The 57,671-nt window shown below is 53.3% G+C and carries 50 protein-coding genes and 3 pseudogenes (2 of these 53 only partly in view); 11 read left to right on the plus strand and 42 right to left on the minus strand.

Features of this window, described 5'->3' with window-relative positions; all coding sequences use genetic code 11:
* From NYE74_RS23555 to NYE74_RS23565, 3 genes are all read right to left on the minus strand, one after another.
* Positions 1 to 221: the 5' end (the start) of a sensor histidine kinase gene (locus NYE74_RS23555; protein ID WP_124331514.1), read on the minus strand. Its footprint begins 1,522 nt before the window's first position; the window shows 221 of its 1,743 coding nt (coding positions 1-221); its start codon is at positions 219 to 221; its stop codon lies off the left edge, out of view.
* Between the two features lie 291 nt (positions 222 to 512).
* Positions 513 to 1,055 carry a substrate-binding domain-containing protein gene (locus NYE74_RS23560; protein ID WP_255310096.1) on the minus strand — a complete coding sequence of 181 codons (543 nt, stop codon included), beginning with the start codon at positions 1,053 to 1,055 and terminating at the stop codon, positions 513 to 515.
* Positions 1,055 to 1,330, minus strand: coding sequence for a LacI family DNA-binding transcriptional regulator (locus tag NYE74_RS23565; protein WP_227872641.1), 276 nt, complete (start codon positions 1,328 to 1,330; stop codon positions 1,055 to 1,057). The genes NYE74_RS23560 and NYE74_RS23565 overlap by 1 nt, the downstream gene beginning before the upstream one ends.
* Positions 1,331 to 1,575: 245 nt before the next feature.
* On the opposite strand from NYE74_RS23565, the gene NYE74_RS23570 reads away from it, so the two are divergent.
* Positions 1,576 to 1,956, plus strand: a complete 381-nt coding sequence (locus tag NYE74_RS23570; protein ID WP_036624004.1) for an ArsR/SmtB family transcription factor — start codon at positions 1,576 to 1,578, stop codon at positions 1,954 to 1,956.
* Positions 1,957 to 2,062: 106 nt separating this feature from the next.
* Here the strand turns inward: NYE74_RS23570 and NYE74_RS23575 are convergent, their stop codons facing one another.
* The 4 genes from NYE74_RS23575 to NYE74_RS23590 all read right to left on the minus strand — a co-directional run bounded on the left by NYE74_RS23575 (position 2,063) and on the right by NYE74_RS23590 (position 7,108).
* Positions 2,063 to 4,285, minus strand: a complete 2,223-nt coding sequence (locus NYE74_RS23575; RefSeq protein ID WP_124331515.1) for a heavy metal translocating P-type ATPase — start codon at positions 4,283 to 4,285, stop codon at positions 2,063 to 2,065.
* Between the two features lie 836 nt (positions 4,286 to 5,121).
* On the minus strand, positions 5,122 to 6,036 hold the full coding sequence (locus NYE74_RS23580) for a transposase (protein ID WP_124331516.1): 915 nt from the start codon (positions 6,034 to 6,036) through the stop codon (positions 5,122 to 5,124).
* Positions 6,037 to 6,423: 387 nt separating this feature from the next.
* Positions 6,424 to 6,753, minus strand: coding sequence for a cupin domain-containing protein (locus tag NYE74_RS23585; protein WP_227872642.1), 330 nt, complete (start codon positions 6,751 to 6,753; stop codon positions 6,424 to 6,426).
* A gap of 46 nt (positions 6,754 to 6,799) precedes the next feature.
* Positions 6,800 to 7,108 (minus strand): cupin domain-containing protein, encoded by a 309-nt coding sequence (locus NYE74_RS23590; protein ID WP_036624008.1) that lies wholly within the window; start codon positions 7,106 to 7,108, stop codon positions 6,800 to 6,802.
* A 185-nt stretch (positions 7,109 to 7,293) separates the two neighbouring features.
* On the opposite strand from NYE74_RS23590, the gene NYE74_RS23595 reads away from it, so the two are divergent.
* The 3 genes from NYE74_RS23595 to rd are packed head-to-tail and all read left to right on the plus strand — an operon-like array spanning position 7,294 to position 9,936.
* Positions 7,294 to 8,529, plus strand: a complete 1,236-nt coding sequence (locus NYE74_RS23595; protein ID WP_124331517.1) for an FprA family A-type flavoprotein — start codon at positions 7,294 to 7,296, stop codon at positions 8,527 to 8,529.
* 26 nt (positions 8,530 to 8,555) lie between these two features.
* Positions 8,556 to 9,743, plus strand: a complete 1,188-nt coding sequence (locus NYE74_RS23600) for an NAD(P)/FAD-dependent oxidoreductase (RefSeq protein WP_036624010.1) — start codon at positions 8,556 to 8,558, stop codon at positions 9,741 to 9,743.
* Between the two features lie 28 nt (positions 9,744 to 9,771).
* A complete protein-coding gene (gene rd, locus NYE74_RS23605) occupies positions 9,772 to 9,936 on the plus strand; it encodes a rubredoxin (protein WP_036624011.1) in 165 nt (54 codons plus the stop codon).
* Positions 9,937 to 10,001: 65 nt separating this feature from the next.
* On the opposite strand, the gene NYE74_RS23610 is transcribed toward rd, so the two are convergent.
* The 16 genes from NYE74_RS23610 to NYE74_RS23685 all read right to left on the minus strand — a co-directional run bounded on the left by NYE74_RS23610 (position 10,002) and on the right by NYE74_RS23685 (position 31,048).
* Positions 10,002 to 10,712 carry a Crp/Fnr family transcriptional regulator gene (locus NYE74_RS23610; RefSeq protein ID WP_036624012.1) on the minus strand — a complete coding sequence of 237 codons (711 nt, stop codon included), beginning with the start codon at positions 10,710 to 10,712 and terminating at the stop codon, positions 10,002 to 10,004.
* 132 nt (positions 10,713 to 10,844) lie between these two features.
* A complete protein-coding gene (locus tag NYE74_RS23615) occupies positions 10,845 to 12,047 on the minus strand; it encodes an MFS transporter (protein WP_124331518.1) in 1,203 nt (400 codons plus the stop codon).
* 61 nt (positions 12,048 to 12,108) lie between these two features.
* On the minus strand, positions 12,109 to 13,341 hold the full coding sequence (locus NYE74_RS23620; protein ID WP_227872643.1) for a M24 family metallopeptidase: 1,233 nt from the start codon (positions 13,339 to 13,341) through the stop codon (positions 12,109 to 12,111).
* 60 nt (positions 13,342 to 13,401) lie between these two features.
* The gene (locus NYE74_RS23625; protein ID WP_051985542.1) at positions 13,402 to 14,223 is read right to left on the minus strand and encodes an ABC transporter permease; all 822 of its coding nucleotides are present in this window, start codon (positions 14,221 to 14,223) and stop codon (positions 13,402 to 13,404) included.
* Positions 14,213 to 15,130, minus strand: coding sequence for an ABC transporter permease (locus NYE74_RS23630; protein ID WP_240751566.1), 918 nt, complete (start codon positions 15,128 to 15,130; stop codon positions 14,213 to 14,215). Before NYE74_RS23630 ends, NYE74_RS23625 begins: the two co-directional genes overlap by 11 nt.
* Positions 15,127 to 16,242 (minus strand): ABC transporter ATP-binding protein, encoded by a 1,116-nt coding sequence (locus NYE74_RS23635; protein ID WP_036624015.1) that lies wholly within the window; start codon positions 16,240 to 16,242, stop codon positions 15,127 to 15,129. The genes NYE74_RS23630 and NYE74_RS23635 overlap by 4 nt, the downstream gene beginning before the upstream one ends.
* Before the next feature lie 30 nt (positions 16,243 to 16,272).
* Positions 16,273 to 17,448, minus strand: coding sequence for an ABC transporter substrate-binding protein (locus NYE74_RS23640; protein WP_240751565.1), 1,176 nt, complete (start codon positions 17,446 to 17,448; stop codon positions 16,273 to 16,275).
* 64 nt (positions 17,449 to 17,512) lie between these two features.
* Complete coding sequence (locus NYE74_RS23645) at positions 17,513 to 19,486, minus strand: hydantoinase B/oxoprolinase family protein (RefSeq protein ID WP_240751564.1); 1,974 nt, start codon at positions 19,484 to 19,486, stop codon at positions 17,513 to 17,515.
* On the minus strand, positions 19,483 to 21,549 hold the full coding sequence (locus NYE74_RS23650; RefSeq protein WP_341005200.1) for a hydantoinase/oxoprolinase family protein: 2,067 nt from the start codon (positions 21,547 to 21,549) through the stop codon (positions 19,483 to 19,485). The genes NYE74_RS23645 and NYE74_RS23650 overlap by 4 nt, the downstream gene beginning before the upstream one ends.
* Positions 21,550 to 21,643: 94 nt before the next feature.
* Positions 21,644 to 22,375: a FadR/GntR family transcriptional regulator gene (locus NYE74_RS23655; RefSeq protein WP_036624019.1), complete on the minus strand. Its 732-nt coding sequence runs from the start codon at positions 22,373 to 22,375 to the stop codon at positions 21,644 to 21,646.
* Positions 22,376 to 23,267: 892 nt separating this feature from the next.
* The gene (locus NYE74_RS23660; RefSeq protein WP_036624020.1) at positions 23,268 to 25,025 is read right to left on the minus strand and encodes a hydantoinase B/oxoprolinase family protein; all 1,758 of its coding nucleotides are present in this window, start codon (positions 25,023 to 25,025) and stop codon (positions 23,268 to 23,270) included.
* Entirely contained in the window at positions 25,009 to 26,508 is a 1,500-nt protein-coding gene (locus tag NYE74_RS23665) for a hydantoinase B/oxoprolinase family protein (protein ID WP_316561308.1), read from the minus strand. The genes NYE74_RS23660 and NYE74_RS23665 overlap by 17 nt, the downstream gene beginning before the upstream one ends.
* Positions 26,509 to 26,511: 3 nt before the next feature.
* On the minus strand, positions 26,512 to 28,608 hold the full coding sequence (locus NYE74_RS23670) for a hydantoinase/oxoprolinase family protein (RefSeq protein ID WP_316561309.1): 2,097 nt from the start codon (positions 28,606 to 28,608) through the stop codon (positions 26,512 to 26,514).
* A 64-nt stretch (positions 28,609 to 28,672) separates the two neighbouring features.
* Positions 28,673 to 30,010 carry a cytosine permease gene (locus tag NYE74_RS23675; protein WP_051985544.1) on the minus strand — a complete coding sequence of 446 codons (1,338 nt, stop codon included), beginning with the start codon at positions 30,008 to 30,010 and terminating at the stop codon, positions 28,673 to 28,675.
* 40 nt (positions 30,011 to 30,050) lie between these two features.
* The gene (locus tag NYE74_RS23680; RefSeq protein ID WP_051985545.1) at positions 30,051 to 30,419 is read right to left on the minus strand and encodes an OsmC family protein; all 369 of its coding nucleotides are present in this window, start codon (positions 30,417 to 30,419) and stop codon (positions 30,051 to 30,053) included.
* A 26-nt stretch (positions 30,420 to 30,445) separates the two neighbouring features.
* Entirely contained in the window at positions 30,446 to 31,048 is a 603-nt protein-coding gene (locus NYE74_RS23685; RefSeq protein WP_227872674.1) for a TetR/AcrR family transcriptional regulator, read from the minus strand.
* 190 nt (positions 31,049 to 31,238) lie between these two features.
* Between NYE74_RS23685 and NYE74_RS23690 the strand changes: the two are divergent.
* Positions 31,239 to 31,464, plus strand: a pseudogene (locus NYE74_RS23690) (TetR-like C-terminal domain-containing protein); the annotation flags it as partial.
* 59 nt (positions 31,465 to 31,523) lie between these two features.
* Here NYE74_RS23690 and NYE74_RS23695 read toward each other — a convergent pair.
* Genes NYE74_RS23695 through NYE74_RS23710 form a run of 4 tightly spaced genes read right to left on the minus strand, consistent with a single transcriptional unit; the run spans position 31,524 to position 35,715 of the window.
* Entirely contained in the window at positions 31,524 to 32,618 is a 1,095-nt protein-coding gene (locus NYE74_RS23695) for a GerAB/ArcD/ProY family transporter (RefSeq protein ID WP_227872644.1), read from the minus strand.
* A 45-nt stretch (positions 32,619 to 32,663) separates the two neighbouring features.
* Entirely contained in the window at positions 32,664 to 32,885 is a 222-nt protein-coding gene (locus NYE74_RS23700) for a hypothetical protein (protein WP_341005201.1), read from the minus strand.
* Positions 32,882 to 34,087, minus strand: coding sequence for a Ger(x)C family spore germination protein (locus NYE74_RS23705; protein ID WP_036624024.1), 1,206 nt, complete (start codon positions 34,085 to 34,087; stop codon positions 32,882 to 32,884). The genes NYE74_RS23700 and NYE74_RS23705 overlap by 4 nt, the downstream gene beginning before the upstream one ends.
* Before the next feature lie 35 nt (positions 34,088 to 34,122).
* Positions 34,123 to 35,715 carry a spore germination protein gene (locus NYE74_RS23710; protein ID WP_036624025.1) on the minus strand — a complete coding sequence of 531 codons (1,593 nt, stop codon included), beginning with the start codon at positions 35,713 to 35,715 and terminating at the stop codon, positions 34,123 to 34,125.
* Positions 35,716 to 35,889: 174 nt separating this feature from the next.
* Between NYE74_RS23710 and NYE74_RS23715 the strand changes: the two genes are divergently transcribed.
* Together NYE74_RS23715 and NYE74_RS23720 are read left to right on the plus strand one after the other, a co-directional pair.
* Positions 35,890 to 36,309, plus strand: coding sequence for an RrF2 family transcriptional regulator (locus NYE74_RS23715; RefSeq protein ID WP_036624026.1), 420 nt, complete (start codon positions 35,890 to 35,892; stop codon positions 36,307 to 36,309).
* A gap of 100 nt (positions 36,310 to 36,409) precedes the next feature.
* Positions 36,410 to 36,718 carry a hypothetical protein gene (locus NYE74_RS23720; RefSeq protein WP_036624027.1) on the plus strand — a complete coding sequence of 103 codons (309 nt, stop codon included), beginning with the start codon at positions 36,410 to 36,412 and terminating at the stop codon, positions 36,716 to 36,718.
* Between the two features lie 124 nt (positions 36,719 to 36,842).
* Here NYE74_RS23720 and ptsP read toward each other — a convergent pair whose 3' ends face one another.
* From ptsP to NYE74_RS23755, 7 genes are all read right to left on the minus strand, one after another.
* On the minus strand, positions 36,843 to 38,558 hold the full coding sequence (gene ptsP, locus NYE74_RS23725; RefSeq protein WP_036624028.1) for a phosphoenolpyruvate--protein phosphotransferase: 1,716 nt from the start codon (positions 38,556 to 38,558) through the stop codon (positions 36,843 to 36,845).
* On the minus strand, positions 38,543 to 38,824 hold the full coding sequence (locus tag NYE74_RS23730) for a phosphocarrier protein HPr (protein ID WP_124331525.1): 282 nt from the start codon (positions 38,822 to 38,824) through the stop codon (positions 38,543 to 38,545). The genes ptsP and NYE74_RS23730 overlap by 16 nt, the downstream gene beginning before the upstream one ends.
* A gap of 103 nt (positions 38,825 to 38,927) precedes the next feature.
* The gene (locus tag NYE74_RS23735) at positions 38,928 to 39,572 is read right to left on the minus strand and encodes a YczE/YyaS/YitT family protein (protein ID WP_036624030.1); all 645 of its coding nucleotides are present in this window, start codon (positions 39,570 to 39,572) and stop codon (positions 38,928 to 38,930) included.
* Entirely contained in the window at positions 39,569 to 41,008 is a 1,440-nt protein-coding gene (locus NYE74_RS23740; protein WP_036624031.1) for a glycoside hydrolase family 1 protein, read from the minus strand. Before NYE74_RS23740 ends, NYE74_RS23735 begins: the two co-directional genes overlap by 4 nt.
* A gap of 18 nt (positions 41,009 to 41,026) precedes the next feature.
* Positions 41,027 to 41,371, minus strand: coding sequence for a PTS lactose/cellobiose transporter subunit IIA (locus tag NYE74_RS23745; protein WP_036624032.1), 345 nt, complete (start codon positions 41,369 to 41,371; stop codon positions 41,027 to 41,029).
* Between the two features lie 32 nt (positions 41,372 to 41,403).
* Positions 41,404 to 42,633: a PTS sugar transporter subunit IIC gene (locus NYE74_RS23750; protein WP_036624033.1), complete on the minus strand. Its 1,230-nt coding sequence runs from the start codon at positions 42,631 to 42,633 to the stop codon at positions 41,404 to 41,406.
* Between the two features lie 15 nt (positions 42,634 to 42,648).
* Entirely contained in the window at positions 42,649 to 42,957 is a 309-nt protein-coding gene (locus NYE74_RS23755) for a PTS sugar transporter subunit IIB (RefSeq protein WP_227872675.1), read from the minus strand.
* Positions 42,958 to 43,151: 194 nt separating this feature from the next.
* Here NYE74_RS23755 and NYE74_RS23760 point away from each other — a divergent pair, with 194 nt between their 5' ends.
* The 3 genes and pseudogenes from NYE74_RS23760 to NYE74_RS23770 all read left to right on the plus strand — a co-directional run bounded on the left by NYE74_RS23760 (position 43,152) and on the right by NYE74_RS23770 (position 45,833).
* Positions 43,152 to 45,056 carry a BglG family transcription antiterminator gene (locus NYE74_RS23760; RefSeq protein ID WP_124331526.1) on the plus strand — a complete coding sequence of 635 codons (1,905 nt, stop codon included), beginning with the start codon at positions 43,152 to 43,154 and terminating at the stop codon, positions 45,054 to 45,056.
* A 269-nt stretch (positions 45,057 to 45,325) separates the two neighbouring features.
* Positions 45,326 to 45,508, plus strand: a pseudogene (locus NYE74_RS23765) (SMR family transporter); the annotation flags it as partial.
* 10 nt (positions 45,509 to 45,518) lie between these two features.
* A complete protein-coding gene (locus tag NYE74_RS23770; RefSeq protein ID WP_036628401.1) occupies positions 45,519 to 45,833 on the plus strand; it encodes a DMT family transporter in 315 nt (104 codons plus the stop codon).
* Between the two features lie 123 nt (positions 45,834 to 45,956).
* On the opposite strand, the gene metE is transcribed toward NYE74_RS23770, so the two are convergent.
* The 5 genes from metE to NYE74_RS23795 form a co-directional block, all read right to left on the minus strand.
* On the minus strand, positions 45,957 to 48,245 hold the full coding sequence (metE, locus tag NYE74_RS23775; RefSeq protein ID WP_036624036.1) for a 5-methyltetrahydropteroyltriglutamate--homocysteine S-methyltransferase: 2,289 nt from the start codon (positions 48,243 to 48,245) through the stop codon (positions 45,957 to 45,959).
* Between the two features lie 114 nt (positions 48,246 to 48,359).
* Positions 48,360 to 49,271, minus strand: coding sequence for a LysR family transcriptional regulator (locus NYE74_RS23780; RefSeq protein WP_036628402.1), 912 nt, complete (start codon positions 49,269 to 49,271; stop codon positions 48,360 to 48,362).
* A 332-nt stretch (positions 49,272 to 49,603) separates the two neighbouring features.
* Complete coding sequence (locus NYE74_RS23785) at positions 49,604 to 50,773, minus strand: metal ABC transporter substrate-binding protein (protein WP_036624037.1); 1,170 nt, start codon at positions 50,771 to 50,773, stop codon at positions 49,604 to 49,606.
* Positions 50,754 to 51,626: a metal ABC transporter permease gene (locus tag NYE74_RS23790; RefSeq protein WP_036624038.1), complete on the minus strand. Its 873-nt coding sequence runs from the start codon at positions 51,624 to 51,626 to the stop codon at positions 50,754 to 50,756. The genes NYE74_RS23785 and NYE74_RS23790 overlap by 20 nt, the downstream gene beginning before the upstream one ends.
* A complete protein-coding gene (locus tag NYE74_RS23795; protein ID WP_036624039.1) occupies positions 51,572 to 52,279 on the minus strand; it encodes a metal ABC transporter ATP-binding protein in 708 nt (235 codons plus the stop codon). Before NYE74_RS23795 ends, NYE74_RS23790 begins: the two co-directional genes overlap by 55 nt.
* A 168-nt stretch (positions 52,280 to 52,447) precedes the next feature.
* Between NYE74_RS23795 and NYE74_RS23800 the strand changes: the two genes are divergently transcribed.
* Positions 52,448 to 53,263, plus strand: coding sequence for a lipase family protein (locus NYE74_RS23800; RefSeq protein WP_036624040.1), 816 nt, complete (start codon positions 52,448 to 52,450; stop codon positions 53,261 to 53,263).
* A 342-nt stretch (positions 53,264 to 53,605) separates the two neighbouring features.
* Here NYE74_RS23800 and NYE74_RS23805 read toward each other — a convergent pair whose 3' ends face one another.
* From NYE74_RS23805 to NYE74_RS23815, 3 genes and pseudogenes are all read right to left on the minus strand, one after another.
* A complete protein-coding gene (locus NYE74_RS23805; RefSeq protein WP_036624041.1) occupies positions 53,606 to 54,412 on the minus strand; it encodes a Nif3-like dinuclear metal center hexameric protein in 807 nt (268 codons plus the stop codon).
* Between the two features lie 31 nt (positions 54,413 to 54,443).
* A pseudogene (locus NYE74_RS23810) lies at positions 54,444 to 55,913 on the minus strand (glycoside hydrolase family 32 protein).
* A gap of 91 nt (positions 55,914 to 56,004) precedes the next feature.
* Positions 56,005 to 57,671, minus strand: the 3' portion of a protein-coding gene (locus tag NYE74_RS23815; RefSeq protein WP_036624042.1) for a beta-glucoside-specific PTS transporter subunit IIABC. The gene runs 169 nt beyond the window's last position; 1,667 of the gene's 1,836 nt are visible here — the last part of the coding sequence; its start codon lies beyond the right edge, outside the window; it ends in the stop codon at positions 56,005 to 56,007.

Below are 57,671 nucleotides of genomic sequence, written 5' to 3' on the forward strand. Positions count from 1 at the left end.
ATGCGTTTGATCGTTTCAATTTCACTTTCGATATCGTGATGCACGAATTTTAGCCGCTCAACCTGTTTGTAGTAAATAATCTCCGAATAATACCGCTGGCTGCGCAAAAACAATACGGCGCCGAAAATAATGGCGATCACCAGGATTGCGGCAATCACCAGCAAAAAACGTTTATAGAGCATGTCGAAAACAAGATTATTCGCGTGCGCTTTGCTTCTCATAGACCCATCCCTTTCCCTCGATGTTCGCCGTCCCGCCACACCATTAACCAATACACTACCCTGGCAGTGAGCATCTTCATCCCCTTTCAGAGAGCGCTTCCAAAATAAAGTGAAACGTTTCCATTTTTTGTCCGAAACAACCTCTCGGCAATCGCTCAGGTTGTTTCGCCCCGCCTGAAAACGACCGGCAGCCGGTAAGCTTCCTGCAGCTGCCTTTCCCCGCCCATGATCCGAAAGAGCAATTGAACGGCCGTGCGCGCCATCTCCTCCACCGGCTGGCGGATCGTGGAACTAAGGATGGCTCTGGATTCCGTCGTAACCGATCACCTTGACATCCTCCGGAACCTTCAGTCCCAACTGCACCGCCCGGTCGATATATTTGGCGGCGAACATGTCATTAATGGCAAACACGCCGTCGGTCTCCCGGTGGATACGGAAAAATTCATCGAAATACGCGGCTTCGTCCGCGATCGGATCCGGCCGTTCAAATATGGCGTAGTCCACGCCAAGCCGCCTCGCTTCATACGCAAATCCCGCCTTGCGGTTCATCATTTCGCTGGGCATGGCCGCAACCGCTCCAATGAAGACGGGCTTTTGAGCTCCGGCCTTAACCAACTCCCGCAACGCGAGCCGGCCGCCTGCGAAATTGTCCGAAGTAACGCAGGTGATCGGGCGGTTGAAATGGCAGTCGATGCTGACCATCGGAATTTCGGGGCCGACATTGTCCTCAATGTCGTTATAAGTAATTCCCACAATCCCGGCCACTTTGTTCTGCCGGAGCATATCCAGGTAATAAAGCTCCTTTTCCGGCTTGCCGCCGCTATTGCAGAGCATCAGCTTAATCCGCTGCGATCGAGCTCGTCCTCGACATAATAAGCCAATTCGGAAAAGGACGAGTGCCAAATACTGGGCAGCAGCAGCGCAACCATTTTCGACTTCTGCATTTTAAAGTTCCTGGCTACTTCATTGGGAACATAGTTCATCCGCCGGATGACCTCTTCCACCTTCCGGTGCGTTTCCAATTTGACCGGCCCCGAGTTGTTGATGACCCGGGAGACCGTTCCTACCGCCACTCCGGCCATTTGCGCGACATCCTTGATACTTGCCATGGAATCCCCGCTTTCATCTTCGCTGAACTTATCATAACACCGGATTGGAAGCGCTTCAATTTACTGCGTGGAATATTTCATTTCTGACGAGCCCGGAGCGGCCCGGATTCCGTATATTCAGGCGTCCTCGGGCAACTTGTTTAAAGGTTGCTTATGTGATACTGTGATGACAGCAATCTTTTAATAGTAATGATTTCGTTTAAGTATAATATATGCAAACGCCTAGCGTAGAAGGGTGATATTCAATGACACGTTCTATAAATACGGCAAACACGGCAGAAGAATGCGATACGAGCTGCCTAGGATCGGCGGCGGATTTGGCTGAGGTCAAAGCGGAGCTCATCGATGACCAGGCGGCGGTTCAGCTTGCCGATTGGTTTAAGGCTTTCAGCGATCCGACACGCGTGAAAATCATCAGCGCCCTGCTAAAAAGGGAATTGTGCGTGCATGATTTGACGGTGCTGCTCGAAATGGGGCAGTCGGCCGTTTCCCACCAGCTGCGGTACCTGCGCAACCTGAGAATCGTTAAACGGCGCAAGGTTGGCAAGACGGTTTATTATTCGCTTGACGACGCTCACATCGAGCAAATTTTTCTCCAAACCCTTCAGCACACCAACCACGGATGATACGAAAAACCGCAGATCGGCCCCGTCCCGGCCCCGGCGAGCAGCGCGCTCCGGCCGGGGACGGGAGCGGGATCGGCGATTGCCCATCTCGCCCAACCCCATTCCCTTAACTCAAGTTGGGCTTGATTTTTAATACGCGCATCGCGTTCAGAACGGCAAGCAGAGTGACGCCTACATCCGAGAACACCGCTTCCCACATCGTCGCAATCCCAAACGCGCCCAGAAGCAGGAAAACCGCTTTGACGAGCAGCGCAAAAATAATGTTCTGCCATACGATGCGCCGGGTGCTCTTCGCAATATGAATTGCCGAAGCCAGCTTGGAAGGCTCATCGGTCATGATGACGATATCGGCCGCTTCAATCGCCGCGTCGGACCCAAGGCCGCCCATGGCCACGCCGACATCCGCTCGGGCCAACACCGGCGTGTCGTTGATCCCGTCGCCGACGAACACGATCTTTTCTTTGCCCGCTTTCTGGCGGTCGATCTTCTCCAGTTCCTCCACCTTATGCTGCGGCAGCAGTTCGGCCCGGACCTCGTCGACGCCCAGCTTTTTGCCGATCGCTTCGCCCACCGCCTTGATGTCGCCCGTCAGCATCACAATCTTCTTCACGCCGAGATTTTTCAGAGAACGGATCGCCTGTGCCGAATCCTCCTTAACCTCGTCGGCAATGACCAAATAACCGGCGTATTGCCTGCCGACCGCGACATGCACGATGGTGCCCAGCTCGGCAGGCGCGGCGAAAGCGATATTTTCCCGCTTCATTAGCTTCGCGTTGCCCGCCAGCACCTCCCTGCCTTCGAACATAACCTGAATGCCGTGGCCCGATATTTCGTTGTACCCCGAGAGCAGCTCTTCTTTCAGTTCCCTTCCGTAAGCTTCCCTGATCGACTCCGCGATCGGATGGGTGGAGTGCATTTCGGCAAAAGCGGCCTGACGCAGCAGTTCCTGTTCGGTCCATCCGTTTTGCGGGTAAATGCCGTTAACTTTAAACGCGCCTTTGGTCAGGGTTCCCGTTTTATCGAACACGACGTATTTGACGTCATTCAGCGCTTCCAGGTAATTGCTGCCCTTAACCAGCACGCCGTTCTTGGAGGAAGCGCCGATGCCGCCGAAGAAGCCGAGCGGAATTGAAACCACCAGGGCGCAAGGACAGGAAATGACCAGGAATACCAGAGCCCGGTATACCCAATCCGCGAAGGTCGCGCCGCTAATGATCAGCGGAGGAAGAACGGCCAGCAAAGCGGCGACGATGACAACAAACGGCGTATAGTAACGGGCAAATTTTGTAATAAAGTTTTCCGTCGGAGCCTTTTTGCTGCTTGCGTTCTCGACCAGATCGAGAATTTTGGCCACGGTCGACTCGCCAAACACCTTCGTAACCTCGACCGTCAAAACCCCGTGTTTGTTGATAAATCCGCTCAGCACATCATCGCCGGCAGCCACTTCGCGCGGTACGGACTCGCCGGTCAGCGCCGAGGTATCCATAGCCGAGCTTCCTTCCGCGACTTTACCGTCAAGCGGTACTTTCTCGCCAGGACGAACGACGATGAAATCGCCGATCCGCACTTCCTCCGGACTCACCCGTTTGATCTCGTCGCCCGCCTTCAAATTGGCAAAATCCGGGCGGATGTCCATCAGCGCGCTGATCGATTTCCGCGACCGGTTGACGGCAATGCTCTGGAACAGTTCACCAATCTGGTAAAAGAACATGACGGCCACGCCTTCGGGGTACTCCCCGATCACAAACGCACCGACGGTTGCGATCGCCATCAGGAAGTTTTCATCGAACACCCGGCCTCTGACGATGTTTTTCAGCGCCTTGTAGACGATATCCCCGCCCACAACGAGGTAGGAGGCCAGAAACAGGATCAGCTTAAGCTCCTGACCCAAGGATAACGATAGCGCCGCCGCGCCGATGACAAAACCTGCAGCCAGGCGGGCGACCATGATTTTAAGGCTTTGCGCCCCGTGGTCATGGGAATGGCCGTGTCCATCCTCAGCCGCTTCGGCACCGCGATCGTCAGCATGATCATGATCATGGCCGCGGCTGTGGCCGTGGTTATGGGCACGTTTAATTCCCGCCGCTCCTTGCTCCAATACTTTGACGTCAGGCTCCAGCGCGCGGATTTTTTTCTTGGTCTGCTCAAGGATCTCCTCGCTGCGGTCCATGACCATTTCCATGGTTAACGTTTTGTTCACAAAATTCACCGAACAAGCCGAAACCCCGTCAATGTTCTGAACACCGTTTTCGATTTTCATAGCGCAGTTCGCGCAATCCAAGCCTTCCAGAACGAATTTGCGTTTAACTATACCTGCAGCCGTTTCCATCCGCTTGCTCACTCCTCAATATTAAAACGATATATGAGTAAATGTTCATATATAGTATATTCTTGTTGGTTAGCCAGTGTCAACGAAATTCGGCACAGCTTGGGCCCCTTTTTCTGCGGTTCCGACGCGGATAAAAAGGAGCCGGTTACGCAAATGGCAAAGACGATCCGGTTAATTGGTTAGGCTGCCCGAAGAACTTCAATGAAAGACATAAGGGCAAAAAAGGGCGTTATTCTGGCCATATCCGTCCACTTAGCGGTACGTAGAAGCAATGTCGTTATTTTCTCGAATCGCATGGGAATTCACGCATACCGGACCATCCGCAGGAAAATAAGGACGAAAAATGCATCTAACATTTAGAAACATGCCTGAACCCGAATAATAGTTACCTAAAGTGCCGCTATTTTGAAGGCCGAGATCCAGTGCGGAGCCGAGGAGATTGGCGCGGCCGTTTCAATAGCCGGCCGTGCCAAGCACCGATTTCTAGGTTGAGCCTCGCTTTTTCCCCCTAAGAAAAGCCTCCGCCATACCCGCATGATTTGGAGAGCGGGTCCCGCCATGGCTCAGGGCTTCATTTCTTACCCATGCGCACCCATAAATATTCTTTGGGCTCTGCTGCAGATCAACATCCGTTGGCCGAACGCTTTGCACAATTATCCCGTTTGATCAGGAAGCAGAGATGAAGATATATTCAGGAGAGGAAGATATATTGGGGAAAAGGGGGTATGTTTGTGATAAGCAGTCATGTTCGAGATCATTAGTCAGATTCGGGAGAAGGGAAGCCGACCTGACGGGAGGGTTGGGGCAAGAAACAGGGAAAAATGAAAAGACTGTGATCAGGCCGCAGCCGCAAGGAGCTGGTTCGGTTGGCGCGCGATCAGCTTACGGTAAGGGATCGCCGGAATCGCCACACACATCTGCAGCAACTTCTGCCGCATCGTTTCTTCCGCTCCGGGCAGTCCTCCGGACAGGCGCAACCGGCGGCGTCCGGTGTATTCGTTCAGGTACGCCTGCAGATGCTTCAGTCCCAAGGCTCCATACGTACTCTTCAGCGATTCCCACGCCTCTCTCACCACTCTCCGCAAGGGCGCATACAGCCGAAAGGCCTGAGGGAACAACTGTACCGCCGATGTACGGACATCCACATGCCCGCCAATAAACGCGGTTAGATCGTGACGGTCTGCCCTTTTTTCGCCTCCCCGCTTATGCGGCACCAGGCGGATTTTGACCTGCTCCGGCTCACCCGACTCTGTTACCGTGCAGCCCGCTACGACCGCCGAGGCGTACGGATGCGAAAGCTGGCACCGGGACGGATTACGCCCATACTGATCGCTGTTCACCTTCACGTCTCCGGAGAGCAGTTCCCGGGCATCGAACTCCCCTACGGCATGACGTATTTTGTGCAGCATCGACCAGGCGGTCTTGTAGGCGACCCGGATCACCTTGCGCAGCCGCAGCGCCGAGATGCCGCCCTCCAGCAGGAACAAATCCAGCGCCTGAAACCACTTCACCAGGGGGAGATGCGTTCCTTCAAAAATCGTGCCGACCAAAGGCGATGTTTGATGCTTGCACTTTCCGCACTCAAATAAGGGGATATGCCGGGAGGTCAGACGGCTGCACCGGGTGTGAGCGCAGCGCGGGCAGACAAAGCCGCTTGGCCACTTCATCGCGATCAGCGCCTCCATGCAGTCCTGCTCGCTGTTAAAACGGCTGCTGAATGGTTGAAGTTCCGTTCCCGCATTGGCTTCCATATCCGCTTACCTCCCGAATCAAGAATACACGAACATAAGTTCCATTTATTTCATTATACAAAACATACGTTCTCTAATCAAGCCAAAAATCTCACCTGCACCGCCTCATTTTTTCCCCATCTTTTTTTTGTTTTTTTCTTCTCTCTTTTTTGGAATCCTTGCTCTAGCCCCCATCCCCTGTTCCCTGAGCGAAAGGAATAATCGTGCAAAGGCAGGCAGCATGCAGGGACACCAAGAGACAAACGCCATAAACAGCCACATTAGATTTTTTTACATACTAAGGTATTTGTCAAATTCTGACTATTGAAAAGACACTTTAGTTGACAATATCCTATTCAAGTATAGTTTTGACCACTTTGATCTGGGAGTGCATATGCCCATTGTTTGTCACTTTACAACAATCAGCAGCATTTTAAAGGCTTCCTCTACCGCCTTCAGGCCGTGGGGAATGTTTGCCGGCATAATAATAGTTTCGCCTTCCCTAACAGTGTACACTTCATCGCCGATCGTAATCTCGGCTGTGCCTTCGATGACATTCACCATCGCATCCCCGGAAGAAGAGTGCTTTTTGATTTCTTCTCCTTGATCGAGCGCAAACAAGGTCATTCCAAGGTTCGGACGCTGCACTAGCGTTTTGCTGGAAATCTGGTGTTGTTCAACCGTTATTTCATCCGCCAATTTTAATACTTTTGCCTGCGGTAATTTATTAATGTTCATGTTCATTCCTCCAAATATATAAAATAATGTTGTTCATCTTAGTCAATTAGCCAATTTGCACGAACTTGCATCTGCCCGCCGCTTGGAGGGCATGTTTTTTTTGCGCCGAAATCACGACGGAATCCCCTTCGTTTAATGCCAGCTTCTTCCCGTCAACGGCAACTTCAAGCTGTCCCTCAAAAACATATAACAATTTGGGTGCCTCGGCAGATTCGGAGCTTATGCTTTCATTATCGTCAAAGGCAAAAAGCACCGCGTCCACGCCTAGATATGAAAAAAAGCGGCTGTTAATTTGCTGGCTGCGGTATTGCACCAGTTCCTTTACGGCAAACGTTTTTTCCGGCTCAAGGTTCATAGCTTCTCCCTTCCCCTCGTAATTTACCTCATTGTAAATCCGCCAACCCGCAAAAAGAAGGATTCAAATCAAATTTTCAAGGCGGTTCAAGTATTTTTTTGGTTTGATTTCAATCCTCTGCCGGACAAGCCGCGAGATATACAATCGAGTTGTTCCTAAATCCATTCCACAGGAGGTTTTCAAATATGCAACCCGGATTCGAAATCAGCAAGGACGTATACTGGATCGGAAAAATCGACAACCGCGAGGTTCCCTTCCACCGGCTGCTTCTGACCAAAGGCACCACCTACAATTCCTATCTGCTGAAAACCGGCAAACCGACGGTGATCGACACCGTCGATATGGAATTCGGCAGAGAGTTCGCCGACCATGTCACCGAACTGATCAACCCGCTGGATATCCAATACATTGTCATCAACCATACCGAACCCGATCATTCGGGCGGACTTGCGGCGCTGGCCGCCAGGGCAACCAATGCCACGATTGTATGTACGGAAGTAGCCGTTCCGGAAATCCAGCAAATGTACAAGCTCCAGCACCGGCAATATCTGGCGGTCAAGGACGGCGATACACTGGATATCGGCGGCAAAACGCTTCTATTTAAAGAAACTCCTTATTTGCACACCGAAGAAACGATGATCACTTACTGCGTGGAAGATAAAATCTTGTTTCCTTGCGACATTTTCAGTACCCATGTGGCTGTAAACAGCCTGTTTGCGGATGAAGCCGGGTTTGATGTCACCGAGGATTTTACCGGGTATTACCGGGCCATCATCCATCCGCACAGAAGATATGTGCGAACCTTAATCGAAGCCGTCAAAGACTTGGACATCCAAATGATCGCCCCGTCGCATGGTTTTATTCTCCGCAGCGACATCGGCAAATATATCCGTTTGTATGCCGAACTCAGCACGGAAACCAAGCAAGACAAAAAGGTGGCCATCGTTTATGCAACGCTTAAAAACAACACCAAAAAAATGGCCCAAATCCTAAAAGACAGCTTCGAGGAAAACCGTATCGGCGTGGAGCTATGGGACGTGGATAAAGCGGATGAAGCCGATGTGCTGAACAGCATCGCCGCTGCCGATGCCGTTTTTATCGGCAGCTCCACCAAATATGCGGATATGACCGGCAAGCTGGAAAGCCTGCTCAAGAAACTTCCGGACATGAATCTGGAAGGCAAGCTTGGCGCGGCTTTCGGTTCGTACGGATGGAGCGGCGAAGCGATCGAAGTCGTGCAGGATTACTTGAATGCCACAAATATGCAGGTGCAAAGCACCTCCAACGTGATCAAAACGACCGGCATGACCCATGTTGAATTCCCGGTGCGCATCCGGTTCACCCCTAATGACGAAGACAAAGTCAGAAAAATCAAAAACGCCGCCGAGTTCGTCGCGGATCTGCTGCTTAGCGTGATCTAGCGGTCCGGTGGAAAGGAGAGAAAACCATGTCTGAACATCGTCATTACGTTATTGTTGGCGGCGGCGTGGCCGCCATCAGCGCGGCCAAAGCGATCCGCGAACGGCAGGAAGCGGCGGAAATTTCCATTTTCGGCGACGAATCCGGCCTTCCTTATAATCGAGTGAAATTGTCCAAAGGATTATTCACCGATTTGCACAGCGACAATGTGTTGATTAAGAAGGAAAAATGGTACCACGAGCATAAAATTGCTTATCATGCCGGGACACCAGTTGTTTCCATTGATCCGGACTCCAGGACGGTCATGACCGGAGACGGCCAAGCAGTGCAGTACGACAAGCTGCTGCTCTGCACGGGAGCCGTGAACCGCAAGCTGAATCTTGAAGGCGCGTCTTTGCCTCATGTGCACAATATCCGCAGCAGAAACGACGCGGACAAGCTGAAACAAGCTTTGCAGGGCGGAGACCGAATCTGCGTCATCGGCGGCGGCATTCAAGGGGTGGAAACCGCCTGGTCCCTGAACCGGGCCGGATATTCCGTCACGATAGTCGAAGCGTCGCCGCGGCTGATGGCCCGCCAACTGGATGAACGGGCTGCGGCCATTCTAACAGAAAAAATCGCCGAACAGGGAACTGAGATAAGGTTGGGACAAGGCGTCCGCAGAATTGCCGGCATTAGCGGCGTCGAAGGCGTGGAGCTTGAAGACGGTTCATTTTTGCCCTGCGAGCATGTCGTATATTCGATCGGGGTGATTCCCAATGCTGAGTTAGCCCGCCAAAGCGGACTTGAAGTCGGAGCGGGGATTGTCGTTAACGAGCACATGCAAACCAGCGCCGAACACATTTATGCCGCCGGCGATGTTGCCGAATTTCGCGGCAGGGCGGAAGGCCTGTGGAACAGCGCCATGGAACAAGGCAAAATCGCCGGGACCAACATGGCGGGCCATGCCGCCGTTTACCGCCGGCCGGTGCCGATGACCGTATCCAATGCGTTTAATGCTCCTTTGTTCTCCATCGGCCTGACGGATGAGCAGCAATGCGACAATAGCCTTTGCGGTCCGGATTCTGGGCCTTACAAACGGATTTTTATCAAAAACGGGGCGATTTGCGGAGCTGTTGTTTTTGCCAATGTCAGCGCTGCTCTGCCTTATAAAGCGGCCATAGAGCAATCCCTTGAAATCACGGAAACGGAGCTTGTCCGCAGTTTAATCCATTAAAAATTCAAACCAGAGGAGATGTTATACGATGAAAAAATATATATGCCAGCCTTGCGGTTATATCTACGATCCGGCCGTGGGAGATCCCGGTGAAGGTATTTCGCCGGGGACCGCTTTTGAAGACCTTCCCGAAGACTGGGTATGTCCGGTTTGCGGCGAAGACAAAAGCCAGTTTCTGCCTATTGAAGATTAGCCGCTAACCCAAACAACGCCCCGCTCTCCGCAAAACGACGGCGGAAAACGGGGCGTTTGTCCTGATTAATCAATATAGTCATTCAGTTTTTGGATATCGCAAATCGTAAGCTCCCGTGTTCCGTTGAGTTCAATAATTCCCGCCTGCTCGAATTTACTGAACTTGCGGCTGATGGTTTCTCTTGTAACGCCTACATAGTTGGCCATCTCTTCACGCGATAACGGAAGTCTGATCTTAATGCGATCTTGATCCTGATCCGCTTTGCCGTATTTGCGGCCAAGCTCCAAAATCATATAAGCGATGCGGATTTCGGGATCGTTTGTGGCCAGACTTTGCGCCAGGTTCTCCGTAGCGGCCAAGCGCTTGGTAATGCTCTGCAGCAGCTTTAACGTAATATCCGGATTTTCCTGAATGATCAGTCCCATATCCTTTTTGGTCAACAGGCAAACATCGGTGTCTTCCAGCGCATAGGCGCTAAAGTTGCTGGTCTCGCCGCTGTTGAATATACTCAATTCGCCGAAAAACTCACCCGTCGAAAGAACGCGCAAAATTTGCTCTTTGCCTTGCGCCGTAATTTTCAACAGCTTCACGTAACCCTCGCGGACAATAAACAAAGTTTCCGAAGGTTGTTCTTCCAAAATCAACGCTTGTCCCTTGCGATATTTCCGATGTTTGATCATCGTGCTGATCTTGGCCAGATCCTCTTCGGACAACGAAGCAAATATAGGAACTTTGCGGGTGCACAGCGCCTCGCTGCAATGGCGGCAGCTTTCCATCGTACTTTCCCCTTTTTTTTCCAACCTCAAGCTCTTAGGACATTAAATTTTTACTTAAAAATAGCATAAACAGGCTGTCCAGCTTGTGATTGGAGTCACGAACCATTGCTTTCACTTTTTGAATCCGCTTTCTCAAATCATATGATCGGTTTGCTCCGCACCCCGTTGACGCAGTACGAAGCTCAACAAAAGACCGGCGAGCAGAAAACAGGCCAGCATGGCGATGAGGCCATTCCAGCCGTAACTGGAATAGAAAAGCCCTCCGATGGTGCCGCTTACGCCGGAACCTACATAATAAAAGAACAAATACAGCGATGAAGCCTGAGATTTGTGTTCGGTGGCGATAATGCCGATCCAGCTGCTGGCAATGGAATGTCCTCCAAAGAAACCAAAGGTAAACACTGAGATGCCGGCGATGATCATGCCCAAACTTCCCGCGAGCGTCAGCAGGGCGCCGGCCAGCATCATGCCCAGCGCCAGACCCATCACGGCATACCGGCCGTATTGGTCGGCCAGCTTGCCCATCCATGTGGAGCTGATCGTTCCCATCACATAAACGATGAAAATCCACCCCACCAGCGTCTGGCTCAATTCGTACGGCGGAGCCGTCAGCCGGTAGCCGATATAATTGAACAAGGTGACAAAGCTGCCCATCAGGACAAAACCGAGCCCGTACAAACAAAGCAGGCGCACATCCTTGCATTGGCCAAGCAGTGTGGACAAAATGTCCCCAAAGGCAAACGTCTGGCGTTTAAAATGGCGGGAAGCGGGCAGCCAACGCCAAAAGAGCAGCACCGCCGCCAGGCTAAACAAAGCGATTGCCCCTACCGCCACCCGCCAGTCAAAAGCATCCGTCAGCATGCCGGTGATCACGCGGCCGCCCATACCGCCCACCGAATTGCCGCTGATGTACAGCCCCATGGCATAGCCAAGGCTGGCCGGATCGATCTCCTCGCTCAGGTAGGTCATGGCGATCGCCGGCAGGCCGGCAAGTACGATGCCCTGCACGACGCGAAGCGCGAGCAGGGCACCAAATCCCGGACTGCAGGCAATGAGCAAGGCGACGAGCGCCGCCCCAAACAGCGAGCAGCCCATGACCACCTTGCGGCCCAGACTGTCCGAAACCGCCCCGACAAACAGCATCGTGACCGCCATCGTCAGCGTTGAAATCGACAGCGACAAGCTGGCAACCGCCGGCGAAACGCCAAACTCCCGGGAAAATTCGGGCATCAGCGGCTGCAGGCAATACAAAATCGCAAAGGTGCAGAACCCCCCGGCGAACATCGCCAGGGCGGTGTTCCGAAATGACCGCGTGCCTTTCAGGATATATTCCATGGAGTGATCAAGACCTCTTTTCAAAGTTACACTCTCACCGCTACTTACAACTACTGTGCAACTACTGCACAAAAAGTTTGCGGTCCAGATGCGTCAAAAATTCATATCCATCCTTCGTAACTACGACGGTATCCTCGATTTGGAAGCCTCCGGCGCCAAGCTCGTAATACGGCACCTCCACGCAGAACACCATCCCTTCCTGCAGCTCCCGGTGGTCTCCCGGGGCAAGCACGATGTCGTCATAAAGCTCCAGGCCGATGGCGTGGCCCACATGCTGGCGGCGATAATGCGGAATCCCGCCGCGCTGCACCGTTTCAACGGCGGCCGCAAACACCGCCGAAGCCTTGACCCCCGGGCGCACCAGCTCCAGCGCCCGCTCCCAGCCGCCGCGGACCGCCGCGAAATGCCGCCGCTGCCACTCGGACGGCTGCCCCAGCACCACGGTGCGTCCGGTATCCGCCCAGTAGCTGTCGAGCTGACAGCACAGGTCGAACCGCACCTGTTCACCCGGCCGTACCCGGTGGAAATAGTGCTCGATCAGCGGCAAGGCGCTGCGCGGTCCCGCCCCGACCGCGATCATCGCCGGCGTTCCGCCGGCGCGGATGATCCGGTCCCGGTAATGGGCGGCCAGCTCTTCCTCGTGGACCCCGTCCGCGATCAGATGGATCATTTCCTCCTCGACCCGTTCATTGAGCTCGGCGGACCGCCGCAAACGGGCGACCTCTGCCGCCGTTTTCACCTGGCGGACCTCCCGGAACAAGCCGTAGGCCGGGCGGACATGACCCGCCGGCAGCGATTCGCCAAGTTTGGCATAGAGCGCCGGGTTGATGCGCATTTCATCCACGCCAAGCGGCCCCTGCGGGATATCCAGATCCTTCAGCGCGGCCGCGAGCGCTTCGAGCGGGCCCGGGTAAACCGCCGTCCGCCCCAGCAAGTCATAAAACAAATCGATATCGGGCGTCGAGGGCTGTCCTACGGGCGAACCTTCGACAAAGAAGTCGCTGAACAAATACAGCTCCGCGTCCGGCACGCCCATCTGCGCGATCACGCCCAGCCGGTTTGTCGGTAAAACAAGGCGCGGACGCGCCCCCGCATCCTTTGGCAATACGGCGTAAATCTGCATCGACCAGTTGGTCGTCCTTAGCGGCGCCCCGATCACGTAGGCGATATTCTCCGGCGTGGTGGCGACCAGCGCCTGCAGCCCTTCACGCGCCATCACGCTTGCGGCGCGTTCCCGGTTGGCCATGCCGCCCAGTGCGGCCTCCGGCCGCACTCGCACTTCCTCTGCACTCATTGACGGTTCCTCCTTCGCTTTCCGTAGCTTTCCATAGCTTTCCATAGCTTGCATCTGCAGCTATTCATCCTTTTTTCCCAGTACCTGCTGTACCTGCGGAGCCGAGCGCAGCAAAAATCTAAGTCCCAGGAACAATACCAGCGCCAATAGCAGCATCAGCGTCGATACGACCGCGATCGTCGGGTCCTGCCATTTTTCCATATACAGGAACAGCTCGATCGGCAGCGTATTGTTCTGCGGGCGCAGGATCAACAAGGCCGTCTCCACCTGATCAAAAGTAAAGATAAACGACAACGCGCCGCTCAGCAGCAACCCCATGCGCATCTGGGGCAGCGTGACCGTGAAGAAGCTCCGGACCGGACCCGCGCCCAAATCGGCCGCCGCTTCTTCGTACTCTTTTTTCAAATTGGCCAGCGTGCTTCCGATAATGGACAGCACAAACGGCAAAATCGTGACCGCTTCCCCGAGGATCAGGGCAAGCAGGCCGCCGGCAATCTTCAGCCGGGAGAATAAAATCAGATAAGCGACGCCCAGGGCGATTTTCGGCACGACCATCGGGGACATAAAAATCGCGCGCAGCAGATTGCGTCCGGGAAAACGGTAGCGCTGAATCGCCAGCGCGGCCAGCGTGCCCGCCGTAAGCGCCAGCAGCGTAGCGCAGCCGGAGGCGATCACGCTGTTGCGGAAAGCCCGCAGAAACTGCGGCTGTGAAGCCAGGTTTTCATACCATCTGAGCGACAGCCCCTGCGGCGGAAACACGCTGTAAGAGGCCGGGTTCAGGGAGGTGATCACGACGATGATCAGCGGTGCAAGCAAAAAGAGGCACACCGCCAGCGCGACGACCGTCAGCGCCGCCCCGATCCATTTCGGTCTAAGCCGCATGCCTTTTCCCTCCTTTGGACCGCTGAAAAGCAAGCAGATCGGCAAGCCGGTTCAGCGCCCAAACCGCCAGGGTCGAGGCCAGAATCAGAAACAGGCTGGCCACGGCGGCCATCGGCCAGTTGGTGTCCAGGGTGCGCTGATAAATAAACGTCGGCAGCGTCATCACTCTTCCCCCGCCGATCAAGGCGGGCGTCGTAAACGCGGTCAGGCATAACGTGAACACGATCTGAATGCCGGATACGATGCCCCGCACCGACAGCGGCAGGGTAATCGTCAGGAACGCCCGTACGCTTCCCGCGCCCAGGTCGTGGGCCGCCGCCTTCAATTGGCTGTCCTGCTGCACCAGCACGCTCAAAATCGGAATTACCATAAAGGGTAAAAAAATATGCACAAGCGCGATGATCACCCCGGTTTCGTTAAACGTCATCTCAAAGCCGTTCTCTGTGAGTCCGAGCTTGATAAACAGCCAGTTCAGCAGGCCTTGCCTAGATAGCAGCACCATCCAGGCGTAGGATTTGACGACCGCGCTGACCAGCAGCGGCATAAACGTAATCAGCAGCAGGGTTTGCCGCCATGCCGGCTTGCGGACGCCGGCCAAATAATAAGCCAGCAGATAGGCGAGCAGCAGCGTAATTCCGGTCACCTTCAGCGCCAGCGAAAAGGTGTCCCCGATCAGCTTCCAATAATACGGATCGCCGAGAAACGCGGCGTAGGCGTCCCATTGGAAGGCCGGAACAAGATGTCCCCCGGCAAACGAATCGAAGCTGTAGCGGCCGAAAATAAACAGGGAGCCGATATAAATAATGCCCATAAGCAGCAGGGACGGCAGCAGGAGCAGCAGCGCCGCGCCCCAGGACCTGTCCGGCGGCGACCAGCGCCGATGCCGGCGATTTGCCGCGGCCTTCACGCTTCCCCCTCCCCGTCTCCGGGCAGCAGAATCGCGTCCTTCGGCTCCCACCCGATCGGAACGGATTCACCGGTCTCATAGCGGCGGTTCCCCGGATAATGCGGCACGCTCGCCGTCAGCCGATGCTCGCCGTCAAGCCGCAGCTCGTATTGCAGAAACGTGCCGCCGTAGCGCACGTCCTCCACGATCGCGTTCAGCGTGTTGCCGAGCTGCGCGGCGTCCTCCCCAACCCGGACGTATTCGTAGCGGATGGAGATATTACCCTGCCCGCCTGCGGCTAGCGCGGCGGCGCCGGGGCCGACGTGGACGCGGGAGAGCGCGCCGGCAGCCCGGACGGTAGCCGCGTCGCCGGCTAGCGAAACAAGCGTGGCCGGCAGCAGATTCGTGTCGCCGATGAATTTGGCGACAAAGCTGTCCGCCGGACGCTCGTAAATTTCGTCGGGCGTGCCGTACTGCAGCAGCTTACCGCCGCGCATCACGCCGATCCGGTCCGAGACGTTCAGCGCTTCTTTTTGATCATGGGTTACAAAAATAAACGTCGTCCCGGATTCCCGCTGAATCCGCTTCAGCTCGCGCTGCATGTCCAGTCTAAGCTGGGCGTCGAGCGCGGACAACGGCTCGTCCAGCAGCAGCACCTTCGGCTCGTTGACGAGCGCCCGGGCGATCGCCACCCGCTGCGCCTGACCGCCGGAGAGCTGGGCGACGGAGCGGCCGCCGTAGCCGGGCAGCTGAACCAGATCCAGCGCCCGTTCGACCTTGGCGCGGATCTCGGCTTTGCTGCGCCCCTTCATGCGCAAGCCGTAAGCGATATTTTTGTACACATCCATATGCGGGAACAACGCGAGCTGTTGAAAAATCATGTTGGTGTCCCGGCCGTACGCGGGAATTTTCGTCACATCCCGTCCGGCGAGCAGGATCGCGCCTTCGTCGGGCCGATCGAGCCCCCCGAGCATGCGCAGCAGCGTCGTTTTTCCGCAGCCGCTGGGGCCGAGCAGGGAGACAAACTCCCCCTGCTTCACCTCAAAAGAGACGGAATTCACCGCATACTGCCCGCCGAATTTTCTGACGACGTTTTGCGCTTCAATCGCCGTTTGTTTCTCTGTCTCGGGCATCCCAAGCCGCCCCCTCCCATCCCGTTTTGATTAATTCAGCTTCGTCTTGACCAGACGGTCCCAAAAATCCTTCCACACCGAGGCATCTTTCGCCATCGTCGCCCAGTCCGGGTTCAGGCCTTTGTTTTGCTCCTCGACGGAGAAGGACGGATCATCCTTGTATTTGTCGGGAATGGCCGCGGCGGTGCTCGTCACCGGGGTTCCTGTGACTTCCGCGTAGCGGGTCAGATTTTCCGGAGCCAGCAGCTCGTTAATGATTTCGTTGGCCACCCGGGTCTGCTCCGGGGTCGAACCCTTGACGACCTGCAGGGAATAAGGGAACGAAATGAACCCTTCCTTCGGAATGGCTACGCCCAGCGGCAGCCCTTCATCATCGATCCAGGTTTGCGCGGTCTGCGAGCTGAACGGAGCGATCAGCGCTTCGCCGGACACCAGCATATTTTTCAACTGGTCATTGGAGGTTACCAAGGAGCGGACCTGATCCGCATGCTCCGCCCAGAATTTAAATGCCTCTTCCGGCTTTTCATAAGAGGCGCCGAGCTCCTGGCCCTTCAGTTCAATGACCGGCGCAATGTAGGCGTAAAACATATAGTCCCAAAGCGCGACTTTATCCTTGAAATCGCTGTTTTCCCACAGATCGCTCCAGCTTGTCGGCGCTGTTTTCACCAAATCCTTGTTATACACAAGCGCAAAATTGCTCACGCCCCATACGATCCCCCGGTTGTCCGCCGTGTGGTACTGTTCGGGAATATCCTGCATATGCGTCACGATCGCCGGGTCCAGCGGCTCCCACATATCGTCGCTGATGCCTTTTGCGGAAGCGTCGGCATTGAAATAGCCGAAATTCACCACCGGATTGTTGGGGTCGGCGTTTTTGGCGGCCAGCATTTTCGGATACATCACGGAGTTGGAGGATTCCACAAATTCAACCTCCACGTTGGGATGCTCCTTGATGTAGTTCGCGACGACCTCTTTCGGAACGACATCCTGATTGGCGCCGGCCCAAATGAACATGCTCAGCTTGATTTTTTCCCCCGAACCGCCGTTACCGGCCGGAGTCGTCGGCGAATTGGCCGCGTTGCCGCCGCCATTGCCGCCTTCGGCGCTGCCGCCGTTTCCCGCGCCGTTGCCGCAAGCCGCAAGGAATACCAGGGACAGGACCAGCAGGATGGATAAAGATACGATCGATTTCGCTCTTGTTTTCATTGCAATCGAACCTCCTGAAATATGAATTGGATTTTGAAAAAAAGTCCTTGCCGCACGCCTCACATTATCCAAGCAGCAATTTGCGGTGAATTTCCCCCATGATGTCCGCTGCGTCGCTTGGCCGCACCTGTTCCCCGGCCGCGATCCTCCGGTCCGCCTCGGCCATCGTCCGGCGCTTAAGATAATCGCGCAGGGCCAGCGGATAAGCCGCCAGGGCCGCGCCGACGGCAAGCTGCAGCTCATCGCTCCAGACCGCCTCGAAGCGTTCCCGCGCCTCTCCATAGTGGAAGGAAGCCGTCAGCTTAGGCGCTTCCGCTCGCAAAAGCCGGGTCGCTTCGCCATCCACTTGGCCGGCGCGCAGAATGACGCCGTATTGCTCCCGCGCGGCCGCCTCGGACACTAGTCCGCTGCGCACATCGTTTAACACGGCTGCGGGGTCCCGCTCATACGGGCTGCCGTATCCGCCGCCGCCCTGCGAGAGAAAGGCAACCGTGTCGCCCGGCTGCAGCAGCAGCTCATCGATGCGTCCGAGATCCTCCTCCGCGGCTTGTCCCGCGTTTTTTAAAGCCACCCCGTGCGCCCCGGCCCGGCCGCCAAGTCTCCCCCACGGCTGAAACTGGATGCGCTCCATGTTCCGCGCCGTCAGCACCGTATCGGGACTCAGCACCTTGAGCCGGAGCTCGATCCCGCTGCCGCCCCGGTATTTGCCGGCTCCGGCGGAATCGGCGCGCAGGCCGTAACGTTCGATCAGCACGGGCATGTCGGCCTCCACCGTCTCGACCGGAATGTTGCGCAGATGGCCGACGGCAAAATCCATGCCGTCGATCCCGTCCTTCATCGGCCTCGCGCCGGAGCCGCCGCAGATCGGCTGAATGACGCCCACCTTTCGGCCGCCGGAGACCGGATCGGTCATCGCCAGCATCACGATTGCGGCTTGTCCCGCGCCGGCCGCCGGCAGCTTGTTTTCCTGGGCCCGGCTGAGCGCACCGGTCAGCACATCCATCAGCCGGATGAAGGTGGAAGCCCGCGCGCCGACCGCGGCCGGGAATTCCGGATTCAGGATGCTGGCCGGCGGCGCCTCGTTGCCGATCATCCGCACCATCCCCGAGTTCCAGGGAATCGACGGGTCCAGCGTGCGGAAGTAGCGGGTTAGCGCCGGAACCAGGTAATAATGCCCTTGCTTGTTCAGTGTCGGGATATTAAACGAAGCTCTCACCTGGGGATCGGTTCCCCGGAAATCGAGCAATATCCCGTCCCCCCTGACGATCAGAGCGCACCGCAGCCGCACCGGGTATCCGCCGGGACCGCCTTCGATGTAGTCCCAGAACTCGTACGTCCCGTCCGGGATGTCCGCGATAATCTGCCGCACCCGCGTCTCCGCGTAAGCGAGCAGATCCTCGATGCCCCGCTCGATCTGCTCCGGTCCGTATCGCGCGATCAATTCGGCAAGTCTCTTGTCCCCGCGGTTCAGCGCGGCCATCAGCGCCCGCAGGTCCCCCCAGTTCTGATCGGGGATGCGGCAATTGTGCAGGAACATGTTCAGCACCTGCTCGTTCAGCGCGCCGGCTTCGTACAGCTTGACCGGAGCGATCCGGATGCCCTCCTGATGAATATCGTAAGCGCTTGGCGAGACGCTGCCCGGCACCTTGCCGCCGACATCCGAGGAATGAATAAAGCAAAGCCCGAAGGCGATAATCCGCCCGTCATGAAAAAAGGGCTTCAGCAGATAGACATCCGGCAAATGGGTGGCCATGGCGCCGGTGGTATAGGGATCGTTGCAAATCACGATGTCCCCTTCCCGCCACGGCTCGCCCGCGGCGAGCACCTCCTCGGCCGGAATTCCCAGCGACAGGCTGTATCCGGTCTCCAGCGGGGAGCCGAAGGTTTCGCCCTTTGGCGACAGCAGATAGGTGCCGAAATCGCCCGTCTCTTTGACAAACGCCGTGAAGCCGGTGCGGAGAACGACACCCGCCATTTCCTCCACGATCGCCTGCACCCGGTTTTTGAAAATTTCCAGAAACACCCGGTCGGTACTCATGCTTCCGCCTCCCCGATCATATTGCCCAGCTTGTCCCGGCAGACCCGATAGCCCGGGGGAACAAACACCGTCGTATCGTACTCTTCAACGATGACCGGACCGGACAGCGCAGGTGCGGACTCCTCCGGCAGTTCGGACCGCTTCAGTACGCTGGCCGTCCATGACCGGCCGTCAAAGAACAACTGGCGCTTGTCCGGTGTGCCAGGGGCGGATCGATCCGCCGCGCGTTCCGGCGGTCGGATCGCCCCCGCCTTGCGGGTAACCCCGACCACCGAGGCCCGGAGATTGACGAACATGACGGGATCGCCTGGCTGGCTGATGCCAAAAATGTCATGGTACCGCTGATGAAAACGCCGGATCGCTTCAGCTTCAGCTTCCGCCTCCGTTTCTTCCGCGGGAAGCGATACTTCAATATCGAAGGCTTGCCCTTCATAGCGCATATCCGCGCTGAACAGCACATAGCTCGTCTCCAGCGCGATCCCCCGGCTGCTCTCCTCGCTCAGCCAGCGCCCTCCCTGCTCCTTCAAGCCTTGTAACGTCGCGCCGATTTCTCCGGGCTGCAGCTGCTGCTCCGTCTTATAGACCGTGCGGACGAAGTCGTTGCGCAGGTCGGCGACCACGCAGCCGGTCGCGCACAGCGTGCCGGGGGAAGGCGGGATGAGCACCCGCCGGATGCCCACCTCCCGGGCCAGCAAAAATGCGTGGGTCGGACCGGCTCCCCCGTAGGCCAGCAGCGTAAAGTCCCGGGGATCGATCCCTTTGCGGGCCATGAGCGGCGTAAACTGGGCGTACATATTGGCGGTCGCCACGTCGATGATCGCTTGGGCGGCCGCGCGGGAATCGAGGCCGATCCGCTCCCCGAGCCGGGTCAGGACCGCGGCGGCGAGCCGCTCATCCAGCGGCATGCCTCCGCCGAGAAAGCGCTCGGGGTGAATGATGCCGAGATGCACGTAAGCGTCCGTGGTCGTCGCCTCCTGGCCGCCCCGGCCGTAGCAGGCCGGTCCGGGATCGGCGCCCGCGCTGCGCGGACCTACCTTCAGCACGCCCGCCGAATCCACCCAGGCGACCGAACCTCCGCCGGCGCCGATCGCCGTCACATCAACCGCCGGAATGATGACCGGAAAATCGCCGACCTGGTTTTCGCTCGAGTAGGCCGGCTCGCCATCGATCACCGCCACATCGACGCTCGTGCCCCCCATATCGAAGGTGATCACCTTGTCGATGCCGGCCAGACGGGCCACATGCGTGGCGCCGATTACGCCGGACGCCGGGCCGGAGAGCAGCGTTTTGACCGGTTCCTGCGCCGCCCGCCGGGCAGTCATAATCCCGCCGTTGGACATCGTGGACAACACCTGCGCCCGCAGCCCCTGTTCCGACGCCCCGGCCTCCAGGCGCTGAAAATATTCGCTCATGCGCGAGCCCACATATGCGTTCATGACGGTGGCCAACGTTCGCTCGTATTCCCGCTGCTGCGGCCAAACCTCGCTGCTCGCCGAAACGAACACGCCGGGAAATTCACGGCGGATCAGCTCGGCCGCCTGGCGCTCATGCTCCGGGTTATGATACGCGTGAAGGAACGAGACGGCGATTGCGGTAACCCCTTCTTCCAGCAATTCCGCTACTGCCCGACGCAGTTCTTCCGGACGCAGCGGACGGTAGATCCGTCCATCCGCCAAACAGCGTTCATCGATCTCCTTGACGAGATGGCGGGGAATCAGGGGCAAAGCCTTGTCCCCGTATAAATCCGTCGTATTCTCCAAACGCAGCCGGCGGATTTCCAGCACATCGCGAAAGCCGCCGGTAACAAGGAGACCCGTCTTCGCTCCGTTTCGCTCAATCAAGGTGTTGACTCCCAGTGTCGTACCGTGGACAAACAGCTCAATCGCCCCGATGTCGATGCCGTTGTCCTTTAACTGCCGCAGCGCGTTAAAGATCGCCTGCTCCGGAGCGGAAGGTACGGATGGCGTTTTAAGCGCCGCCGCTACCTCGCCCGAACGGCCGGTCAGCATCACGTCGGTGAAGGTTCCGCCAATATCGATGCCCAGACGGTATTTTTGGGTCATGTTGACCTCCCCTTTGTAATTTTTTAGTGAGAGTTTAATAAATCAGGCAACTACCTCTTTTATCGTTTTTTTGGTTCCTTGGCTTAATACCGCTTTAAGAGCGGGGACCGCCAAAGTAAGTGCGGACATCCTCGATCAGCTGATTGATATGGTTGACCATGGCGGACGCCGCCTCGTAGGGAGAATGGCTCTCGATGCAGCCGATGATTCTGCGATGATCGACAACCAGTTCGCTGCCGACCGCTTTCCGGATCGTGGCCGTTGCCGGCAGATGGGCTCCCTCGCCCCAAACGAGCCGCAAAGCGTGAAGCAGGATCGGGTTGCCGGCAGCCCTGGCGATTCGCTCATGAAACTCCCGGTCCTCCGCGATCGGAATCCTGCCCTCGGACAAAGCGGTTTCCTGCAGGGCGATCGATTCCCATAAAAGAACGATATCCCGTTCGCTGGCGTTAGTGGCCGCTAGCCATGCGGTCTCCCGTTCCAAAGCCCGTCTCGTCACCAATATATTGATTAGCGATTGCTCGTCGGATATTTTCAGGGCGTCAAGCAGCTTGGAATTGTCGCGCAGTTGGGCAAGCTGCCGGTTCAGCTCCGTAAGCCGCTCCTTGCCCGCAGCCGTAAGCAAACGCCCTTTCCGGCCGACGCTTTCGGTATACCCCAGCGTATCGAATTCCATCAGCTTCCGGCCGATCGACGCCTGGCTGAGCCCGAACTTCTTGTCTAGCACAAGCACCAGCGTCGTGGCGCCGACCGGAGTTTCCTGCTTATCCAAATAAGAGAGCAGCTCATACTCCAGTTTCATCTGGTCGTATTCTTTGGCAATCATACGTTCCTCCTGCCTGATGAACATTAATAATCAATGATGATTAACATAATTCAATTGAATAATCGGCTCAGATTCCGGGTTGAATATTTTCTCCAGTTATGGAATCTTCATCGATTTAAAGTGATTATATAGCCGTTTTTGCGTCTTGTCAATTAATCTCATGGGATAAGTAAGGATTTAAATATTCAATATTTTTCCATTCCTTTTTATCGTAGTGGGACGGCGCTGGACATATCTGAATTTACAGCCTTACAGTTTTACAGTTTTACAGTTTTACAGTTTTACGCCTAACAGCCTAACAGCTTAATAGATTAATAGTTATAGATTAATAGCTTTACATCTGGCTACCCACGAGAAACTCCGGCGAAAAACATAAGAACAAAAAAGGGCGTTATTCCGGCGGTATCCATCCATTTGAGAGAAATAGAGACGATTTTTGCCGCTATTTTCCCCAGTCGCAGGGAAATGCCCCCAATCTAGGCCATGCATAGGGAAATAAGTACAAAAAATGCCGCTAATGAGGATGAACGGGCCTGGCTCCGAATAATAAGTACATAAAGTGCCGCTATTTAGAAGTCCCGGGTTTGGACTAGTGGTAGCGTCATTCCGGCAGCCGGCTATCATACGCCGGTTTCCATGCTGAGCCGTAAGAAAACCGTCTCTCGACATACTTTCGAAGAAGCCAAACCGCGTTTAAAAAGTTAGTTTTCTTGCGATAAGGAGGCTTTGGCTCTGAAACTTTTCTTCTTCCTTATATCTTAAAAAAGCGCTTAAGCAAAGCCCGCGTCATCCGTAAATGAAAACAGGCCCCGCCTAAGCGCTGCAAACAAATTATTCTATAACATCCCCTGTGTTCCTATCTATATCCCTATCTATATCCCCAAACCGTTTGTTATCTGCCTAGCTTCCCTTTCTGACGAAGGGCGTCTGTGCCTTCATGGTCCAGGATAAAATCCATTCCTGCCTCCAGAATGATAACTCCATAATCCTGACGGGCGCCTTCAACAGAGACAAATCCGCTAAGAACATCCTCGAGGACGAGCCGGGGATCACGCTGCCACGGATCTCCCCAGCCGCCCCCGCCGGCCCGGTGAAATTCGATGATTCCCCCGCCGTTCATCGGCACGTGAAACGCCGTTTCCCGCACTTCCAGCGGTGCTTTGTCTCCGGGGTGAAGGACAACCAGATTGGAAGGCGCATCCTCCCCGCCGCACAAGCCGCGCGTAGTGTTCCGAACCCCCGCCATCATGACGCTGGTATGACTGGGTTCCAGGTGCTGGATCAGCACATGAAGCCCTGGTGCGCCCCGCCACTGTCCGGCACCGGTATAATCCGCGGTGTATTCGTGTTTCAGCACGCGGCTGGGATACTGAATTTCATTCATCTCGATGGACGGCAGGATAACCCCGGTCATAACCGGAGGGTACAGTCCCCAGCCATCAGTTTCATAGGCCCCGCCGGCGCCGCCGGTATAACCGAAGAAATTCAGGTTCACCCAAGGACGCCCGTCTTGATATTGTCCGTTTGTATAGGCAAGCGGAAGCTTATGCGCATTCACTCCGACGCGCTCGGGGGCGCATTGGGAGATGGCCAGCAAGACGGCCTCGGCAATTTCCGCTCCCGTACAAGCCGTGGCATGTCCGCACGGAGCCGGCGGCTTCGGGTTCACGACGCTGCCGAGCGGGGCTTTGACCGTGACCGGGTTCATGTACCCTTCGTTGATGGGGATACTCTCGTCACAGCAAGTGGAAATAGCGACAAACGCAAACGACGTTGTATTCGACAGCGGGCTGTTGATGAACCCGGGCACCTGTTTCGCCGAGCCTGCAAAATCGATCGTCAGGTCACTGCCGGAGACGGTTACGGTAGCCTTCACTTTAATATCCCGGTTTCCCTGAAAATCATGGTCCGCATACGTCTCCGCGGTATAAGTGCCGTCCGGCCAGCTTGAGATTTCTTCCCGTACCCGCCGCTCGGTATACTCGATCCGCTGATCAATCGCCTGCCGCACCGAAGTGTAGCCGTATCGCTTAAGCAGCATGTCCGCCCGCTGCGCCGCCAGCTTGCAGGCGCCGATCATGGCGTCTAGATCGCCTTCCAGCCAGTGAGCCAGCCGGTTGTTGGCCGTAATCAGCTCGAATACGTCCTGTCTTTTCTCACCGCGTTCGTACAGCTTGAGCGGCGGAATCCGCAATCCATCCTGCCAGATGTCGCGGGATCGCGGATTGTAGCCGCCCGCCACCGGCCCGCCGTTATCGCCCATATGGCTGCGGACGGCCGGAAGCAGCACCGGCCGCCGCCCGTGAAAGACCGGCATGACAATCGTCCAGTCCAGACTGTGGGAGCCGCCGTAATAAGGATCGTTTACGAGCAAAATGTCTCCGGGATGCAGATCGTTTTTAAACGCGTCCAGCAGCTCATCGACAGCGCTGACCACTGCGTACAAATGCAGGGTACAGCCGGGAGCCTGGGCCACCAGCCGGGTACGGCCTTCGATAAAATCGAAGACGCCGGTCGTGAAGTCGTGGGCTTCATTAAACAGAGGCGATCTGGCGGTCCGCGTTACAGCGGCGCTCATCTCCTCCGCTACGGAATCCAGCGTTCCGCCAACGACCTGCGATAAAATCCATTCATTAACGGGACGGGCCATCGTTATCCTCCTTTACCAGTCGTTTCAAAGGTTCGGCCGAAGCGTAGCGGTATTCGAGCGCGGCTCCTGCCGTAACCGGGATGCCTTTTGCCGTTCCGCTACGAACTCCGTCTCCGGCAACAATACGCACATCCGTCCCTCCTTCGGGAACAAAAATAGCGGCCTCATACTTGCCGCGAAGCACGTCCAGCCGCACCTCCATATTCCCGTCTTCAAGCCGCTTCCGGTATCCGATGCGCAGCCCGCTCCGCCACTCCAGCTCCTCGGCGGAGACCAGCCTGCGGGCTCCCTGCAGCACGGGTGCGCTCCATCCGTTTTCCGCAATCGCGAAACCGGGCTCCAGAAATACCGGCTCCATTGGGGTCTGCGAACCGACGGGCGGATACAGAACGGTCAAGGGAGAAGGGCCGTGGACCGCCGGAAATGCAGGATCGGCTTCGGCGCGCATCGCCTGCGTTACCGCAGCGGCGACGGCTTGTCCGGACGTCAAGAACCCAAACGCGGTCGCCGCCGGAAAAGCCGCGTGGACCAGGCTGCCTTCCGGCAAAACAAATTCGAATACGTCCAGCAAGCCGTCATTGATCTCCAGGTCTTCCATGGAACCGGCCAGAAGCGCCGTCACCGCACAAGCCGACGCAGTCTCCCGGCTAATATTATAAGGAAGCGGTACCTGCTCCGAAGTTCCGGTAAAATCAAACTTCCAGCGCTGATCCCGCCGCTCCATTTGCAATTGGATGCCCACATCGGCCTGGGCGATCGCCAGCTTCGCCGCGCCCGAAAGAGGGCCTGTCACAGCAGGCAGCAGTTCAACCGTCCTAAGTCGCGTACGCTCGTTCATCCGCTCGATCGCTTGATGCACCGCAGGCAATCCGTAACTGCCGACAACCGCTTGAATCGATCGGCGCGCTTCCTCAAGGCAGGCTTGCATAGCCAGCAAGTCAGATTCCAGCAGTTCCGGAGATCTGCCGTTCGCCAGCACGAAACGGCGCACGTCGCGCTGGAGCTTGCCTCCCTTGAACAGCTTCACCGGCGTTAACCGCATGCTTTCCTGCCACACTTCAAAGGCTTCCGGATTATAACCTCCGGGGATTTCACCGCCCAGATCGGCCATCTGGGCCCGGATCACCGGACTAACAATAAGCTCCCCGCCCGCAAATACCGGCAGCAGCATCGTCAGGGTCTGTCCTTTGGTGCCGCCTTTATATACATCCGCGGAAATCAGAACGTCGCCTTCCTCAAGATCGTAAGCGAAATAATCCAGCAGATGGCGGGACACCGACCTGAGGGCGTACAGGTGCTCGATTTCGGATTGTACCTGATGGACCAGCGATCCGTCCCCTGTCACCAATCCGGCGGCATAAGCTCCGGATTCGGCGATCAGAGCGGAACGGGATACGCGCCGAAGCCGCTCACCCGCAAAACGGCTGACCGAAGCCAGCTTGCCGTAAATGATCTGATCTGAAATCTGGTGTGCGGTCGACATCGATTACACCCCTTCTCTATCGCGTCTGACTTCAATGATGCAGTTCCCGCCCGCATCGATTAACGCTTCATGGCCCGGATAGACGACGATCGTGGTTCCCCATTGTTCAATGACCGCCGGACCGACCATCAGATTGCCGGGCGCCAGCTTCGAACCGTCGTAAATGTTCGTCTCTTCCGGTTCGATCCCGAAATGAACCCGGCGCACTTCCATGAGCGCCGCCTGCGGATCTTCGCCTTGGAATGGGGCTTCCCGCAGCTCAATGCGTTCGCGGACCCCGATCAAATCCAGGCGCAAATTCAGGATTTCCACCTCTTGTCCGGTATTTTTATGCGCATATAAGCGTTCATGCATGTCATGGAACTGGGAGATCGTGGCATCCATATTTAAAGCGGTCACTTTGCGCGTTCTCGTCCGGATCGGCACGGTCACTTCATGAACTTCGCCCGCATACCGCATATCGACATAACGGCGGATTTCTTCGTGCAGCTTCAGCCGCGAATGGCCGCCAAGCTTCTCTCTCGCCGCTTGCTCCATGCCTTCGAATACTTCATTCATTCTGCTTAGATCCAGATCGCCGCCCGCGGCATAAAATGTCCGCAGCTCCGTTACCTTCAAGTTGGCGACAACGTCGCCGAGCGCGCACAGAACAGGAGCAAATCCGGGCACAATGACCATTTCAATGCCCAAATCCTCGGCCTGCCGGCCGGCGTGCACGGCTCCGGCTCCGCCCGCGGCCAGCAGGGCAAACCGGCGCGGATCATGGCCGCGCTGCGTCGTGACAAAACGGATCGCGTTGGACATATTATTGTTCACGATCTCGGAAATCGCCAACGCCGCTTCGATCACGCTAATCCCAAGCGGTTCGGCGATATATTTGCGAATAGCCTCTTCGGACAACGCCTTGTCCAGCTTCATCTCGCCGCCAAGAAAATGGTCCGGATTCATGTAACCAAGCACCAGATTCACGTCCGTTACGGTCGGTTCCGTACCGCCTCTTCCATAACACGCCGGGCCCGGTGTAGATCCGGCGCTGCGCGGACCGACGCGCAGCATGCCGCCGGCATCGATCCAGGCGATGCTGCCGCCTCCGGCGCCGACCGTGTGGATGTCCAGCATCGGTAGCGCCACCCGGTAACGGCTGATCCAGCTTTCCGTCGTGAGGGCCGGCTGCAGGTTCTCGATGACGGACACGTCGTAGCTGGTTCCGCCCATGTCTACCGTGATCAAGTCGGTATAACCAAGCCGATCCCCCAAAAATGCAGCGGCGGTCACCCCGCCCGCAGGTCCGGACAACAGGCAGCTGGCAGCCAGGCGGCCGCTCTGCACGATATTTTGCACGCCGCCTCCCGATTGCATCACGAACAGCTCCCCGGCAAACTTAAGCTCCTTCAGCCGGTTTTCAAGGCGCTCCAGATAATGTTTCATGGCCGGAGCCGTATAGGCATTGACCACCGTTGTGCTGACCCGCTCAAATTCGCGGATTTGCGGAAGAACCTCCACCGACAGGGTGACGAATATCTCCGGGGCAACCTCTTCAAATATCGCTTTCACTCGCTGTTCATGCTCCGGATAGAGGAAGCTGAACAAGAAGCAAACAGCCACCGCCTCGACGCCCTCGGCCTGAAAGAACGCCGCCGCCTCCCGCACGGCTTGTTCATCCAGTTCGCGGATGACCTCCCCCTGGGCGCTTACACGCTCTGGCACGCCGATCCGCAACCGGCGCGGAACAATCGGATGCGGGGCCGGAAGACGCGGGGAAAACACGCTCTCTTTATAGGAGCGGCGAAACTCGATTTCATCGCGGAACCCTTCCGTCGTGATCAGGCCGACCTTGGCTCCGGAATACTCCAAAATCGTATTGGTGGCCACGGTCGTGCCATGGACGAGGAGCGTGCAGTTTTTCAACAGTTCCTCCGCCGTCATCCCAAGCTGGCCGGCGATTTTGGCGATGCCTTGGATTACCCCGTCCGACGGATCGGGAGTGGATGGGGTTTTGGTCGCCGTAATGCGCCCTTCCTCATCGAGCGCGGTAAGATCGGTAAACGTCCCGCCCACGTCAATTCCTAGTTTCCAGCTTTTTGTTTCAGTCAAAGCCATCGTTTACAACCTCCTGCTGTGTTCATCGTCATCATCGAATTGAAAATCATGCCTTGGCTTAAGATCAGTAGCCGGTGGAATCCTCGGTGGACTTGCCGAGTTCAAACGGTATCCGCAGCGCCCGAAGTACCCCGGTGATAATCGGGTAAATAATGAGACCCAGGATGGTGGAATTAATCGGACTGATCCCCCAGGCGATATGGGAGGCGATAAGCCCGGCCGCAATGACGGCCAAGATGGCCGCCGCGTTGATGGCCGCATACTCCGTTCCCTGTCCGAATGCATACTTTCCGCGGCGCACAAACCAATGATCCGCAATCATGACCCCAGCTATCGGCGGTACATATACCCCTAAGAAGTTCAGAAAAGGCACGAAATGATCCTGATACCCGGTCAAAGCGATCACGATGCCGAGTGCGCCCATGACAATCACAAGAATATATTTCGGCAGCCGCACGACATTGCGCAGCCCCAAAGCGCCGGTATAAAGATTGTTGTCATTGTTGGACCACTGGGCAAAGACGAGGATCAAAAACGCGAAAAAGCCCATGCCCAGCTTGGCCATTACGGCCGGAATGTTCGGGGTCGAACCGAACTCCGGAATCTGGGCGGCAAAGGTCATGGCCGCACCGGCGATCACCGAGAAGATACCGCCGATGAAATATCCGGCCGCTGCGCCGAATCCGCCGGAAAAAGGTGTTTTCCCGTATCTCGTTACATCCGGAAAAACGACGGCCCCAAGCGCTGCATTGCCGACCACCAGCGTAACCCCGGCAAAGAGGCTCATCAGATCGCCTGTCGGCTGCGCCGCAAATAAATTGGCGAATCCGCCCGTTTGATCGGCGGCGACCCAAATGCCCCAGATGGACAGCACAACGACCATCGGCACAGCTACAAAACTGAGGTACGTAATGCCTTTGTACCCGATCAGCGCGGTCAGCATCATCAGCGCGCCGCCCCAAATGATGGCCACGTTCGGATCCGCGAACCAATATCCGGGGAACATCTGCTCAATGGTGGAGCCGAAGAAGGCCACCTGCCAGCCGAACCAGCCGATGCCCATCGTGAGCGAGAGCAGAATTCCGAACAGGCTGGCCCCCGTCCGGCCGAAAGCTTGTCTGGCCAGCACCGTGGTGGAAACGCCATATTTTGCGCCCATCCAACCTTGAAAAAAGCCGTATACCGCCAAGATCAGCATGCCCAGCAGTCCGGCCAAAATCGCCTTTCCGAAGGTCATGCCCGCCGCTAACGAACCGCCGACAAAAATGGTGGACAACGAAATAATCCAGCCGCAGCTGGTGAAAGCAACGTTTAACAATCCTTTGCGCTCGGATTGCGGTACTGCCTGAATGGCATAATCATCCAGTGTAACAGGTTTCGTCTGTTGTGGTGCCGTTGACATGTGGATTCCCCCGTTTTCGTGAATATGAGCTTACCGCCCTTTATGCTTTTATTTCGTATTCAATCTCGGCGCCCCGTTTGATCGTATTGCCGATGGTGCAGATTCTGGAGGCTTGGGTAAGCAGCCTCTCCTTATAAGGCTCTTCCAAATAAAAAGGGAGCTCCACCTGTACGCGGAATTTCTCCACCCGCGGCGAGCCTGCCTGCGCTTTGAAAGGTTCGACTTCCACACGAAGCGCTTCGCCCGTGATTTCATCCTGTTCCAGGAGGCGAACCAGCGAGACGGCAATACACATGCCGAGGGCCTCGCACATAATATCCATCGGCGAAAATTCAGCGCCTTCCGGCGGTTTATAAGCATAATTGCTTGTCGTTCGATAGATGCTTCCGTCCCACGCAACAGTAATCAATGCTGTCCCTTCTTTCGTCCGGTTAACTAAATGCCCAGCAATCCAAAAAATTCGAACCTGGCCGTCTGGGCCGAAATTTCGTCCAACGTAATATCCGACAACGGCGACTCCGGAGCCTGGGGACCGAACAGCCATCTGGCGATCATCCCTTCAATAAGGCTCATCAGCATCGCCGCCCGCAGCTTCGGGTCGATGGTCTGCGGGAGCATCCCCAGTTCCATGGCCCGTTCTATGTTGCGCCGGAAAGCCTGCTCCATCTCGATGCGGGCCTCGCTCGCCGCCTGGCGGATCGCTTCGTCGGAAGCCCCGCTGCCCAGCAGCAGCTCCATCAGATACCGGTTCGCGCTGGCAAAACGGAACAGATTTTTCAAAAGGGCTTCGGATGCTTGAACCATATCAACCACCGTGCCCGAATGGGTCCGGTACCCCTGTGAAATCACCTTGGAAATTTCCTCGCGTCCATTGGCGATAATCTCCAGCGCGATGGCCTCTTTGCTTTTGAAATGCCAGTAGAAGGTGCCCTGCGCCACGCCCGCCTGACGCACGATATCCGATATTTTGGTTTTGTGATAACCATTTTTGGCGAATAATTCAACCGCGATACTCAGCAGTTCCCGCCTTCGTTCCATGCTTTTTCCTGAGTAAGCTTCCTCCGGCAACGCCATTCCTCCCGATTGACTCGTCAGTCAGTTTTTTTGTAATTAATCCTATCCAAAAACTATGAATTCGTCAATGGGAAATTCCCGTAAATGATTTACCGCCGGCTAGTCATATTGTTTTCCCTTCAGCATTGCTCTCCGGGAAGCCGGAAATGGACCAAGTTCAAAAGGAGATTTGTCTTTCCAAACAAAGTTGAAAGATTTTATGCGAAAAACACTGGTTGAAAATAATTCCGGCGTGCTTTTGAATGAAAAAGATCTGCTTGTTCCTGGCCATTACTTATCTTCTTACATTTCATCGGCTCTTATAGGGGTTATGCAACAATGGTATCCTATCAACTATAACCATTAATGGCCCCTACTTTGCGGCCGGTTTAATACAGTAAAGTGCGATGAGAAAAGGGGATTGTCCCCACATTATTGAACTTAATATTCTTTATCGACCTCATTCCCCTGCCGTTTTCCGCTTGCGCAGGCTGGCGACGGCCAGCAAAATCAGGGGGATCACCAGATTCGTCGTTAAGATATGAAACGGTACCGCCATCCTTACCATCTCGCCGAACACCGGGAAATTGGGCACATCCCAAATGCCGATGGCCAAGCTGAGCAGGGCGAGCGGAAACACGATCGGTTGGTAATCCGAAAGCTCAAAGCATTGAGCCAGGGAAAGCGAGGCGGCGTAGAGAAAGACGCCGACTTGCAGGAAATTTCCAATGACCCACATCGCCAGCAGCAAGGATTCCAAATTTTCCAGGAAAGTGCCGACGCCGATATAACGGAAGGCGACGAGCAGCGGGTACACTTTATTCCGCAGATCCGGCCCCAGCAGAAATAAGGCGATCAGGTTGGAATAAGTCAAAAACAAAACGATCATAGCCACTGAAATGTATCCCCATTTCCTCCCCTTCTCCGGATCGGTCAGGCTGGGCAGAAAAAAAGTCATCAGGAACAATTCGTTGAGCCAGCCCATCATAATAAATGACCCTTTCATGACCGGGGTTATCCCGTGGCTTAAAATCGGAAATATCGTTTTGGCATCCAGATCGGGGATCAGCAGCAATAGAAAAAACACAGGGAGAATAAACAGCGGCAAAAAAATGACGGTGCTCCGGGCCAGCATCTCCACCCCGCCGCGCACGGCGATCGCGCTCAGCAAGATCAGGGATCCCATTACGATCATGAGCGGAGTTTTAAATAAAAAATTGCCCGTGACAAATTCCGCGTACTGCCGGGTAACTCCCCCGGACGCATGCAGATTGTAGGTGATATAGACAAGGCCGATGATTTTTCCGGGAATTTTACCGAGAATCCGCCCGCTGTATTGAACGACCGTCTGCCCCGGAAAAAGCTCATGCAAGCGGGTCACGGTATATACGGCAATCAGACCTATCAAGGCGGCCGGTAAGCAGGTAAGCCAAAGATCGTTTTGGGCGTACTGGCCCGTGATGGTCGGCAATACCAGAAACCCGGAAGCCAGCACGGCCGGATACATCAGGAGCCCCATTTGAAAAGCCGAAATTTTTCCCTTTTCCAACATCATCGTTCACCTCGCCTTGGATCAATCCTGTGCAACAAAAAAGTTCGGTTATGGTTCTACCAGTCCCCGAAACGGTTTGAAAATGAACATAAGCGCCGTAGTGGGGCCCGGCGTATTGGGCAAATCGAACATGGACAGGACCCACACCAGGAGGAGCAGGAATGCGAATACGACTTTATCCCTTACCGGTTTTTCTTTCAGTTTCCGCCATTCGAGACGGGCGATCAGCAGCGCGGAGATTGTGACGACGAAGAAAAAAAACCATCTCATTTCTTTTTCACCTCTTCCTTCGGCAGCCCTTCCGGGGAGCTGATGAGTCCCGGCCTTAGAATCCTGGCTTCCACTTGCGGAATAACTATAACTTTGGAAAATTGCTCGTCCCAGCGGTCCTGAACTTTTTCCCATTGTTTGGGATATTTACGGTGGAATACTTTGGCGAACTCAAAAATGTCGGCTTTGTGTTTCCGCTGAACCTCATCGAACGCCAACTCGATCCGTTCTTTTACATCCTCCTCGAATCCCTTGCTCATCTCTTTGAGCAATTTCGGGTTCATAGGGTCCATCGGAGTGCCGTTCCGAATGATATCTCCGTGCGTCTTCACCCGGACGAACATCTTCCAGGTGTCTCCTTCAATTTTGGGAATCAGCTTGATTTTGGCTTTCACCGGTTTTAACGACACCAATCCTTCCGCTCCCTTCGCTTCAAACACCAACGTGTATTCTCCAATTTCATTTCTGAGCCACATGATGCCCCTGGTGACCTTTTCGGAAATTTCCCCAACCATTTTGTCTTCCTTGAACACGGCGCCTCCCAGCAAGTAAGGAATCGTTTGAAACGGCTCGGCGGATTTGGCTTTCGGCAGGATGTGAATCATCGGCAGCACAGCCGCGCGTGAATCCCCGGATAACATTAGGCTTAGTTGGTGCATCGTGACGCGCATACCGCTCTCCAGATCAGCCAGCTTCCGCAGCACCTGGGCCGAAGAATTTTCGCTCGGCGGAAACAGCTCGAGCGTTTTCTCCGCCTCTCCTTTGCTGACGAACATATAAGCCCGTTCCCGCGACGAAGGAAAACGGACCAGAAAATCGAGATGTTCCCGGATTCCTGCCTTGGCCGCGGACTCGCTGAAAATAAACACTCTGCATTGCCCCCAAAACATCTTTCTGGGAATTTCCCGCTGCAGCTTGGACAAAGCATCGGTGATATCCCGGCCCATCTCCGTACGGATGGATGTCCGTTTTGAAGCGCCGCCCCCTGCTGCGCCGCCTCCCGTCATCCCCCCTCCCGACTGATTCTGCGGCAGGATAAATTGCACGGTTGCCCGAACCTGATTGTTCTCCGCCTGATCGATAGCGAGCGCGGTAACCAGGGCCAAATCGTTCAGCTCCGTACGGTCCCAGCATCCCCCCAAACAAAGCAGCAGCGGAAGGAAAGCCGCCATCTTTATCCATGTTTTGATCGATGTCTTCATCCATCCGATTCTCCTTTGCCGGGCGCTTGTTTTGATTACTCAGCGTCGTCCCCTCGGATAGGGCCGGGCCTTTGGCCGGATGACTGCCGGTATTTGTCATATTTTCCCGTAAAGCGCGGACGCGTGTTCATCTTCCAGCGGGGCGCCCTGACCAGAACATCCTTCCATTCGTTTGGATGGGGAGCGGCCACTTCGGACAAGTAGGGGACGCCGAAGGAGCGCAAGCTGAGCATATGCAGAACAACCGCGATGATCCCCATCACAACGCCGACAAGGCCCAAACTTCCGGCCAGAAAAATCAAGGGAAACCGCAGCATCCGCACGGAAATTCCGGCGATATAACGGGGTACCATAAATGAAGAAATTCCCGTAATCGCGACCACGATCACCATCGGCGCGGACACGAGCCCGGCTTGGACCGCCGCCTGGCCGATAACCAGCGCCCCGACGATGCTGACAGCGGCGCCAACCTGCTTGGGGAGCCTCACCCCCGCTTCGCGCAGCGCTTCAAAAGTGATCTCCATCAGCAAAGCCTCGATCAACGCCGGAAAAGGCACCTGCTCCCGGGAACTGGCCATACTGATCAACAGAGCACCGGGGACCATCTCTTGATGAAAGGTAAGCACCGCCACATATACCGATGGAAGCACGAGCGAGATGACGATAAAGGCATAGCGCAGCCAGCGGATAACTGTAGAGATCAGATAACGCTGATAATAGTCTTCCTGCGACTGAATCAACGAGAAAAACGTTGTCGGGGCGATCAAGGTAAACGGCGTTCCCTCCGTTAAAATCGCCACTTTCCCTTCCAGCAAACTGCTGCAAACCACATCAGGACGTTCCGTGCTGAGCAACTGCGGGAAAGGAGAGTAAGGCTGATCTTCAATCATTTCTTCGATATACCCGCTTTCCAGAACGCCGTCGATCTCAATGCGCCGCAGCCGGGTCCGCACTTCTTTGATCAACGTCTCATCCGCAAGTCCTTCAATATAGGCCAGAATAATATTGGTTTGGGTGTATTCGCCGATTTTCGTCTCTTCCATTTTCAGCAGCGGGGTTTTGATAATCCGCCGCAATTGCGAGGTATTGGTGCGCAAGGATTCGGTAAAGCCTTGGCGCGGCCCGCGAATCCCCACTTCCGCAGAAGGCTCCTCGATCGAGCGTTTCTCCCATTTCGTCAGCCCTAAGCCAATGCCGGCGTCCTGGTTGTCGCAAAGCAGGATGGCGTTTCCGTTCACAAGAAGTTCGACGCCTTTCTCAAACGTCGTAAATTCTTTCACTTGCGAAGCCGATATTTTACGGTCGATAAGCTGCCTTAAATCCTTGTTGTCATCGGCTTCCGCCAGCATGAGCGGGGCTATGACGAACCGCTCGATCCCTTCGGAATCGGCTAACCCGTCTATGTACATTACCAGAGCCTGGGTTTTGCCGCCGATCAGAAAGGAACGGTAAATGACGTCCGCACAATTGTCATAAAGCGAACGAAGTTGGTCTTCGTTTTGCCGCAGACCCGGATAAAGCCGCTGCGGCTGCGAATTCCGGCTGCTTTCCTGGGGAGCGGAATGACTCCGGTCCCGGTTTGTTTTCGTCCGTTTGGTCAAGCCTTTGAGCAGGCGGCGTCCTCTCATGGAGACGAAATCCTTTCAAAAAAATATGGTTTATTTAGATAAATTCACCAATTGGATTCCAATTTATTCGCAGGCGTATCAAAAGGCCATGCCTGCCAAAGGCGGGACATGCGGGACGGCTTCATGGCCTTGGCAACGAAAATGTAATTTTATATATTACATTTGGTGATGAAAATGAACAGCGATTTCGTAGTGGCCGTGCATAGCCTTGTATTTTTGGCGTATGCGCCCACCAGTTTGAGAACAAGCGACAATATTGCCAAGAGCGTAGCGATCCATCCCGTTCGCGTCCGTAAAGTACTGTCCATGCTTAGAAAGCATGGATATATTCAATCGAAGCAGGGGGCGCATGGCGGGTTTTACCTCGCCGACGATCCTCGGACCATCACATTGGACAAATTGTACGCTTTGACCTCGGGAGGGCCACTGAAGCCGAAATGGCCCAATTCGGATCAGAAATGCATGATTGGAAACAATATTGAGCGGGCCATGGATGATATTTTCGAATCGACCGAACATCAGGTCTTGGCTCTCCTTGTTGGATACACGATCGCGGATGTGCTGGAACGGATAGAAAAACGGGCTTACAGCTAGCCGTTTTTTTCACCATAAATTGTATCTTTTTTATTACATTTAATTCTTCATTCGTTTTAATGTAACAAAAAATATTACATTAACTTAAGGAGGTCTTCTCGTGTCTTTACGTTCAACAAAAGCCGTTTCCTTCTGGTTTGTCGCTTACGCTCTGCTCATGATTATGATGGGCGCCAATATCCCCGCACCGCTTTACAGCCTGTACGGGGAAATGCGGGGTAGCTTTTATGCCGTCACTTATTTGGGGGCTGGTCTTCCCGTGCTGATCCTCGGCTTTGGGGCCGAACGAATCGGCTTCCTCCCGGCGATTCTGATTTATTCGGGGCTTGTCGTCATCGCCGCCATTGCGCTGGCCGGAATCGTTCATCGCTATTTTACCCGCGGCAATTATGCTGCGCAGGATGCTTAAGAAAAACATCTATCGACGTAATTTCATGGAACCCAGATCGCGTTCGATAATCTAAAAAAAGGCGGTCCTGCCGAAATATCCGGCAGGATCGCCTTTCAAGTTTAACCCAATGCTGCAATCATTATCAATTAAAGGTCCTTTTTACAAACTCAATCACTTCTTCCGACGTTTTCATGGATAGAACGGCCTCTTTCACGCTTTTTGCATGTTCACTTGACAGATCTTTGATTTGCGCGCGTACCGGAAGAATGGATGTTGCACTCATCGAGAACTCATCAAGTCCCAGGCTAAGCAATAAAGGAATGGCGATCGGATCGCCGGCCATTTCCCCGCACATGCCGACCCACTTGCCTTCTTGGTGCGCCGCATCACTGACCCTTGAAATCAGACGTAAAATCGCGGGATTGCAGGGTTGATACAGGTAAGCTACGCGTCCATTCATGCGATCGGCGGCCATGGTATATTGGATCAAATCATTGGTGCCAATGCTGAAGAAGTCAACCTCCTTGGCAAATTGATCGGCCATGACAGCGGTGGACGGTATTTCCACCATCATGCCGATTTCAATTTGATCCGCGGCTTTGACGCCTTCTGCCGCCAGCTTTTCTTTTTCTTCCAAAAGAATGGCTTTGGCTTCCCTAAATTCAGAAACGGTTGCAATCATAGGGAACATGATCTTCAAATTGCCATAGACGCTGGCCCGTAATAAAGCACGTAATTGGGTACGGAAAATCGTCTGCTCTTCCAAGCATAAACGAATCGCTCTAAAGCCCAAAAACGGATTCATTTCCTTGGGCAGCTTCAAGTAAGGCAGCTCTTTATCGCCGCCAATGTCCAGCGTACGGACAACCACCGGCTTCCCTTCCATTTTTTCCAGAACGGTTTTATAAGCGGTAAACTGCTCTGCCTCTGTCGGAAGCCGGTCTCTGCCCATGTAAAGGAACTCCGTACGGTAAAGTCCGACCGCTTCTGCTCCGTTTTCTAGCACGCTTTTCACGTCAGCCGGCGTGCCGATGTTTGCGGCCAGCTCCACATGCACGCCATCTTTCGTTACCGTCGGCTCATGAACCAATTTGGCCCACTGCGCTTTTTGCGTTTCGTAGTTTGCTTTTTTCGCTTCATATTGGGCAATGATTTCTGATGATGGGTCGATGATGACATCGCCCTCTAAACCATCAACGATCACCATTACACCATGTTCAATCCTGGACACGGCTTGTTTTGTGCCGACGACAGCCGGGATTTCCATGGAGCGGGCCATGATCGCCGAATGGGAAGTACGGCCGCCGATATCTGTTGCAAAACCTTTCACATACCGGCGATTTAACTGCGCGGTATCGGAAGGCGTCAAATCCTCGGCGATGATGACGACTTCTTCGGAAATCAAGCTTGGATCGGGAATTTGCACGCCTAATAAATGCGCGGTCACCCGATTCGTTACATCGCGGATGTCTTTGGCGCGTTCCCGCATATATTCGTTATCCATCGATTCTAGCATGGAAACAAATCTGTCGGCTGATTCTTTTAAGGCAAATTCCGCGTTCACGCCTTCCGTGCTTATCCGATCGAAAACCGGATTTAATAGTTCCGGGTCGTTTAATACTAATAAATGAGCGGCGAGAATTTCCGCTTTATCAGCACCCAACTCACGGTTTACGTATTCTTTAATTTTTTCAAGCTCCGCCTTTGATTGGCTAATGGCCTGCTCCAATCGCCGTTTTTCGGCGTCCCTGTCTCCGATGTTCTTGTTTACGATTTTAAGCTCCGGCTCCTCCAGGCGGTAGGCTTTGGCGATCGCTATACCGGCTGAAGCGCCGATGCCTTTCAGATGACTTCGCATGGTTCGCCAAGCCCTTCGTTTTTCAAAGCTTCTTCAATCCCTTGGATCGCCTGATCCGCATCGGAACCGGCCGCAGCAATTTGAATTTGCGCTCCTTGCGGAATACCCAAAGACATCACGCCCACAATCGATTTTAGGTTTACGGATCGGCCGTTATATTCGATGTTCACCTCGGCATCAAACTGGCTTGCGGCTTGAACCAAAGTTGAAGCCGGACGTGTGTGTATTCCCAGCTCGTCAATGACTGTAAATGTTTTTCTTACCATAGTTTCTATCTCCTCTCCTCCTCTATATAGGTTGAACTAATGATTGCATGTAATGGGGGGCCGCGTGAAATATGCTTACGATCGCTCTTGAATTACCGCCTTTTCATCCGTTCAACTTATATCGCCTTCCAAATTTAAATAGCAACTTTTCAAGCAGCAAAGTTCCCGGCCCCGTTAAAGCAAACGCTATAACCGTTCCGATCCCCACGATCCCGCCGAACAAGAATCCGGCGCTTAAAAAGATCGCGTCTACACCGATTCTACCAAGATCATACCTGATTCCGAACTTTGCTTCCGTATATCGCAAAATCGCGTCTAAGGCGTACATGCCATTGCCAAAATTCATCAACAACACATAAGTCATGGAGAAACAAAAATTAGCCAGGATGACGATGACGATTTTGCCTACTAGCGATAAATCCGCCAGCTCCAGATTGGCAATAAACGGATGAATCCAATTAATAAAAGGCCCAATCAAAAAGGAATACATGATGGAAGAAAAGCCGATCGATTTGCGATTCAGCAGTAGCCCCGCAGCCAGAAATACAATACTTACGCTAAAGCTGGCAAGACCGACGCTGACTCCGAGGCTTTTATGCAGTCCATCCAACAAAACCGTCAGTGTATCGGATCCGATATTGCACTCGATAAATAAATTAACGGCTAGGGCGCTTAACATCGTGGCAACGACCACAATGATCAAACGCCCGCCAAATTTCCCAAGGGCCGGGAGATAACGCAACCTCAATCCAAGTCTTCTCCATTGGAAGCGATCACTTTTTGCATCCAGTAAAAGCTGTCTTTCCGGAGGCGCTTTTTACTGCCCTTGCCGTAATCATCCTGGTCCACGTAAATAAATCCGTAGCGTTTGCTCATTTCCGAGGAAGAACAACTTACAATATCAATCGGCCCCCATGCATAATAACCTCGTAAATCTACCCCGTCTTTAATGGCCTCTTTCATTTGCTCAATATGGGCCCGGTAATAGTCAATACGATAGGAATCATGGATGGAACCGTCCTCTTCCAATGTGTCATGGTAGCCGATCCCGTTTTCCGTGATATAAATCGGACACTGGTACCGGTCATAGAACAGGTTCAGCATGGTGCGAAGCCCGAGCGGATCAATCGTCCATCCCCAAGGGTTGGCCGGAAGTTCAAAATTGCGGTAAGGACCTGTTTTGTTTTTCATGCTCTCTTCATCGACAATACGAGTGTAGTAATAGGAGAACGACATAAAGTCGGCCGTATGCTTCAACGCTTCTTCGTCGCCCTCCGCAAATTCCACGGTAATGTTGTTGTCGCGGAAATAGCGGAACGCGTAACCGGGATAATATCCGCGCAGCAACACATCGGAGAAGAAGTACTCCATTTGATTATTGCGAACGGCAGCGAAGACATCTTCCGGTTTGCAGGTCGCCGGATAGGCCGGCCCCCCGCAGAGCATCATTCCGATCTGTAAATTAGGATCCAGGCTTTTGGCATATTTCGTGACCAGACCGCAAGCCACAAATTCATGATGTACACCTTGATATTTGGCGGAGGTTAAATCATCCACTACATCTTCCGCAATGCCCAGATGGTTAAAGGATTCGTGAACAATTAAATTGATTTGGTTAATGATAATCCAGTACTTTACTTTTTTATGGTAACGATCCAGAATGACTTGGCTAAAGCGGACGAAGAAATCGATCATTTCTCTGGAGTACCACCCTTTATAAGCCAGGGTCAAATGCAGCGGCATTTCATAGTGGGACAGGGTGATCATCGGCTCCATCCCGTTCGCAATAATTTCGTCGATCAGGTTATCGTAAAATTTCAAACCTTCTTCATTCGGTTCCGCTTCGTCGCCATTTGGAAAAATTCTTGTCCAATTGATCGAGGTGCGGAAGGTTTTTAGTCCAAGTTCGCTGAGCATTTTCAGGTCTTCTTTATAAGTGTGATAGAAATCGATGCCCCAACGTTTCGGGAAAACGCGGTCCTCGCTTTGCATCGCTTCCTTAACATAGTCCGTCGTCAGTTCTAAATTGTACTTTTTATCTAAAGGAACTTTATCCGTAAATTCATTAATATCCGCAACGCTTAACCCTTTTCCGTTCACATTGTAAGCCCCTTCCGCCTGATTGGCGGCGATGGCTCCTCCCCATAAAAAATCGGCCGGAAATCCTGATGGAATGTTCTTCATTTTGCTTACTTCCTCTCTTTATTTATTGATTTCTAATTGGCTCAGCCTCTGATCAAAGCGCTCGAAAATGTCAATCAGCCGCTTGGCCATATTTATTTCACTATAAATCGTCATGAGCGTGTCTTGCGCATGGGCAAATAAAACCGAATACTCTCCTTGTTCGCCTTCCGTTTCTTTTTGAATGCAGTTCGTTTGCACGCGATGGGCAATCACAATTTCGTCGTTGGCTAATTTCATCTTCTCCTTCGCTCCGGCGAAGTCGCTGTTTTCAATATCTTTTAAAGCTTCCGTACAATGCTTTCTTGCTTCCCCGGCGTGCAAAATGATTTGCATCGCCTGTTGAGCTACTTGTTCCGAAGTCATAATAAAATCTCCTTTATAGAGGTGTTAATCGTTTAATTGGTTTGCGGTGATTCTTTTTCAAGTTCTTGTTTTTCGTAGGTTTTGAAAAATGGGTACCAAATCAGCGTAGCTACCCCGACGCAGATGAGCATCAAAATCATGCCTGTGATCGTTCCTGTCGTAATCCACGTGGAGATGGGAAATGGAGCGTACCACAGATCGAAGATCACTTTCGGGATGGAGCCGAAAGGAATGACTTTGGTCCCGATCCAAACGAGCGCCGGCAAGATAATCCCTATGATCCACATCGGCAGCATCAATAAGGGGTTCCATACGATCGAACCGAATACCAAAGGCTCGTTGATATTAAAGATGGCGGGTATAAAGCTTGCCCGGCCCAGCGCTTTTAGCTTGGTGCTTTTAGAGAACGCGTGCATAATAACCAGAGGTAACGTACAGCCCACGCCGCCTACAAACAAGTATGCGGAAAAAATTGTTTCGGCCGTGACGAGATTATGCGCCCCCATGGTCGCGTTGGCGGTAATGGCCGCCAGAAAAATCGGTTTGGTGACCGGGGTTAACACCCAACTGGAGATCCCCATGGAATACAGGAAACAGTAAATAAATATGATCAGCATGAATCCCCAAGGCGTCTCTACTACATTTGCCAACGGCATAAAAATATTCAAAATGATGTTGTAGATATCCACATGAACGATATCGACCAATACCCAAGCCGCAACCAAAGTGATTCCGATAGGCAGCATAGAGTCAAACCAGGCTCTGACAAAGTCCGGGATGACGGACTCTTCTTTGAAAAAAGAGAATTTTCCAAAAAGACTCATGATATATCCGGTGAAAAGAGCGGCGATGATGGCAACGAACATGCCCCCGGTTCCCAAAGAACTATGGGAAAAACCAACCGCGCCGTCTTTAACGACCTGGGGAGTAATGATGATCAAGAAAACGATCAAACTGGTGCAACCGGCGATAAAACGCTGCTTTCTTAACTTCTTTTTCTCCATCAAATTGAATGGAATCAGGAATGAAACGAGCAGCGAAAGCATGCCCATCGTCCATCCGAACGGAACCCAAAAATTAGGGTAGTTTTTGATTTGATAAACATCGCCGGGGATGGTGAGCAGGCAAAATACCGATCCCAGAAGAATGAAAGGCAACAGTTGCATGACGGAATCCTTCAGCGTGACGATCCATACATTGTTATTTACTTTATTCATCTTCGGAGAAAAGTCGTTTTTCAGCCATTCCATTAATTTGTTCATTGTCTTATCCCCTTTTTAGCTGTTCAACTCGCTCAGCAAATCATCTAAAGCCGCTTCCCCATCCAACGTGGAATAATAAGAAGGCTTCATTAAGAGCACTTTGACATCGGTGTCTTTGGTAAGCTCGTTGATATCATCCATGATATAGGCCAAGTGTGGGCCGACTAATAAAGCATCGATATCATGAATGTAATTTTCGATTTCCGCTTCCCCTCTGGCTTTGATATCCATATTCAAGTTTCTTTTTTTAGCGGCTTTGCGAATATTGGCAGCCATAAAACCGGAGCTTGCTCCCGACCCGCAGATTAATAACACGTTTACCATTTCGCCTGCATTTGCCATGGTAATCCTCCTCGCTTTTGTCTAAGATTAAAGAAAGTATAAGTTTTCAATGTTTTTCCCATAATCGTAGTTGACAGCGCTATCATCTACAACCAAACTATATTACAAACCCGAAACCGGTCTCAAATAAATAACTGCACCCCTATGGTGCAACATTTTGAAGTGAGGAATCGCCTATGAAAATGCAGTATATCGATTTAATTCAATATTTAAGCTCTTGTAACCACTGGATTTCGTCGCAAAGCTTGGCGGACAAGTACGGCGTGTCCAAACGCACCATCAAATCTTATATAAGCGAGATCAATGCTATTCACCATGGGTTAATCCTATCGTCGAATAAAGGTTATAAAGTCGATACGGATCAGGTGAATACTTTTCTGGCCAACGAACAAAAAGCTATCCCGCAAACGCAATCCGAACGAATCGCTTATATTCTGAAAAAACTGGTGCACACGAGTCAGCCTATTTCCATTTATGATTTAAGCGACGCTCTGTTTATCAGCGAGTCCACGCTAAGGCTGGATTTAAAGCTGATTAAGGAAAAGCTGGCCAAAAACAACCTGGAATTGAGTTTGGTGAAGGATCATTTAAGTTTGCGCGGCAAAGAAAAGGACAAGCGCAAACTCATGAGCAGCATTTTGTACGAGGAAGCCGACGGAAGCTTTATCGACATCGATAAAATCAAAAGGTTTTATCATGAATTAAATGTGGACTACATCCGGAAAGCCGTGGTTGAAACCTTTTCTTCCCATCACTTTTTCACCAATGATTTTTATTTAACCAATGTGATCATCCACATCACGATTGCGCTGGACAGAATGAAACATGATTCTCAGTTTTTAAATAAGACCGTAAATTATCATACCGACAACACCGCACATCAAATCGCCAAGGAAATCGCCTTTAAATTGGAATCCTATTTTCACGTCCAATATTCGGAAGAGGAAATCGCCGATTTGGCGCTCTTGATTTCGTGTAACGGAACAAACGTCAACTTTACGCAAATTGAAGTCAGCGACCTGGAACGGATTGCCGGGAAAGACTGTATCGAGTTGGTTAGCGAAATCGCCTCCGACTTGGATAAGTATTACTATATCAGTATTGCCGATGCCGATTTTATTACGCGTTTTACGCTGCATGTGAAAAATTTGTTGATGCGTTTAAAAAACAACCATTCAACGAAAAATCCGCTAACCAATACGATTAAAAGGGAATGCCCGCTTATTTACGATTGCGCCGTGCACGCTTCCCATGTGATTAAAGAAAAAACGGGCTATCGGATCAGCGACGATGAAATCGCCTATTTGGCTTTTCACCTCGGGTATGCAATTGAATTGCAGCGGCAAACGAACGTAAAAATCTCGTGCACGGTGCTGTTTCCGCTCTACTACAACATGAACGTGCAGATGATCAATAAATTGCAGCAGTATTTTTGCAACGATATATCGATTCATTCGATTGTCACGGACGAAAGCGATTTGAATTATGCTTCCAGCGATTTTATCATTTCTACCGCCCAATTGCACAAAATTCCGGAAATCCCGTATGTCGTGATCACTCCGTTTTTTATTGAAGGCGACCGGGAAAAAGTGTCGGACAAAATCTTTGAGTTAAAAGAGCAAAAAAAGAAAAATCAATTTAAGTACCATCTAAAATCTTTTTTGGACGAAAGGCATTTCTGCAGCTCCACGGCTAGGTCCGGGAAAGAGGAAGTTTTACGGTTTATCTGTCAAACGATGAACCGGGACGGCTATACGGACGAGGATTTTTTCGCCAAAATCATGGAACGGGAAGCGATGTCCTCTACCGCGTTCGGACAAGTGGCCCTTCCGCATGCGATCAAAATGGAATCCCGCAAAACGGGCATGTTCATTTATTTGAATCCGAACGGGATTAAATGGGATGCTTCCACCGTGAAAATTGTGTTATTGATCACCGTCAGCGGAGAGGATCGAAAAATATTCCGCGACGTATTCGATGCGCTCGCCACCATATTGACGGACGACAAAAATGTGAATCTGCTGTCATCCCTGGAGCACTTCGATGATTTTATCAATCAACTGATCGCCTGCTGGGAGTAAGGTTTTGACAATGTTTACGCACCTCCGTATAATGAATGAAAGTCATTCATAATCAAGGATTTCCCGTTACGATATTATACGGCCAAGAGCAAGAAGAACCCCTGGACGTATATAAAAAGCGGGTATTTCATTTCATCGAAAGATCGTTGCGGAGAACATAAAGAAGAGCACCGGAAAATCTGAATTTATTTTTTTTGCAGCAATATGACTGACGTTCATTCATTAATCGTGCGGCGACTTATTTGAATTTTCGGAAAGGAAAAGGGTCTATGAATAAAGGTTGGATTTTTGTCCTTTTAACTTCTCTATTCGAATTGATTTGGGTCTTTGGGTTCAATGTTGCCGATACTTGGTGGCACTGGGGTATCATCATTGTCGTTATTCTCATCGATATGCAGTTTCTTGCAAAAGCCTGCGAGTCGTTACCGACCGGCACCGTTTACGCCGTTTTTGTTCGTTAATATGGGTTGGCTATTCGTATTTGTTGCTGCTCTATTGGAACTGGTTGGGGTCATTGGTTTAAAAAAATTCAGCCAAAAGAAATCCATGTTGAATTTGCTGATGTTCTTTGGCGGATTTGGAGGTTCTTTTGCCTTTCTTTACGCTTCCTTTAACTATCTGCAAGTCAGCATCGCCTATGCGGTCTGGATTGGAATAGGAACCTCCGCTGCCGTTCTGGTAAACATGATCTTTTTTGGTGAATCCAAAAGCATCGGGCGCATCATCAGTCTCATGATCATTGTTATTGGTGTTGTTGGACTCAAAGCGGTTTCATAACCCTTTAACAAGCAAAATGTGAATCTGCCTGCTCGGGAATAATCGAAATCCAAAAAAGCATGCGCTCCCGGAAGGGGAACGCATGCTTTTGTTTTTTTGGACAAGTCCGCCGCTGGCCGGAACTTACGCCTTGATGGCGTATTTTTCGCGCGCCTGCTTGGTGGCCTCCACCATATTGCGCAGGGAGGCGACGGTTTCCTCGTATTTACGGGTTTTCAGGCCGCAATCCGGATTGATCCAGAATTGGGCCGGCTCGAGAACGCGCAGGGCCCGGTCGATCATCAAGCCCATTTCGGCGGCCGAAGGCACGCGCGGGCTGTGAATGTCATATACCCCGAGGCCGATCTCCTTGTCGTAAGTGTTCTTCTCAAAGCTTTCAATGAGCTCCCCGTGGCTGCGGGAGGTTTCGATCGAGATGACATCGGCGTCCAGCGCGTTGATCGAATCGATAATGTCATGAAATTCGCTGTAGCACATATGCGTATGGATCAGCGTCTCGTTTTGGACCGTGGAGGTCGACAGCCGGAACGCCCGTACCGCCCATTCCAAATAAGCCGGCCATTGTTCCCGTTTCAGCGGCAAGCCTTCGCGCAGCGCCGGTTCGTCGACCTGGATCATGCCGATGCCCGCGGCTTCCAGCGCCTCCACTTCTTCCCTTAGCGCAAGCGCGATCTGATAAGCCACTTCTTCGCGGGACTTATCGTCGCGCACAAACGACCAGTTCAAAATCGTCACCGGACCGGTCAGCATTCCTTTCACCGGCTTATCCGTTAGCGACTGGGCGTACACCGTTTCCGCCACGGTCATCGGCCCCGTCCATTCCACATCGCCATAGATGACCGGAGGTTTGACGCAGCGCGAACCGTAGGACTGCACCCAGCCGTTCGCCGTAAAGGCAAACCCGTTCAATTTCTCCCCGAAAAATTCCACCATATCGTTCCGTTCAAACTCGCCGTGCACCAACACATCCAGCCCGAGTTCGGCCTGCAGCTCGATCCAAATCCCGATCTGCTCCTTGATAAACGCCTCGTAACGCTCGCCCGTCCATTCGCCCTTGCGCCATTTTTGCCGGGCGCTGCGGATTTCCGGCGTCTGCGGGAAGCTGCCGATCGTCGTCGTCGGCAGCAGCGGCAGGTTCCAGCGCTTCCGCTGAAGCTTGCTCCGCACTTCATAGCTGTCCGGGCGGGAAGTCGGCTGCGCGGCCAAAGCGGCCATCCGCTGCTGGACCTGCCGGCTGTTGCGGGACGGCGATTGCTGCAGCGCGCGGCGCGCATGGTTCGCGCCTTCCGCTGCGGAGCGGACGGCATCGTAGCCAAGCCGGCCGGCCTTCGCCAGCAGCGCGACCTCCTCCAGCTTCTCGTCGGCAAAAGCGAGCGCTCCGCGCAAAACCGGCTCCAGCGTGCGCTCATTTTCGGCGCTGATCGGGACGTGCAGCAGGCTGCAGGAAGGCTGGATTACAATCCGGTCCGCCGGGACCGCTTCCACCAGCGTCTGCAGCGTTTCCAGCTTGCTGTCCAGGTCCGCCCGCCAAATGGCGCGGCCATCGATCAGACCTGCGCCGAGCAGCTTGTCTGCGGGAAACCCGAACTCGCGAACCGCCTGCAAATTGCGCCCTTTGTCATGCACGAAATCCAAACCGATGCCGTGAACCGGAAGCGCCGTGACGGCTTGGTAGTGATCGACCGCTTCGAAGTATGTTTGCAGGAACAGCTTGATGCCCGGGGCTTCTTGCGCCAGTTTGTCATAAATGCGGGCTATGCGCGGCAGTTCTTCTTCGGCTAGCGTGGTGCACAAAATCGGCTCATCGATCTGCACCCATTCCGCCCCTTCCGCCGCCAGTTCCCTCAGAATCTGCCCATACAATGGAAGCAGCCGGTCGATCCAGTTCTCAAGCTGATCCGCGGCATACCCCTTGGACAGCTTCAGGAACGTATACGGCCCGACGATGACCGGTCTGCCTTCGATGCCCAGCTCTGCTTTGGCCTCGCGGTAGGCTTCAAGCGGACGGTTGCGGGTCAGCTTAGGCTCGAGGTTCTCCCCCAGCTCCGGCACGATATAGTGGTAGTTCGTATTAAACCACTTCGTCATCTCGCAGGCCGCGGCTTCCCGGCTGCCTCTGGCCATGGCGTAATAAACGGACAAATCCGGCGTTCCGCCTTCGTAACCGAACCGTTGCGGAATCAGCCCGAACATAACGGCCGTGTCCAGCACATGGTCATAGTAAGTGAAGTCGCCGACCGGAATCACTTCGATTCCTTTTTCCTGTTGCAGCTTCAAGTTCTGAAGCCGTATGCCTTTGAGTTCCTCGTGGAGCTCCTTTTCCTCCAGCTTGCCGGACCAGTAAGCTTCCAACGCCTTCTTCCACTCGCGGTTTCGTCCGATGCGTGGATACCCCAAATTAGCGCTTTTCATATGCGTCTCACTCCTCGTTTCATCCTTCTCAAAATGGTTAGGAATAAGATAGCATACTTTAAAGTTTATAGAGTAAATCTAATTACCTATTACCTGTTATAACCAAAAACTATATCAACGCGCTTCGTTCACCACCGTTTGCTCCAACGCCTCAATATAGGCCGCGCCCAGCTTGGTCAGTTTGGCGTTGCGATGGCAAATCCACCCCACATTGATCGTTTCGTCGCTGGCCAGCGGAACCGGAATAATCTCATTTCCGTTCAGGTCCGAGCTAAGCACGCCGGTGGAGATCGTGTACCCGTTCAAGCCGATCAGCAGATTAAACAGGGTGGCCCGGTCGTTCACCTTAATGCTTTTCCGATGAGAAAGCGTGCTCAATATTTCCTCGGCAAAATGAAACGAATTGAACTCCCCCTGCTCGAAATATAAATACGGATAATCCTGAAGCTGATCCAGCGTGACCACGGCATGCTGCGCCAAAGGATTGCGGATGCTGACAAAGATATGCGCCTTCGCCTTAAACAGGCTGTTAAAAATCAAATTTCCGTCCTTCAGCAGCCGGTTGATCACCTTCGAATTGAATTCATTGATATATAAAATGCCGATTTCGCTGCGCTGGCTTTTGACGTCCTGGATGATTTCGTGCGTTTTGGTCTCCCGCAAGGCCAGCTCGTATTCGTCCTGCCCGTATTCCTGAACCAGCTGCACAAACGCGTTAACCGCAAACGCGTAATGCTGGGTGGAAACCGAGAAATGCTGGGGCGACGGCTTGGCGTTCAGGTAGCGGTTTTCCAAAAGTTCCGCCTGCTCCATCACCTGTCTGGCGTACGCGAGGAACTCGGCGCCTTCCTTGGAGAGCGTAATGCCTTTGTTCGTCCGCTCGAAAATCGTCATCTGGATGTTCTCCTCGAGCTCCCGGATGGCGTTGGAAAGGCTGGGCTGGGAAATAAACAATCTTCTCGCCGCCTCGTTCATCGAACCGCGGTTGGCCACTTCCACGACGTAACGAAGCTGCTGTAACGTTATTTTCATAGATATATTCACCCTTTGGCATTCATCGATTATACAGGTTTCTCCTAACGTAACACCGAACCCGTTTTCGGGCAAGCACCCGGGGAATTTATAGCAAGCAAATACCCGCCTCTCATTGGAAAAATCCAATAGATTGGCGGGATCGAATGTGATTTGCAGCTTTAAATGGAAAAATCCAATAGATTTTGCTCAGGTCGGGCGTTTTGCACCCTGCCGAGCTTAATCTATTGGAAATATCCAATGAGTGTCGCTGTATTCACTTTCCAATTTCAATTCTATTGGATTTATCCAATCAGAACATTGTGTCAGGCCGTTTGTGCTAGTTCCTACTCGTTAAGCGCAGCCTTCAGGGCCTGCAGATTTTGGCGCATCACGCCAATGTAATCCAGCCCCTTAGCCAAATCTTCTTCGGTCAAGCCTTCGATCGGATTCAAAACCGCCGACTTTGCTCCGATTTCGGAAGCGATCGTATCGGCCACTTTGGAGGACACCAGGGTTTCAAAAAAGATCGTCTTCACGTTGTGCTCTTTGGCAAACTGGACGATTTCGGCCATCTGGGCTGCCGACGGCTCCTGTTCCGGCGACAGCCCGGCGATCGGCACCTGGGTCAGCCCGTATTGTTTGGCCAGATAACCGAAGGCGGCATGCTGGGTAATAAAGTCCTTGCGTTTGCTGTTCTTGAGCGTTGCGGCAAATTCCTTATCGAGCGCCTCCAGCTCGGCTGCATATGCATCGGCGTTGGCTTTAAACTGGTCCGCGTACTGCGGAGCGGCTGCGGACAGTCCCTTTTCAATGTTGCGAACCTCCTCTATCGCCAGCGCCGGCGACAACCACACATGCGGATCCAAGCCGCCGTGATCGTGGTGGTGCCCGCTATCATCGTGAGCATGTTCGCTTTCTTCATGCGCATGCTCGCTTTCTTCATGCACATGGTCACCTTCCTCATGCGTATGTTCACCCTCCTCGTGCACATGGTCACCTTCCTCATCCGTATGTTCACCCTCTTCATGCGCATGTTCCCCATCTTCATGGGCCTCATCGCCATGTGCATGCTCATGCCCTTCCGCGCCTTCCACGATTTCAAGCCCTTGGCTGGCTTCAATCGCCTTTAGCCCTTTCCCCGTGGCGCTCTCCAGCACCTGGTCCACCCAGCCTTCCATCCCAGCTCCGTTGTACACGAGTACGTCAGCCTCGGTAATCGCGGCCATGTCCTGGGGCGTCGGCTCCCAATCATGCGGCTCCATGCCGGCGGGAACGAGGTTTTCCACGTTGGCCAGTTCCCCCGCCACATGACGCGTAAATTCGTACATCGGATAGAAGCTCGTTTTAATTTCCAATTTTTCCGTGGAAGGCGTATTGGCGGACGCTTCCGGCGCAGTGGACGAGCCGCCCGTTCCCGCGCTATTGGCCGGTGTATTGGCGTTTGATCCGCAGCCGGCCACAACCAACATCATAGATAGAGATAAAGCGATGATACTACGATTCCAAAATTTCATTTTTCATGTACTCCTTCTTTTTAATTTGTTGTGTGGCAGCCCGCCGGCCGCGAACCCGCAGCAGCTTTTGCAATAGGATCGTGACCACCAGAAAAACGAGCAAAATCAAGGCAATCGTTCCCCCAGGCGGGGTGTTGATGTAATACGAAACGCTTAGGCCGGAAAAAACGCCAACCAGCCCGGTGCCGACAGAGATGGCGATCGCCGCCGCAAAACCGGAAGCGACGCGCAAAGCCAGCGAGGCCGGCAGCACGATTAGCGCCGACACCAGCAGCACGCCTACGACGGGCATGGCCGCGGCTACGGTCATCCCGGTCAACACCGCGAAGGAAAAGGACAGCAGCTTAACCCGGACGCCGGAAATCGCGGCGGTTTCCTCATCGAACGTCAGATGATAAAGCGGGCGCCGCAGCAGAATAAAATAAATCAAACTGACCAAAGCAACGACAGCGATCAGGAACAATTGAGTATCGCCAACCGCGACAATGGAGCCGAACAGATAAGAGCTGAAGCTTTGACTCAAATTTTGCTTCACGCTCATAAGCACGACGGCAAGCGCCAGCCCCGAATTCATGATGATCGCTACCGGCAGTTCGCTGTATGTACGGTAGGAACGGCGAAGCTGCTCGATGACGACTCCTCCGGCAATGGCCACCGCAAAACCGCAAAGCGCAGGATTCAGATGCAGCACCGAGCCCAAAGCCACCCCGGCCAGGGATACATGGGACAACGTATCCGCCATCAACGCCTGGCGGCGAAGCATAAGGTAAACCCCGAGCAGCGGAGCGATGATCCCGATTAAACCTCCTGCCCAAAAGGCGCGCTGCATGAATTCGTAACCGAACATCGCCATCCTTCATCCTCCTCCCGCTCCAACCTAATCAAGGTGTCGAGATACGGCGCCGTTTCCTCCAGCCCGTGGGTGACCATAATCACCGTCCGGCCTTGGCTCGTTACGTCTTGCCTTAACAACTCGTAAAGCGCCGTCCGGCTCGCCGCATCCATGCCCGTAGCGGGCTCATCCAATATGAGCACCTGAGGCTCCTGGGCCAGCGCCCGGGCAATGCAGACGCGTTGTTTTTGGCCTCCCGACAGCTCGCCGATTTTACGATTACGAAACTCCCACATGCCCACCTGTTTCAAGCTGCGCTCTACAACCTGCCGCTGCTCCTCTTTGAACCGGCCAAACAACCCCAAGCGGGAATAACAGCCCGAACGGACCAGTTCAATGACTTTGCTGGGAAAACCTGCATTAAAGGAAGACACTTGCTGCGGCACATAGCCGACAACCACCTTTGAACCGTCTTCCTGGAACCGGTTAAACCTCACCGAACCGCTCCAAGGCTTAAGCAGCCCCAGCATCAGCTTGAGCAAAGTCGACTTGGCCGTACCGTTGGCCCCCGCGATCCCGATAAATTGTCCGGTATGGATGTCGAGGGACAAGTTTTCGATGACGGGCTCGTTCCCGTATCCAAAAACAACCTCGCGCATGGACGATAAAATCATGCTAACCTCTTCCTTTAATCGTAATCATTACGTATTAACGTCAAATATATTATCGTAATCATTACGATTTGTAAACCCCTTTGCTGTTTTACTTATTCATTAGTTGCGGCGGAATGGGCACCTTTCCCTGGATTTTTAAATATATTGAGGAAAAAGGGGGGATTAGAAATGGAATTAAATGCGGCTCAAGTTCAGCGGGCTTTATTTCTGGCCGCGGTGTGCAGTCAGACCTACGCGCAATTTTCGAACGAAGACGGATCGTTTGTCCTCCCGCCCGGATATTCGCTGTTTGATACGATCGAAGCCAAATCCTTCATCGGCGTTTGGGAACGCTTCGGATTCATTCTCCATTCCCCGGAGGAAATCGTGATCGCTTTTCGCGGCACCAGTTCGACGACCAACTGGATCGCCGACGCCATCGCCTCGCAAAAAAGCTGCGGTTATATCAAGGAGTCCTCCCTCACTCACCGCGGCTTCACCGGCATTTACGCTTCGGCCCGGAAGCAGGTCTTGTCCGCCCTGCGCCGCTTGCCGCAGGAAAAACCCCTTTTCGTTGCCGGCCATAGTCTAGGCGGGGCCCTTGCCACCTTATGCGCCGTCGACATGGCGGCAAACACCGCGCGTACCCCCGTTTTGTTTACGTTCGGCTCCCCGCGCGTCGGCGATCCCGATTTTGCCAAAGCTTTCGCCAAATACGTCCCCAACAGCTACCGAATCGCCAACCCGTTCGACGTCGTTAGCCATGCGCCGCCCTATATCTACAAGCTTCCGAAACGAGAAAAAACGTACTATTACCGCCACGTTCCGGCTTCCTGCCCGCTGATTTTCCAGAACGGCTCCGTACCCGCCAATCACGTCATCGAAAGTTACTTTGCGGAACTGGCCAAGCTGGATGCGGATTACGCCGAGCGGCTGGCCGCGGCAAGCCCGGGGTTTTGCCCGGTCCCGGTATCCTCCCGGCTGTCTTTAAATTCATTTGTTTAAAAACTACAATTGGGCTCCAACTCCAGCGAAAAACATAAGGACATAAAATGGCCCTATTCCGGCGATATCCGTCCATTTGGGAGCAATAGGTGAATTTTATGTCGCTATTTTTTCGAATCGCAGGGAAATGAACGCATCTCTGGATCATTCATAGAAAATAAGCACAGAAAAATCCTCTAATGGGGATCAACATGCCTTGCTCCGGATAATAAGAACATAAAGTTCCGCTATTTTGAAGGCCAACGATTGGTCGTTCCGGCTGTCTCATCGAGGCATCCGAAACAAAGTTAAGAAGCCGCTAACCGGCAAATGCTGCAGCTAGTGGCTTATCATCTTTCCATATTATAAATAAACGAACGGCTCTTTCGAATCGATAAATGTAACCGGAATACCGCCCACCAAAGGCTTCAGCCATTCCGCCATAAATTTCATGCCCCATTCCTCGCTCCGCTCATGGCCCAGCACAATCATGCCCTTGTTCATGCCGAGCATCGCTGCATCATTGACATAAGCGCAAAGGGTCCATTCCGTGATCTCGCCGCAAACCATCACATCCAAGTCCTCGTCCCGCATTAACTCCATGGGCATTTGTTCTCTGCCCAGGCCTAAGCTGCCTCCACCGACCAAAATCCCGACCCTGGAACATTTCATTTCGGGATTGCCGACAATTTGGATCATGTCCATCGCCAATTTCCGTTTAAAAAACCGCGCCAACTTGGCCAAAGTCGTCTCTTGAATCCGATAGAGAAAAGGGCGCTGCTCGTCCACCAAGTTGTTTTCCCAGCCGATTTCCCTTAGAAGTCCATCGTAAATCCGGTCCGTTTTGGCCCGGTGCATGTAATCATGGTAACGCCAAATCGCCAAACGGTTGTCTTCGATCAACTTTTTTTTGGCGGCATATAATGGATCTTCCTTCAGCCAATCGGTGGCATCCTTCCCCGTATAAAAGCTCGGCTCATGCGTGATGATCATATTGGCGCCGGCGGCAACGGCCTGCTTGATCACCTCAATCGTGACCATAAACGTCGTTGCGATTCCTTCCACCGGCGTATCATAGCTTCCGCTAATTAACTGATCGCATGTTTTTTCCAGCCGGAAAGCACCGCATGAATCCTCAATAATCGCCTCGATAACTTCCCCTACTTTCATCTGCTTCCGCCTTCCTCTCTATCTAAAGGTTTTAATAATCCCATTTTACGGCTTGAAATGCAACTTGCCCTTCCTTTGCAAAAAAACGAATAGCTTGACTGGCTTGGTCCGGAAAAATTCTGGCGGTGAACACTTCTTCCCCCTCGTTTACAAATACCTCTACGGAGGAAGTATCCACAAACAAATGAAACTTTATCTTATCGCCATCCCCTTAGCAAGCTCTCACCGTACCATACTCCACACCTGTTGGTTCGCCGGATAAGGTGCGGTCGAGAATTACCTTTTTTTGCACGGCATCATATTTCACCACGGTTTTGTTCTTATCGCCCGCGCGAAATTCAATCCCGAATTCCGCCGCATCTCCAGTTGCAAATTCACAAATCAGTTCATATGCGGCTCCCGTAAAACCTTCATACCTTTTAGCATCGTTAAAAATGGTGTCGGCCGCTCTAGCTTCTTTCTTGCGGAGAGTCTGAAGCTCCCGAACAGGCTGTTGAATCAGTTTCCCGCCATGAACGGTTAATTCCCGCGGCAGCGTTAAGCAATGCGCCCATCCGCTCGGGTCGGTCGGATAATCGATTTCTGGCAAGCCCATCCAGCCGATTAAAATCCGCCGTCCCGCAGGATCCACCATCGTTTGCGGAGCGTAAAAATCAAAGCCCCGGTCAAGCTCGGCAAACGGACCGTGCCGCAGCGTTTTTTCCCGCAAATCCAATGTTCCGCCCAGGACATAACCCGCTTGATAGATATTCCGATACCGCTCTCCGGCCGGTTCCAATCCTTGCGGCGAAAAAATAAACACTCCATGGTTTTGCAATTCAAAATAATCCGGACATTCCCACATGTAACCGAAACGCCCCAACTCAGTCCCGATTTCTCCTTCAAATGTCCATTCCAGCAAATCGAGTGAGCTGTATAGGACGGCACAGCCTGTTTCATCCGTTCTTTGAGCTCCAATCACCGCGTAGAATTTGTTCCCGTCCTTCCACACTTTAGGATCGCGAAAATGCTCCGTATATCTGCTTGGGGCGTGATCAATCACCGGCTTGTCCAGCTTGGAGATGTTTCCGAATGAGTCCATCACGGCAATGCATTGATAGGGGTGTCGAACCGAATTCTCATCCCGCGTGTTGCCCGTATAAAATAAGTGCAGCTTCCCGTCGTTCTCATTGGCGCTGCCCGAATAAACTCCGTGGCGGTCAAAAACAGCGTCCGGCTTCAGGCCGATTCCGGCATTTTCCCAATGAACCAGATCCTTGGATTTGGTGTGGTACCAATATTTTAAACCGTGGACCGGGCCCAGAGGGTGCCATTGATAAAACAAGTGGTATTCTCCATTAAAAAAAGAAAATCCGTTAGGGTCATTAAGAAGTCCCATGACAGGCTGTACATGAAAGGTTTGCCGCCAAGGACAACGATTGACTTTGGATAGCAGCAGGTTCATCTCATCTTCACTTGCATCCTCGATTCGGCGGTATTTTTGTTCTCTCAGCCACTCCATTTGTGTTGCTCCTTTATATTCTGCATCTGCAATTTAAAATGGGTATTGCCTTTTGCAGAACCGGTTCCACAAAAGGCAATAAAGTTTCGTATCAAAGCGTTAAACTCAATAAGGTCTCATTGATCCGTACCGTTTCTTTTTCCGTCCGAGCGATGTTTTTATAAGTGCTTGAATTGGTAATTATGATCGGCGTGGTGACTTCGTAGCCCGCTTCTTTAATCTTGTCCAGATCAAAGCTGACAAGCAGATCTCCGCGTTTGACACGATCGCCTTCCTTCACCTGCGGCGAGAAGTGCTGTCCTTTTAATTTGACAGTGTCAATGCCGATGTGGATTAAAATTTCAGTACCTTCATCCGAAGTAATATAGATGCCGTGACCCGTGCGAAAAACGTTGGAAATTACGCCATTCACCGGTGATACCGCCTTCCCCTCGGCCGGCTCGACGGCCACCCCTTTTCCCATCGCTTCGGACGAGAAAGCCGGGTCGTTCACTTCGCTTAACGCTTTAACGCTTCCGGTTAGCGGGCTTGCCACCGTCAGTTCTTTGGCATCCTTATTATCCGCTTCAAGCGCGTTCTCCGGCGCTTTCTTCTTCTCTTCGTAACCAAAAAGCAGAACCAGCAGCATCGCGCCAAAGAAACCAACGCCCATGCTAATCACATATCCCCAAACCGGCTGAAAAGTCGGAATGACGAAAATCCCCCCGGCCATTTGCGTCGCTTTGACTCCAAACGCGCCGCACAGCCCGGCCGCAATCGCATTCATAATGATGGCGATAATAAACACACGCTTAAAGCGGAAAAACAAACCATAAATAACCGGCTCCGTAATCCCCGATAAAAAAGCCGGGATAAAGCTGGAGAGTGACGTGGATCTAATATTTTTATCCTTCGTTTTCAAAAAAACGCCCAGCGCAATGCCCGCTCCCACAAAAGCCGTGGCTTGTACGGGTCCCAACAGATGATCGTATCCAATCGTTGCGAGATTTGAAATCATCACGGGAACCAGCGCCCAGTGAAGCCCCATAATGACTACCGGGATTGAAACCGCGCCGAACACAAAAGTCGTTAAAATCGCACTTTTGCCCATGGCAAAACTAATGGCCGAAGCAAGCGCATTCCCGATATAAACGCCAAACGGACCAAACACGATGACGGTCAGAGGCACGACAATCATCAATGACAGCATGGGGATCACTAAGGTTTGCAAATCTTTGTGAACGATTTTTTTCAGGAATCTTTCCAGTACGGCATAGGTGCTGACCGCCAAAATAACCGGGAACACCGTGGACGAGTAGGTCATCAACACGACGGGAATGCCTATAAATGAGCTTTTGTCTCCATGCTGCAGCAACCCTGTAAAGTTGGGCTCCAGCAAAGCGGCCCCGATCGTGCCTGCGACATAGGGATTGACCCCCATTTTCATACCGAACGTAACCCCGAGGATGATCGGCAGGAAATAAAATACGGCGTTGGCAGCGGCGGACAAAATAAAGTAGGTGCCGCTTTCCGGCGAAAGCCAGCCCAGCATGACCAGAATGCCGATCAACGCTTTTAACATACCCGAGCCTAAAATGGCCGGAATAATGGGCGAAAAGCTGCCCTGAATCACATCGAAAATTTTGGACTTTTTCTTGCCGTTCGATTTGCCGCCGTCTTCTGCAGCGCTTTCATTCCCGCTCCCGATGTTGCTGATTTTCGTAATCTCTTTATACACCTCGGGGACATGCATGCCGATAACGACTTGAAATTGGCCCG

The organism is Paenibacillus sp. FSL P4-0127 (assembly GCF_038007325.1).
In the GTDB taxonomy this organism is placed as follows: domain Bacteria; phylum Bacillota; class Bacilli; order Paenibacillales; family Paenibacillaceae; genus Fontibacillus; species Fontibacillus macerans.

Excerpts from the sequence above, each read along its gene's own strand:
- NYE74_RS23655 (WP_036624019.1), bottom strand. The coding sequence starts at position 22,375 with ATGATTGCCAAAGAATACGACCAGATGAAACTGGAGTATGAGCTGCTC.
- NYE74_RS23710 (WP_036624025.1), bottom strand. The coding sequence starts at position 35,715 with ATGAGAGGACGCCGCCTGCTCAAAGGCTTGACCAAACGGACGAAAACA.
- NYE74_RS23620 (WP_227872643.1), bottom strand. The coding sequence starts at position 13,341 with ATGAGTGCAGAGGAAGTGCGAGTGCGGCCGGAGGCCGCACTGGGCGGC.
- metE (WP_036624036.1), bottom strand. The coding sequence starts at position 48,245 with ATGAAAAGCGCTAATTTGGGGTATCCACGCATCGGACGAAACCGCGAG.
- NYE74_RS23570 (WP_036624004.1), top strand. The coding sequence starts at position 1,576 with ATGACACGTTCTATAAATACGGCAAACACGGCAGAAGAATGCGATACG.
- NYE74_RS23645 (WP_240751564.1), bottom strand. The coding sequence starts at position 19,486 with ATGAGTACCGACCGGGTGTTTCTGGAAATTTTCAAAAACCGGGTGCAG.
- NYE74_RS23675 (WP_051985544.1), bottom strand. The coding sequence starts at position 30,010 with ATGTCAACGGCACCACAACAGACGAAACCTGTTACACTGGATGATTAT.
- NYE74_RS23595 (WP_124331517.1), top strand. The coding sequence starts at position 7,294 with ATGCAACCCGGATTCGAAATCAGCAAGGACGTATACTGGATCGGAAAA.
- NYE74_RS23660 (WP_036624020.1), bottom strand. The coding sequence starts at position 25,025 with ATGGCCCGTCCCGTTAATGAATGGATTTTATCGCAGGTCGTTGGCGGA.
- NYE74_RS23670 (WP_316561309.1), bottom strand. The coding sequence starts at position 28,608 with ATGGCTTTGACTGAAACAAAAAGCTGGAAACTAGGAATTGACGTGGGC.
- NYE74_RS23800 (WP_036624040.1), top strand. The coding sequence starts at position 52,448 with ATGGAATTAAATGCGGCTCAAGTTCAGCGGGCTTTATTTCTGGCCGCG.
- NYE74_RS23580 (WP_124331516.1), bottom strand. The coding sequence starts at position 6,036 with ATGGAAGCCAATGCGGGAACGGAACTTCAACCATTCAGCAGCCGTTTT.
- NYE74_RS23560 (WP_255310096.1), bottom strand. The coding sequence starts at position 1,055 with ATGCTCTGCAATAGCGGCGGCAAGCCGGAAAAGGAGCTTTATTACCTG.
- NYE74_RS23635 (WP_036624015.1), bottom strand. The coding sequence starts at position 16,242 with ATGCCCGAGACAGAGAAACAAACGGCGATTGAAGCGCAAAACGTCGTC.
- NYE74_RS23650 (WP_341005200.1), bottom strand. The coding sequence starts at position 21,549 with ATGACCCAAAAATACCGTCTGGGCATCGATATTGGCGGAACCTTCACC.
- NYE74_RS23600 (WP_036624010.1), top strand. The coding sequence starts at position 8,556 with ATGTCTGAACATCGTCATTACGTTATTGTTGGCGGCGGCGTGGCCGCC.
- NYE74_RS23705 (WP_036624024.1), bottom strand. The coding sequence starts at position 34,087 with ATGAAGACATCGATCAAAACATGGATAAAGATGGCGGCTTTCCTTCCG.
- rd (WP_036624011.1), top strand. The coding sequence starts at position 9,772 with ATGAAAAAATATATATGCCAGCCTTGCGGTTATATCTACGATCCGGCC.
- NYE74_RS23585 (WP_227872642.1), bottom strand. The coding sequence starts at position 6,753 with ATGAACATTAATAAATTACCGCAGGCAAAAGTATTAAAATTGGCGGAT.
- NYE74_RS23740 (WP_036624031.1), bottom strand. The coding sequence starts at position 41,008 with ATGAAGAACATTCCATCAGGATTTCCGGCCGATTTTTTATGGGGAGGA.
- NYE74_RS23760 (WP_124331526.1), top strand. The coding sequence starts at position 43,152 with ATGAAAATGCAGTATATCGATTTAATTCAATATTTAAGCTCTTGTAAC.
- NYE74_RS23590 (WP_036624008.1), bottom strand. The coding sequence starts at position 7,108 with ATGAACCTTGAGCCGGAAAAAACGTTTGCCGTAAAGGAACTGGTGCAA.
- NYE74_RS23745 (WP_036624032.1), bottom strand. The coding sequence starts at position 41,371 with ATGACTTCGGAACAAGTAGCTCAACAGGCGATGCAAATCATTTTGCAC.
- ptsP (WP_036624028.1), bottom strand. The coding sequence starts at position 38,558 with ATGCGAAGTCATCTGAAAGGCATCGGCGCTTCAGCCGGTATAGCGATC.
- NYE74_RS23730 (WP_124331525.1), bottom strand. The coding sequence starts at position 38,824 with ATGGTAAGAAAAACATTTACAGTCATTGACGAGCTGGGAATACACACA.
- NYE74_RS23625 (WP_051985542.1), bottom strand. The coding sequence starts at position 14,223 with ATGCGGCTTAGACCGAAATGGATCGGGGCGGCGCTGACGGTCGTCGCG.
- NYE74_RS23795 (WP_036624039.1), bottom strand. The coding sequence starts at position 52,279 with ATGATTTTATCGTCCATGCGCGAGGTTGTTTTTGGATACGGGAACGAG.
- NYE74_RS23665 (WP_316561308.1), bottom strand. The coding sequence starts at position 26,508 with ATGTCGACCGCACACCAGATTTCAGATCAGATCATTTACGGCAAGCTG.
- NYE74_RS23615 (WP_124331518.1), bottom strand. The coding sequence starts at position 12,047 with ATGGAATATATCCTGAAAGGCACGCGGTCATTTCGGAACACCGCCCTG.
- NYE74_RS23770 (WP_036628401.1), top strand. The coding sequence starts at position 45,519 with ATGGGTTGGCTATTCGTATTTGTTGCTGCTCTATTGGAACTGGTTGGG.
- NYE74_RS23565 (WP_227872641.1), bottom strand. The coding sequence starts at position 1,330 with ATGGCAAGTATCAAGGATGTCGCGCAAATGGCCGGAGTGGCGGTAGGA.
- NYE74_RS23610 (WP_036624012.1), bottom strand. The coding sequence starts at position 10,712 with ATGGAAAGCTGCCGCCATTGCAGCGAGGCGCTGTGCACCCGCAAAGTT.
- NYE74_RS23640 (WP_240751565.1), bottom strand. The coding sequence starts at position 17,448 with ATGAAAACAAGAGCGAAATCGATCGTATCTTTATCCATCCTGCTGGTC.
- NYE74_RS23805 (WP_036624041.1), bottom strand. The coding sequence starts at position 54,412 with ATGAAAGTAGGGGAAGTTATCGAGGCGATTATTGAGGATTCATGCGGT.
- NYE74_RS23685 (WP_227872674.1), bottom strand. The coding sequence starts at position 31,048 with ATGGAACGAAGGCGGGAACTGCTGAGTATCGCGGTTGAATTATTCGCC.
- NYE74_RS23700 (WP_341005201.1), bottom strand. The coding sequence starts at position 32,885 with ATGAGATGGTTTTTTTTCTTCGTCGTCACAATCTCCGCGCTGCTGATC.
- NYE74_RS23790 (WP_036624038.1), bottom strand. The coding sequence starts at position 51,626 with ATGGCGATGTTCGGTTACGAATTCATGCAGCGCGCCTTTTGGGCAGGA.
- NYE74_RS23695 (WP_227872644.1), bottom strand. The coding sequence starts at position 32,618 with ATGATGTTGGAAAAGGGAAAAATTTCGGCTTTTCAAATGGGGCTCCTG.
- NYE74_RS23785 (WP_036624037.1), bottom strand. The coding sequence starts at position 50,773 with ATGAAATTTTGGAATCGTAGTATCATCGCTTTATCTCTATCTATGATG.
- NYE74_RS23750 (WP_036624033.1), bottom strand. The coding sequence starts at position 42,633 with ATGAACAAATTAATGGAATGGCTGAAAAACGACTTTTCTCCGAAGATG.
- NYE74_RS23715 (WP_036624026.1), top strand. The coding sequence starts at position 35,890 with ATGAACAGCGATTTCGTAGTGGCCGTGCATAGCCTTGTATTTTTGGCG.
- NYE74_RS23575 (WP_124331515.1), bottom strand. The coding sequence starts at position 4,285 with ATGGAAACGGCTGCAGGTATAGTTAAACGCAAATTCGTTCTGGAAGGC.
- NYE74_RS23755 (WP_227872675.1), bottom strand. The coding sequence starts at position 42,957 with ATGGTAAACGTGTTATTAATCTGCGGGTCGGGAGCAAGCTCCGGTTTT.